Origin of the sequence: Terrilactibacillus laevilacticus (assembly GCF_006517395.1) — a bacterium.
Lineage (GTDB): Bacteria > Bacillota > Bacilli > Bacillales > Sporolactobacillaceae > Terrilactibacillus > Terrilactibacillus laevilacticus.
The window spans coordinates 230686-288356 of the sequence record NZ_VDCY01000001.1; the positions used below are offsets into that span (position 1 = coordinate 230686).

The window sequence follows — 57671 nt, forward strand, 5'->3', positions numbered from 1 at the left end:
CACTTGAAAGAGAAGATATTTTGGAATTAGCGATGAAAATGGATGATGTATTAGATGGATTTGAACAATGGTCAACTAGAATGGAAATATACGGATTAACACAATCAGATGACTATATGATTAAATTCGTCGATATGTTATTTGAAGCAACAAAAGAAGTTGCCCAAGCGACAACCTTACTTAATAAAAAGAAATTACCAAGTATTCGTAGCCATGTCATTAAAATAAATGACGTAGAATCTGAATGTGATGAGTTGCTTGGTCAAAGTATTCGCAATCTATTTAAAACAGAAAAAGATCCGATTAAAATTATCCAATATAAAGAACTCTATGAAATGTTAGAAGAAATTGCTGATAGCTGTGAAGACGTGGCAAACACACTTGAAACAATTATTATGAGAAACGCTTAAAGGGAGTTTTACCTATGGATAGCTTGTTAGTCTTAACTTTACTTATTGTGATTTTTGCTTTAGCTTTTGATTTTATTAATGGTTTCCATGACACGGCGAATACCATTGCTACGTCCGTTTCAACGCGTGCCCTGCGTCCACGTGTGGCTATTCTTCTTGCAGCATCAATGAACTTTTTAGGGGCTCTGACGTTTACAGGTGTGGCAGAGACGATCGGAAAAGGAATCGTCAATCCCTTTACATTAAATGATGGTGCAGTTGGTTCGGTCATTGTTTTAGCAGCTTTAATTTCAGCAATTGTTTGGAACTTATTAACATGGCTTCTCGGAATCCCGAGTAGTTCGTCGCATGCTATCGTTGGGTCACTAGCGGGTGCAGGAATAGCTGCTTTAGGTTTTAATGCCTTAAATTACGCAGGTTTTATAGGTATAATTGAAGCACTCATTATTTCTCCGATTACGGCACTAGCTATTGGTTTTTGTATTATGAAACTTTTCATGGTGATTTTCAAAAATTCAGGTTTATCTAAAACCAATCGTGGGTTTCGGATTTTTCAAATTTTCACGGCAGCTCTGCAATCGTTTACGCATGGAACAAACGATGCTCAGAAAGCGATGGGCATTATTACATTAGCTTTAGTTGCAGCACACTATCATGCATCGATGGAAATCCCTATATGGGTTCGATTTGCATCAGCTGTAGCAATGGCTACTGGAACATCTATCGGAGGATGGAAAATCGTTAAAACGGTTGGAACCAAAATTATGAAGATCAAACCAATTAATGGTGCAGCGGCAGACTTAGCTTCTTCAGGTATTATTTTTGGTTTTACCTTCCTTCATTTACCTGTTAGCTCAACGCATGTTATTTCATCATCTATTATGGGTGTAGGATCAGCTGAACGAGTAAAAAATGTTAATTGGGGTATGGCGATCAATATCGTCATTACTTGGATCATCACGTTGCCGATAACCGCTTTACTAGCAGCAATTATTTATAAAATTTTAGCCATATTCATATAAGCTGTTTCATCAGTAGGAGGATTCTTTTATGGCCAAACGGCTCTAAAGAACCAAGAAAAATAGGACAAGTTAATCCCTTTTAATGAAAAGTCAATTATATCAAGAATAGAGATAATAAATAGACCAGAAGAAAATCGTGACGATTATTCTTCTGGTTTTTTCAATTATGAGTATCTATCTAACAAGTGACGTTAAATGAGAACAGCCTAATTCTTGAAATGAACGATGAATCACATCGTATTTTGGTTTCCATGGTGCTAAGGAAGAATCAATTGGTAAAGGAACATGACAAAAAATGGTTGCAAGCTTCCTAGATAAATGTAACATGTCAAGATCATTTTTAATTTTTGTCTGTACGCCACGAGGTAAATCCGCCAAGTTTTCAATAATTTGTTCGATTGAAGTGTAATCCTTTAATAAGCGCTCGGCTGTTTTTTTCCCAATTCCTTTTACTCCAGGGTAGTTATCTGCTGAATCTCCCATTAATGCCTTTAGATCAATCACTTGCTTCGGTGTAATACCCCATTCAAGTTCCAGTAATTCTTGATTAAAGACTTGATAATTTCCATAACCCTTTTTTAATAAGGTCACATGCGTGTTTTGATTAATTAGTTGCAGCAAGTCTTGGTCCCCGGTTAGAATATTAACCTTATGATCTTTACTTAATCGAGTACTTAATGTCCCTATACAATCATCCGCTTCGTATCCTGGATAGCTAATATTTTCTATTCCCAAAGCTTGAACAATATGTTTAACTAGTTGGAATTGGGGAATTAGTTCTAATGGAGGTTCGTCACGGTTCGCTTTATATTGTGGGAAAAGTTTGTGTCTAAATGTCTTTCCACCTAAATCCCAGCAACAAAGGATAGTGTCTGGGCAAAATTGTTTATTTGCAAGTGTAAGATGTTTCAAAAACCCGTAAATGGCGTTTGTCGGAACCCCCGCTTGATTGCGCATAAATTGTCCGGTAAAGGATGTTGCAAAGAAACTTCGAAATAATAAAGCCATTCCGTCTAAAATTAAAATGTGTTTTCTATTCATAATAACCTCTTAACTTTTTTAATACGAATAAGTATAACACATGATGGGCGATATGTTCACTTTACAAATAACTTAAAATACATGGGTTGAAAATGGTTTTATTTTTAATAAATTAAGAGTAAAATAAAAATGTGAAGCGCTTACATTTGAGGAGTTGGTTTTATGTTACAATCTTCATTTCACTCAATTTTAAAAGGAAATATCATAAAATGTCTCATTCCAGTTGATGAAGTGGCAAATGTTCAAACAGATAATCCTCTCGAACATGCCTTATTGGTATTGGTGAAAACCGGATATTCAGCTATCCCTGTACTTGACCAAATGTATAGATTAAAGGGAATCATTAGTAAGACGATTATTTTGGACAATATATTAGGACTTGAGAGATTTGAATTTGAACATTTACGAAGTTATAAAGTTGCTGATGTCATGAATGCAAATCCACCTATTTTACGAATCGACCATACATTTCAAGATGCGCTAAAAATGTGCATTCATCACACCTTTTTATGCATTGAAAACCATGACGGCGAATTTATGGGCATATTAACTAGAAGTTCTATATTAAGATATGTCAATCATTTGTTTGCGATACAAAAACGCCCCTTATTTCTACCAAGAGACACCGAGCCTTTAGCCGAATAGTTTATGATTAAAAACAAATACTAAAACGACAAGATTAAATCTACTCAAAATGATTAGGGTAGATTTTTTTCTTATGATGAAAAAAGGATTTCCATAGACATTTACATTAAAATTCGTTACGATAACAAAGAAGTCTAGTTTTAGTAGGAGGAATAGATTAATGGAACAAATGGATGCACATGAAATTATTTCTTTTTTGCAAAAAAGTGAGAAAAAAACCCCTGTTAAAGTACATATAAAAGGTGATCTTAGCCAAGTTTCTTTTCACGATGAAATAAAAACATTTATTTCAGGTGACACGGGTGTGATCTTTGGCGATTGGAAACTTGTTAAAGAAGACCTTGAAACATACAAAGATAAAATAGTGGATTATGTTATTGAAAATGATCGCCGTCATTCTGCCGTACCGTTATTAAACATGAAAGAGGTCCAAGCGAGAATTGAACCAGGTGCACTCATTCGTGAAAAAGTGGAGATAGGTAAGAATGCGGTGATTATGATGGGGGCGGTCATCAATATTGGTGCTGTAGTGGGCGAAGGAACCATGATTGATATGAACGCTGTTCTTGGCGGAAGAGCAACTGTAGGGAAAAATTGCCATATTGGCGCAGGTACTGTTTTAGCCGGAGTCGTTGAACCACCATCTGCAAAACCAGTCATTATTGAGGATGATGTCCTTATTGGTGCAAATGCGGTTGTTTTAGAAGGCGTACATGTTGGTAAGAATGCAGTAATTGCTGCTGGTGCAGTGGTAACAAAAGATGTTCCAGCTAACACGGTTGTTGCAGGTATCCCAGCTAAAATCATTAAGACGATAGATGATCAAACCCGTTCAAAAACAGAAATTATGCAAGAATTACGTGAATTATAATTTGGCGGTTTAACATAAAAAGGGCAACATTAGTGAAAACTATGTTGTTCTTTTTTACACTTAAGTATAAAAAATTTAAGGTATAAAGTATAAGTGCAACTAGCATAATCTTCTTCGATTAAGCATCGAGTTGTCGCGAAGGCAAAGCCGTAGTGACACATTCTAAGCCTCTGTTCTAGCGCCTTACAGGCTGGCGGGTAGGCAAGTTTTCTTTACATATCAAAAGTTTTTTAGAGAAGTATCGTTATCAGAGTGAATCTTGTACAAAGGTCATTTCATTCATTTCGTATAGAAAGTTAAGATGAATAAAGGTTTAAATAAATTGTTAAGAAGGGAAATAAAGAGATATGGACACGATTACCGTTAGACGTCAATTACATCGAATCCCAGAGCTTGGATTTCAAGAATTTAAAACACAAGCTTTTCTATTAGACCGAATAAAGCAATTTCCTCAAGATAATCTGATGATTCAAACGTGGAAAACTGGAATATTAGTCAAAGTAAAAGGAACAAATTCAAAACAAGTGATCGGTTTTCGTTCGGATATCGATGGTTTACCGATCCAAGAAGAAACAGGATATGCGTTTAAATCTGAGCATGAAGGAAATATGCATGCATGTGGACATGATTTTCATATGACAATTGCTTTAGGGGCTCTAGAAGAAATAGCAAGAAATCCAATTCGAGATGATGTAGTCTTTATCTTTCAGCCTGCAGAGGAAGGACCTGGGGGAGCTTTGCCTATGATGCAGAGTAATGAATTCAAAAAATGGAAGCCTGACGTTATTTTTGGATTACATGTCGCACCAGAGTATCAAACCGGGGTGGTAGCGATACGAAAAGGCTTACTATTCGCTAATACTTCAGAACTATTTATTGATTTTAAAGGCAAAGGTGGACACGCTGCCTATCCGCATCTGTCAAATGACATGGTCGTTGCGGCTAGTCATTTTGTAACTCAATTACAGTCTATTGTTTCAAGACGAGTCAATCCTCTAGATTCAGCGGTCATTACTATAGGGAAAATAACAGGTGGTACAAAACAAAATATCATCGCTGAACAAGCAAGAGTAGAAGGAACGATTCGTGCTTTAAGTCCTGAAACTATGAAGATTGTCAAACATGAAATAGAAAATCAGGTCAGCGGCATTGAGAAAAGCTTCAGTTGTCAAGCTGAAATTGATTATGGTTCGAATTACTATCAAGTTTATAATGATCCCAATAGAACTGAATCTTTCCTTCAATATTGCCAAAAAGAAAATCATGAGTTCGTGATATGTTCAGAGGCCATGACGGGTGAAGATTTTGGGTATTTCTTAAAGGATATCCCTGGGTTTATGTTTTGGCTTGGCGTTAACTCCGAATCTGGTCTTCATTCATCAACCTTAAAACCGGACGAAGAAGCGTTGGATAAGGCTATTAACATTGTAACAGGCTATATTAAATTTTTGTCAGCATAGAATTTTCCTACCGTGGGAAACTAAAAAAGTGTCATGAGACGAAAAAGATTAGTGAAAGGATGATTCTTTTTGATTTTACAACTCATCATTTTAATCTTACTTATTATTATCACTGCTTTTTTCGTCGCGACAGAATTTGCCATTGTTAGAGTAAGAAAAATTAAAATCGATACACTAGCGGAAACAGGAGATAAAAAGGCGCTTGCTGCCAAACGTGTGATCGAGCATATGGATACATATCTTTCAGCCACTCAATTAGGCATTACGATGACATCTCTTGGTATAGGGTGGTTAGGGGAGCCGGCTGTAGGACATTACATACATGAAATAGTAGGCTACATACCACTAGGGTCAAATGTATCAGCTATGCTTTCTACGATTATCGCCTTTCTTGTAATTACAATTGTGAATGTTGTTCTGGGTGAATTGACGCCCAAAACCTTTGCCATCCAGAGTTCAGAAAAGGTTACTTTGTTAGCAGCAAGGCCGCTTATCTTTTTTTATTATCTTTTATTTCCGTTTATTTGGTTCTTAAATAAATGCTCATTTCTTGTATCTAAGTTATTTGGAGTTGCTCCAATGAATGGAGCAGGCGATATACATAGTGAGGCAGATATCCGTTATTTGCTTTCAGAAAGCTATAAAGGCGGAGAAATCAATCAGGCTGAATATCGCTATGTTAATCGTATTTTTGAATTTGATGATCGTATTGCTCGAGAGATCATGGTCCCCCGAACTGAAATGGCGTGTATTTTCATGGATCATCCGTTAGATGAAGCAATAGAAACGATGTTAGAACAGAAATATACTCGCTATCCCGTTGTAAGAGAAGATAAAGATCATATCGTTGGTTTTATCCATATTAAATCCCTACTGCGTGTTAATTTTGATTCGATGGCTCAATTAGATGAGATGGTGAGACCGGTGATTACGGTGTTAGAGTCGATACCAATTAAACAACTTCTTTTGAAAATGCAAAAAGAACATACTCATATAGCGATCCTGTTTGATGAGTATGGTGGAACGTCGGGACTTGTTACAGTTGAGGATATTCTAGAAGAAATTGTCGGCGAAATACGGGATGAGTTTGATGATGATGAAAAGCCTATTATGAGAAAGAAAAATCAAGATGAATATATTATTGATGGTAAAATGCTCGTGGATGAACTAAATCGTTTGTTTGATACTAATTTGGAACACGAAGAGTTTGATACCATAGGAGGCTTTATTCTCTCAAAACAATCGGATATCGATGAAGGAACAGTTATTACAACAGACGAATTATTACTTGAAGTATTAAGTGTCAACGGCAATCAAATAAAACAAGTTAGTGTTAAAAAAATTGTTATACCAGAAGTGTAAATTCCTGAGCATATTAAACAAAGAAAATCTAAAACCATGTTACCATGAAGATAATCATTGTGGTGATAGAAAGGACTAGAGGATGAAACTAAGTGCCGCATAATGGCCAAAAGAGATGATATAAATAAGGTGTAAGAGATCTGATAATCAGCAGCAAAAGATCTTGTTGCCGTATTAATTAGGAACACTAAATCGTTTAAGAGTTAAACGATTTATATTAATTTTATGTTTGATAAAAAATCTTTTTAATTGATATTTCATCAAGAAAATTCATAGTATAAAAGTCTAAAAAAAGGGATAAACTAAGAATTTTAAACCTTAATTAAATTTATTATTATTTAAAATTGACTTGAAATTAGGCGTGTATTATAATGTAATTTGTAACCTCATTTATGAGGAAAGATTAAGGAGGGATTGGAATTGACAGAACGTTTAGTAGGAAAGCAAGCGCCTCGTTTTGAAATGGAAGCTGTATTACCTGACAAATCATTTGGTAAAGTTAGCCTTGAAGAAAATATGAAAAATGGTAAATGGACGGTTCTCTTTTTCTATCCTATGGACTTCACTTTTGTATGTCCAACAGAAATTACAGCTATGAGTGATGCAAATGATCAATTTGAAGATTTAGACACGGTTGTTATTGGTGCATCAACAGATACGATACATACACACCTCGCTTGGATTAAAACGCCTCTTGAAGATAATGGTATCGGTGACATCAATTATCCATTAGCTGCTGATCATAATCAAGAGGTTGCAAGAAAATATGGTATTTTAATCGAAGAAGAAGGTATTGCCCTTCGTGGATTATTTATTATTAATCCGGAAGGTGAATTACAATATAGCGTTGTCAATCATAATAACATTGGTCGTAGCGTTGATGAAACGTTACGTGTCCTTCAAGCTTTACAAAGCGGCGGTCTTTGCCCAGTTAACTGGAAACCTGGTCAAGCTACACTTAAAGTTTAATTAATTATACTTAAATTAAATATACGGCTTGAGTTGAAAAATCATTCTCATCCTTAAAAAGACTGTTATCAGGATACTATGGATAACAGTCTTTTTTTTTCTCAAAAAGAGATATAAAAATATAAAAGGTTCGTTAGTTTTATTAAATGTATCTCTATTAAAATTAAGATATATTGAAATAATATGCTGATATTTTATATGGGGTGGTGTGTGCCAAAGAAGATGGGGATACTTTTTTTGATTTATCGAAAAGATATTGGATCGTTATTCTTCTTGCTTTAGACAGCCAATTTGTTATGTGATGTTTAGGTAGTTTAGAATGCCCCCTTAAAGGATGACATTGGATTTATTTGTATTCTCATGATAAAGTAAAAAATGGAGCAGCAATGATGAGAAGGGTGATGAAAAGGTGTCAGAATCAATTTTTATTGGTCTTTGGACGACGATGTTTATATATTTAATTTTAGCCTCAATTGATTTTGGTGCTAATTTCTATATTTTCTTTGAAAGAGTGAGAGGCAAAAAAGAGTCTGTTATAAAAACACTAAAAGGGTATATTTCACCCATATCGGATGTTATACATATATGTTTTGTCTTGTTATTTGCTGGGATCGTTGTTGTCATTCCTGAAACCTCGTATTATTTAGGAAGTTCTCTATTATTTCCCGGTATATTAATTATTTTGCTCATTATTTTTAGAAGTTTTGCTTTTGCAGTTAGTCAGCTACAGGCAGAGAGAGAACGATTAATAGCGGCACTAGATATCATGAATGGTATTATTTCAATAATTATCCCTGTTCTAATGTCGGTTGTTTTGGCCATAAGTGAAGGGGGATTTATTATATCAGATGGTTCCAAAGTGACGTTGTCATTAACTAATCTGGTTGTAAGTCCATATATATGGATTGAAGTTATATTGGCTGGTATAAGCGTTATTTTTATTAGTTCTAGCTATATGGTTTATTATAGTCATAAACAAGGCATGATGGCCGCTCGAGAGGAAATGAGGAAATTCACTTTATTGTTAAGTGTTCCGATTGTTATGGTTAGTGGACTTGTGTTTCTTGGTCTTCAAGGACACAATCCTCAACACTTTGATACATTACTAAATTATTCGTGGATGTTTCTCATTTCACTGGTCAGTTTTTTCCTTGCTATTACACTTATTTTTAAAAGATCAAATTTCTTTCTTGCTTTCTTATTTGTTATTTTCCAATATTTATTTGCTTTTTTGGGTTATGGTCTATCACATTTACCTTATATTTTATACCCATATATTAAACTACAAACCACGATGCAATTAAGCGTAAATTCCGTCTTTGATGTCATCCTCATAGTTTTTATTCTTGGTGTCTCTACGATTATTCCACTACTATTACTAAAATTACGTATCGTTGTCATAAATCGTAAATTAAAAGAGAAATAGGGGTAGGATGTGCTAGTGCAGGCGTTGTGACAGGACGTCGTGATTTTAGCCTGCGTCATCCCCCACTAATGGAAAGCCTTAACCAATCGGATCTTTACGGGCAGTCGATCTCCCACCTATCTTCTTTGAGTACTCAGAATCTTGAGGTGGGGGTCAATACTTGCCCGTTAAGGCGGGATAAATAATAAAAAAGCCATTAATATGATCAATGGCTTTTTTACTATTTTTCCTATTTAGTTTTGTTACTAAGTTAGCTTCATTTACGAGACTGATGCAGGATCAACTTCCATAATGATCGGAAGTATCATGGGTCTACGCTTTGTTTTTTCATATAGAAATGGTGCCAATGTTTCCGTGATTTCATTTTTAATTTCTGACCATTGCGATGTTTTTCGATCCATAACGCCTTGCAGATGCTTGTTCAGAAGAGATTGGGCGTCATTGATTAAATCACCAGACTCTCTCATATAAACAAATCCACGAGAAATAATATCTGGACCTGCAAGGATTTGGTGGTCTTTCATATTAATACTTACGACAACAATGACGAGACCTTCTTCGGAAAGAATGCGTCGATCACGTAAGACAATGTTGCCAATATCACCAATACCATTTCCATCGATATAGACGGAGCCAGCAGGAACTTTACCAGTCATTTGGGCAGAATTCTGATCAAGCGCTAGTACTTCACCAATATCCATAATAAAAGAGTGATCGAATGGCACCCCGCAGTCAGCAGCGCTTTCTGTATGTTTTTTTAACATTCTAAATTCACCGTGTATCGGCATGAAAAACTTCGGTTTCATCAATCTAAGCATTAATTTTTGTTCTTGTTGTCCTCCATGACCTGAGGTGTGGATATTACTGAGTGGGCCATGAATAACCGAGGCGCCAGCACGATACAATTGGTTAATTGTTTTGTTAACGCTAACGGTGTTCCCTGGGATTGGAGACGATGAAAACACAACCGTGTCGCCAGGAATGATTTGTATTTGTCTATGTGTTCCGTTAGCAATTCTAGAAAGAGCCGCCATCGGCTCGCCTTGACTTCCTGTACATAGGATCGTTACTTGATTATCTGGTAAGCGATTAATCCTTTGATGATCGATAAAGGTATCTTTGGGTGCATTAATATACCCAAGTTCTTCTCCAATGCTAATTGAAGCTTCCATACTGCGACCAAAGACAGCGATTTTTCGATTGTTTTCTACAGCTGCTTCAACAACTTGTTGAAGACGATGAATGTTAGATGCAAATGTAGCAAAAATGATTCTGCCATTTACCTTACGAAAAATGTCAGAGATATTATCTCCAACTTGACGTTCTGACATGGTGAAATTAGGAACTTCCGCATTTGTACTATCTGATAATAGACAAAGGACTCCTTCTTTTCCTATTTCGGCCATTTTTGTTATATTGGCTGGTTCACCAACTGGTGTGAAGTCAAATTTAAAATCTCCTGTTTGAACGATATTTCCAGGTGGTGTTTTAACAACAATCCCATAGGAATCCGGAATACTGTGTGTTGTTCTAAAGAAACTAACAGACGTTTTTTGGAATTTAATGACATCATCTTCGCCAATCTCGTGAATGGTCGTTTGTCTTAAGAGACCGTGTTCATCCAGTTTATTTCGGATTAACCCAGCAGCAAGTTTTCCAGCATAAATAGGAATGTTAATTTGCTTTAATAAATAAGGTACGCCGCCAATATGGTCTTCGTGGCCGTGAGTAATAAACAACCCTTTTATTTTGTCTACATTTTTTACAAGATATGAATAGTCAGGGATGACATAGTCAATTCCCAAAAGTTCATCTTCAGGGAATTTAATACCTGCATCAATGACAATTATTTCATCTTGAAATTGAACAACATAGGTGTTTTTACCTATTTCTCCCAAACCGCCTAATGAAAACACGGCCGTTTGATGATTTTTAACAAATTTCATAAGCTATATCTTCTCCAATTGATAAGTGTCAGAGTTTTTCTCATATTCAAGGAATGCGCCGCTAATAGGTTGGACGAATTCAATATTATAAGGTCGCTCTGCTAATTTTTCACGTACATCACTTTCGTTTTCGCCTTCGATATACATTGTTTGGGTATTTTCTCTTATTGGAACTTCAGTTTTTGATGCTTGATACAATACTTTAAAAATCATTCTCTTTTCTCTCCTTATGTCCACTGAACTAGCTCTATTTACCATTATAAATGAAATCTTAGGTTTTTTCATTATTTCTATCCAACCTCTAGAAATTTATTCCTTTATAAAGGTATAAATAAACAAATATCTTAAAGAGGTTGTTCAAAAAGTCACCAAATGATAAGCTGCGAATCTCGGCGCCCGCTTGTTTTTCCGGTCCTCATGTAGTAAAAACCTACATTCCGGTCCTCAAAACAGCTCCACCTTGATCTTCTTGCTTCTAATTTGTCACCTTTTTGAACACGCACTTAAAGGTAGAGCCTCATAGTTTCAGAATGAGATAAGAGGGATAGAGGTCAATAATAATTGAATAGACATTGAATGGGAGAAAACCTATTGAAGAATACCTTCATCGCATCATTAAATCCATACTCTAGTTTTGACAAAATAAATCGTTTTAATAAGTGTCCTATGTTATTCTAATACTAGAGTGAAAAAGGAAGGAGTAGAAACATGAAAAATGAAAAAATTGTTTTCTTTGATATTGATGGAACCATCTACGACTTTGAAAAAAAAATCCCTAAATCGACAAAAAGAGCGATTTTTGAGTTGCAAAATAGAGGCATAGTGACTGCTATTGCAACGGGACGAGCTCCATTTATGTTTAAAGATCTACGTGAAGAGTTAAATATTCATACATATGTCAGTTTTAATGGCCAATATGTTGTTCATAACAATGAAGTTGTTTATAAAAATCCCTTAAACAAAAAAGCGTTGTTTCATCTGACAAAACAAGCATTAGCTTGTGAACATCCCATCATTTTTCAAAACGAGGAAACGATGAAGACGGAGTCCATTGAACATCCGCATGTTATAGAAGGAATAAAAAGTTTACGCATTAAAGATTTTCCTAGCAACGATCATGTGCAGGCCTTTCATCAAGAGAATGAGATTTACCAAGCACTATTATTCTATACGGAAGATCAAAACATGAATTACCCAGAAATGTATCCTGATTTTAATTTTGTTCGTTGGCATCCGTGCTCTGTTGATGTACTTCCTTCGGATGGCTCAAAAGCAAATGGGATCAAACAACTATTAAAACTTTTAAACCTTAATGTTGAGCAATCATATGCCTTTGGTGACGGTTTAAATGATCGAGAGATGCTAAGTTACGTGGGGCAAGGAATAGCCATGGGAAATGCCGAAGAAGAAACAAAGAAAGTAGCAAGTTGGGTTACAAAACCGGTCGATCAAGAAGGCATTGTTTTTGGGTTAGAGAAGGCCGGATTACTTTAAGTTACTTGATTAAATAAAATGACCTCGCATCCCACTTTTGTAGTTATGTTTATACTTAATCGAAAATTAATAAAAGGGCTACCACCGTAGCCCTTTTATCCCGCCTTAACGGGCAAGTATTGGCCCCTACCTCAAGATTTTGAGTATTCAAAGAAAATAGGTGGGGGATCAACTGCCCGTAAAGGTCCGATTGGTTCAGGCTTTCCATCAGTGGGGATGACGCAAGCTAAAAACCAGGCGTCCTGTCGCAACGCCTGCACTAGCACATCCCTGTGCGTCGAAAAAACCCCACTGATGGAAGTTTCACTTTATTAATTTGTAGCACAATGATCAGGGATAGCAAAAGGATCTGCTTTATTGATATGATCGTAAAACATAATACCATCTAAATGATCAATTTCATGTTGAATGGCAATAGCAGGTAGTCCTTTTAATTTTAAGGTTATCTCTTTCCCATCAATATTATATGCTTTGACTTTGACTCTGGCATGTCGTGGAACATATCCAGGGACTTCTCGATCAACGGATAAACATCCTTCACCACCTTCTAGATAGGTGTTTTCAACGGAGTGACTAATAACTTTGGGATTAAACAAGGTATAATCGTGAATTTTGTCTTCTTCAGGAATATAGACAGCGATCATTCGTTTGCTTATTCCAATTTGAGGCGCAGCAAGTCCTATGCCAGCACGTAATTTATATTTTTCAGCGATTTCATCGTCTTGACTATTTATGAGAAATTCCCGCATTTTTTTCAATGTTTCTTTTTCCTCTTGAGTCGGTGGCATCATGACTTCACTTGCCACAGCTCTTAAAATGGGATTCCCTTCTCGAACAATATCATCCATTGTTAACACATTCAACACTCCTAATTCCAATATTCACCAAGTTATAGTGCGTGTTCAAAAAGGTGACAAATGAAAAAGTTACTGGTTAAGTACGCTGGCATCCTGCAAGAAACGCCAGTACTAGCCCGTCCTGGGCGCCGGAGGCTAAGAGCAGCACCAGTTTTTTTGGACTGGCATCCCACGTGATGTGGTAGCTTCAATCGCCAGCCATAGGACGTGAGCGTTCTTAGCTAGAGATCCTCTTGTATCCGCTACATGAGGATCGGAAAAACAAGAAGGCACCGAGAATCGAAGCTTATCATTTGATGACTTTTTGAACAACCTATTATAGGTCTAGTTTAGCATATCTTTAGTAAGGTAAGTACTCATAACTTATCATACATATGGCTATCATATAATTCAATGTAGATGTTAAGGAAGAATAAAAGATAAAAATATTAATTACCATTTACGTTAGGCAAAGATTTAATTATTCGTTGAGGTGGATTTGTTTCCTATTACAAAGTATGTCTCTGTGGTAAAAAGAGATAATAAAATATTATATCAATGAATGTAAATTAGTGAATTTACTACAAATATTGACGCTAATAATTGACTTAAATCATTCAATTAGTATAAACTGAACTTGCCATTCTATTTAAGTATGCGTTTCCAAAAAAGCATTAAAATGGTTGAATATCTCACATTAAGTGTTTTTTTATTCTTGTTAGTTAATAAATTAATGATATTAAGAATAGCGAATGCAACATGAGTCAATCTAGGTAAACAAACTCTGTCCATTAGACATGTTTTGTTGTTTATCATGAATGAATAATCAACACGTTTGAACAAACGAAACCATGAAGTCATTTTTTATTGGAAGGAAGAGGTGAAAGAATTGACCACTAATCTGGAACAAACGATTGAAGAACAATTCGAGACTCTACAAATTCTCAACGAAAAAGGAGAAATTGTAAATAAAAGTGCGGATCCACAATTATCAGATGATGAATTAAAAGAACTAATGAAGAGAATGGTCTATACACGTATATGGGATCAACGGGCCATTTCACTAAACCGCCAAGGTCGTCTCGGCTTCTATGCACCAGTCGCTGGACAAGAAGCTTCTATGCTTGCAAGTGAATTTGCTATGGAAAAAGAAGATTGGTTATTACCATCTTATCGAGATATTCCTCAAATGGTCTGGCACGGCTTACCACTTGTAAAAGCGTTCTTGTATTCAAGAGGACACTTTGAAGGTGGGAGAATTCCTGATGATGTCTACACGCTAATGCCACAGATCATCATTGCAGCTCAATGTACTCAAACAGCAGGAGTTGCTCTTGGCTTAAAAAAACGTGGTAAACGAAATGTTGCTTTTACATACTTTGGAGATGGTGCAACCTCTCAAGGAGATTTTTATGAAGGATTGAACTTCGCTGGGGCGTTCAATGTACCGGCTGTGTTTATCAGTCAAAACAATCGTTTTGCCATTTCTGTTCCTGTTGAAAAACAATCAGCAACAAAGACATTAGCCCAGAAAGCCGTTGCTGCAGGAATTAAAGGTATCCAAGTCGATGGAATGGATCCGTTAGCTGTCTATGCTGCAGCAAAAAACGCGAGAGAGCGTGCCATTAACGGGGAAGGCCCTACCCTCATTGAAACATTAACCTATCGATATGGTCCACATACCATGGCAGGGGATGATCCAACACGTTATCGTACAGAAGATCTAGATAACGAATGGGAGTTAAAAGACCCTCTCGTACGTTTCAGAGCTTATTTAGAGAATAAAGGCTTGTGGTCTAAAGAAATAGAAAATGAAGTTGTGGAAACAGCGAAAGAAGACATAAAGAAGGCATTAAAAGAAGCGGATCAAATTCCTAAACAAAAAGTTAGTGACTTAATAAATAATATGTATGAAAAACTTCCACAGAACTTACAAGAACAATTAGAAGAATACCGCAAGAAGGAGTCGAAATAACCCATGGCGCAAATGACAATGATTCAAGCTATCACTGATGCGCTTCGTACTGAGCTCAAACGTGATGAAAATGTACTTGTTTTTGGTGAAGATGTAGGGAAAAACGGTGGTGTCTTCAGAGCAACTGAAGGATTATTTGATGAATTTGGTGAAGAAAGAGTATTTGACACCCCTCTAGCTGAGTCAGGAATCGGCGGTCTTGCCTTAGGTTTAGCAATGGAAAAATACCGTCCCGTCATGGAGATTCAATTTTTTGGCTTTGTGTTTGAAGCAATGGATAGTGTAGCATCACAAATGGCACGTTTACGTTATCGGTCTGGTGGTAAATATAATGCGCCGATTACGATTCGCTCTCCTTTCGGTGGTGGCGTCAAAACCCCTGAACTCCATGCGGATAGTCTTGAAGGTCTATTCTATCAAACACCAGGAGTTAAGGTAGTTATTCCGTCAACCCCTTATGATGCTAAAGGTCTACTGATCGCTTCCATTCGTGATAACGATCCTGTTATCTTTTTAGAACATATGAAATTATATCGTTCTTTCAGAGGTGAGGTACCTGAAGAAGCCTATACGATAGAACTAGGCAAAGCAAACGTTGTACGTGAAGGAGGAGACCTCACGATTATTACATATGGTGCTATGGTTAAAACATCACTGAAGGCAGCTGAACTTCTAGCTAAAGAAAATATTGATGTTGAGGTCATTGATCTAAGAACGGTTAATCCAATTGATGTCGATACCATTGTTCAGTCAATTGAAAAAACAAATCATGCCGTTGTTGTTCAAGAGGCTCAAAAACAAGCGGGGGTGGCTTCAGCGGTTATTGCTGAAATTAATGATCGAGCGATTCTCTCATTGGAAGCGCCAGTTGGTCGTGTAACAGCTCCGGATACTGTTTTCCCATTTGCTGCCGCTGAAAATGTTTGGTTGCCTAATGAAAAAGATGTCATAGAAAAAGTAAAAGCCACTTTAAATTATTAAATTTTGAGAGTGAATCTAGATGTTTGTTTGTGATTCACTCTAATTTTTAAGCATGTAGAATGAAAAAAGGGGGCCAAGTACCTAATGGCTTATGAGTTTAAGTTACCGGATATTGGTGAAGGTATTCATGAAGGTGAAATTGTAAAATGGTTCGTAAAACCAGGAGATGAAGTAAAGGAAGATGATGTTTTAGCGGAAGTACAAAATGATAAAGCCGTTGTCGAAATTCCTTCTCCTGTTGATGGTAAAATATTAGAAGTTAAAGTCGATGAAGGTGTTACTGTTGAAGTAGGGACAGTTGTTGTGACGATCGAGGCAGAGGGCTATGAAGAAAGTGAAGAACCGTCTGAAGCATCTGAAGCGGAAACTGTGCTTGAAACTACCGATGTGAAAAGTCCTGCCCCGGCAGAGGACAAGGATTCTGAACAAAAACGAGTTATAGCGATGCCGTCTGTAAGGAAATATGCAAGAGATCATGGTGTTGATATCACTAACGTTCATGGATCTGGAAATCACGGAAGAATATTAAAAGACGATATTGATCACTTTTTAGAAAATGGATCAACCCCTGAACACCCAGCTGGTATTGAAGAACAAGTGTCACCTTCAGAGACTAATCACGAGGCTCACGAACAAAAAACTGTAACACAAACTCCAAGTTTTAATCAAACACAAAGTGAAACACGTGAACCTTTGAAGGGAATTCGTAAAGCGATATCAAAAGCGATGGTTCATTCAAAACAGACGGCACCGCATGTGACGTTAATGGATGAAGTCGATGTTAGTAAAACCGTTGCCCATCGAAAAACTTTTAAAGGTGAAGCTGCTGAACAAGGCATAAAATTAACCTATCTACCATATGTTATCAAAGCACTTGTTGCTGCTTTAAAAGAGTTTCCGGTACTAAATGCGTCAATTGATGATGCAAATGAAGTAGTGGTTTATAAACATTATTACAATATTGGTATTGCAACAGATACAGACCAAGGTTTATTTGTCCCAGTAATTAAAGATGCCGATCGGAAATCAATGTATCAACTCGCAACTGAAATTAGCGATTATGCATCAAAGGCAAGGGAAGGTAAATTAGCTACTGGTGATATGAAAGGTGGTACATGCACAATTACCAATATTGGATCTGCTGGCGGTCAATGGTTTACCCCAGTTATTAATCATCCAGAAGTAGCTATCTTAGGAATTGGCCGTATAACAGAGAAACCCGTTGTTGAAAATGGTGAAGTTGTCGTAAGACCAGTTATTGCCTTATCATTAAGTTTTGATCATCGTATTATTGATGGTGCTACTGCCCAGTATGCGATGAATAAAATAAAGAGATTACTTAATGATCCACAACGCTTAATCATGGAGGGATGAGAAATGGTTGTTGGTGAATTTACTACAGAAGTAGATACAGTTGTTATTGGTGCAGGACCAGGAGGCTATGTGGCTGCTATTCGAGCAGCACAATTAGGACAAAGTGTTATCATCATTGAGAAAGAACATCTTGGCGGTGTATGTCTAAACGTCGGATGTATTCCTTCGAAAGCTTTATTAAATGCAAGTCATCGTTATGAGCAAGCCAAAGAATCTGAAGTTATGGGAATAACAACAGAAAATGTAACGGTTGATTTTGCCAAGCTTCAAGAATGGAAAGGGTCTGTTGTGGGTAAACTCACTTCAGGTGTTGCAGGTTTATTAAAAGCAAATAAAGTTGAGGTTGTTGAAGGAGAAGCCTTATTTGTTGAACCGGACGAAGTGAGAGTAAATCATGGCTATGAATCAACTCGATATAAATTTAATAACTGTATCATCGCAACAGGTTCTAGCCCAATTGAACTTCCAAATTTTAAATGGAGTGATCGTGTTCTATCATCGACAGGTGCTTTGGCTATTAAAGAGCGCCCAAACAAGATTGTCGTTATTGGTGGGGGCTATATAGGCGTTGAGCTTAGTACGGCCTTTGCAGGATTTGGAACAGAAGTTGTCATCTTGGAGGGAAGTAAATCTATTCTTCCTCTCTTTGAGAAAAAATTGACCGCGATAGTTAAAAAGAATCTTAAGAAAAAAGGGGTTGTCATTCATACCGAAGCCCTTGCACAAGGTGTCGTTGAATCACCTAATGGCGTCACAGTAACAGCCGAAATTAAGGGTGAAGAAGTAAAAATCGACGCAGATTATCTTCTTGTAACAGTAGGACGTAAACCGAATACGGCAGATCTTGGTCTTGATATGGCTGGTGTTGAAATGACGGAACGAGGTTTGATCAAAGTAGACAAACAAGGTAGGACAAACGTCAGTCACATTTTTGCTATTGGAGATGTTGTGGCAGGTCCAGCACTTGCTCACAAAGCCTCATATGAAGCTAAGGTCGCTGCTGAAGCCATCAGTGGTCAAGCTTCAGAAATAGACTATTTAGCCATCCCATCGGTCGTATTCTCCGAACCTGAAATTGCGACAGTTGGCTTATCTGAGTCTGAAGCGAAAGAGCAAGGCTACGAGGTTCAGGTTGGGCAATTCCCGTTTGCTGCAAACGGGCGTGCATTGTCACTTGATGCAACTGAAGGATTTACCAAACTCATCACACGGAAAGAGGATGGATTAATCCTGGGTGCTCAAATTGTCGGTACAGGAGCGAGTGATATGATTGCTGAACTCGGTTTAGCCATTGAAGCGGGGATTACAGCAGAAGATATTGCGCTTACGATTCATGCCCACCCAACTTTAGGTGAAATTACGATGGAAACAGCTGAGGTAGCACTAGGCATGCCAATTCATATTGCTAAATAAAGTGAAACTTCCATCAGTGGGGGTTTTTCGACGCACAGGATGTGTAAGTGCAGGCGTTGCGTCTTTAGCCTGCGTCATCCCCTACTGATGGAAAGCCTGAACCAATCGGACCTTTACGGGTAGTTGATCTTCAACCTATCTTCTTTGAATACACAGAATCTTGAGGTGGGGGTCAATACTCGCCGTTAAGGCGGGATAAAATTTAGAAGAGCTATTCTAAAGATAATTCATCTTTGGAATAGCTCTTTTTTCTATATACAGAAATACAGAAATATATAAATTAAAAACCCATTCATTAGTGAATGGGTTCGATAATTTTTACGACTCGAATGTTTTTAAGTGTTGGGTCTTCAGGGCCTTGAACAGGAAGACCAGCTTCCATGTTTTCTTCAATATAAGCCAGATTTTCTTTAGTAATAATCTCACCAGGTGTAAATATGGGGATTCCTGGTGGATATACCATGACAATTTCAGTCGCAATGCGACCTTCAGATTCCCAAAATGGGACACTTTCTGTTTCAGAATAAAAAGCGTCTCTAGGCGAAAGTGATAATTGGGGCATCTCAGGTACATGGACGGGAAGTTGTTTAGGAATATGCCCAGATTGCCTTGACGTTTGATAGACAATGTCAGCTAAGTTTTGACATGCACTCACTAATTTTTGTACGGTTGTGGAGTCGTCTCCAGGAGTAATAATACATAGGATATTATATAAGTCCGATAGCTCTACCTCAATATGATAATTTTCTCTAAGCCAACCTTCAGCTTCATAACCCGTAATGCCAAGTTGTTTTACGGAAATCAGCAGTTTCGTAGGATCAAAATCATACGTTGCTTGCGTACCTAAAATTTCTTTTCCTACGCAATACAGACCTTTAATAGTATTAATTTTTTCACGTGTTTCATTTGATAATTGAATGATGCGTGAAAGTTCTTGATAACCATTCGTCATAAGGTATCTTCTCGCAACGTCCAGTGAAGCGAGTAACAAGTAAGACGTCGAGGTTGTCGTGAGCATACTTAATATCGATTGCACTCTTCCAACTGATACAAGCCCTTCTTTTACGTTTAAAACGGAACTTTGTGTAAGAGAACCACCTAATTTGTGAACGCTTGTAGCAGCCATATCGGCACCTGCTTGCATGGCAGACTTAGGTAGTGAATCATGGAAATGGATATGAACGCCATGCGCCTCATCAACAAGAACGGGAAGATGATGTTCATGTGCTAGTTCAACAATCGCCTCTAGATCTGAAACAATTCCAAAGTAGGTTGGATTAATGACAAGAAGTGCTTTTGCATCGGGATGTTGTGCAATAGCCTTTTGAACGGAATCAGTTGTTATTCCATGTGCAATACCGAGCTCATGATCAATTTCTGGATAAATAAAAACCGGTATCGCACCTGAAAAAATAATAGCCGAAATGACAGACTTATGTACGTTCCGAGGGACAAATAGCTTATCTCCTGGTGAACATACACTCATCACCATGGCAATAATAGGTCCGCTCGTACCTTGAACAGAGAAAAAAGTAGCATCAGCACCAAATGCCTTTGCGGCTAGTTCTTCAGCTTGTTTTATCATGCCATGTGGCTGATGCAAATCATCAAGTGGAGCGATATTTATTAGATCAATAGATAAGGCATTTTCACCGATAAAATGTCTGAATTCTGGATCCATACCTTTTCCTCTTTTATGTCCAGGTATATGAAATTGTGTTGGTGATTCTTTTGTATAATTAAGAAGTCCGGTAAATAAGGGTGTTTCGTTTTGATTCAATCATTAGCACCTCATTTCAATTTATTAAGAAGATTTTGTATACTGACCTAATAGTGGACAGTTTCTTAGTCAACTAAAAAAACATTGTTTGTAAAAAACGTCCTTTTATATAAAATCAGTAGATGACTTAATCTTAATCCTTTTAAATGACTAACAAATAACATACATAATCTCGCTGTTTTGATCATAAGTTTAAACTATCAATTAGTTCAAAAAAGGTGATTAAACAAGCGCTTCACATGTTTTAGCTACTTTGTATAAAGGGATTAATTTCCGAAACGTGGTTTCACATTTTTTTATGAATTGTTCACCAGATAACGCGATCACTTCATTCTTAGGCAGCATCATACCACAAAGAAGTTCTGCTTTCTTTATTGAACCTAATCGTTCTATCATCATCTGAAGTTGACTTTTATTCATATCACCTTGATGTAGGACAGCTGGTTTTGTGTGATCCACTGACCAACTAAAATTGTCAGGGATATGTCTATAAAGGTCATCAATTTGGTCAATTAGTCTATTAGAAAATGAAACTTTAATCGGTGACTCGTAAATAACAGCAAACCAAACAAACACGTGAGTTTCCCACACACCAATTTGAAAATGAGGATGTTTTTTATACCCTCTACGACTATTTGCAAACGCGATCCATGTATCCTCTGGTGGATTTACTGTTCTTCTAGCGTGTTTAGCAATATGAGGAATTATCTCGTCACTTGTAATATCTGAAAGGAAGGGGGTTATATCGTCCGCTAACTGCTCGAATTTAGGTTGTATGATGTTTTGAATAGCGGCCATTCTAGGCTCAAGCCCTTGGATTTTAAAGACATTAAAATCTCGCTCTTCAAATCCTTTAAAACTTATAGGCAATTATGACACTCCTTAAAGAAACTGCAGGGATGAAAATACTTTTAGCCGATTTAGAAACAGAAGACGTTCTATGATTAACTATTAACTAATTGCAGCTTCGCTATATTTTAACCTTCATTGTACTTTAATAAACAACACGTACATGTTTAATGTATGTAAAATGAATTCAACATATGATATCCAATGTTAGCTTCGGCGTCAATAATATTCATCATTGATATCATAACAGAAAAAAAGAAATATGCATCTATTTTAGAAAAATGTTTAATGATCACAAAATCAAGGGAATAACCGTAACAAGTCGTTTAATAGTTGTTGCATAACAACTCAAATCAACATACTATGTTACATACCCCCTTTGATATGTCAGAAGATTTAGTTAGACCTGGGTTTATCCATATAATAAAAAATATATTATTAAAAGGATGTGTAGGTTACCATGAAGCAGGTCATTCAAACATTAAAACGAAATGATGCTGAAAAAAGAATTCCAGTGGTTAAGTTAGAAATTGATTATGAATTGGCAACACTACACCATGCAATATTAAACAAAAATGATAAAGAGATCACACGTTGCAAAGCTAGACTTGAAAAGCTAAGACAAGAAATGGTTCAGTTAGAGGCTTAAAAAAGGTACCTTCCTTTATGGAAGGTTTTTTACTGGGGTATAATGAATACATATAATATTTTCTAATGTTTAATTATTGAAGAAAAGGGGATAACAATAACTATTGAGGATTTTTTGATTTTTTTCTTTTCAAAGAGATTGTGCCTAATTGTTTTTGACGAGTAGGCAAAGGCTAAAGCCTTGCTAAAAACAAAATGTTCAATAGTGACGAGCCCCTTAACATACAAGTTTCCAGACATATCATGAGCTGTAAAAATTAATTTACGTTATGTTTTTTTTATTTAACTATTAAATCATTGTATTATGTGTTATAATTTTGTAGTTTAGTGTAACGATGAGGAGAGTTAATATAAAATGACCAAATTGAGAAACGAATTACGAAATATTGCCATTATTGCACACGTTGACCATGGTAAAACAACTCTTGTTGATAAGTTGTTAATGCAATCTGGAACGTTTCGCGATAATCAGCATGTAAATGAAAGAGCAATGGACTCAAATGATATTGAGAGAGAACGTGGGATTACGATCTTAGCTAAGAATACGAGTTTAAGTTATAAGGACTCTAAAATAAATATCGTCGATACTCCCGGGCATGCTGATTTTGGCGGCGAAGTTGAACGTATTATGAAAATGGTAGATGGCGTTCTTCTTCTTGTTGATGCTTATGAAGGTTGTATGCCGCAAACGCGCTTTGTATTAAAAAAAGCTTTAGAACAGAAATTAAAACCAATTGTTGTGGTGAATAAAATCGATAAACCAATGGCACGGCCAGAAGCGGTCATTGATGAAGTAATCGATTTATTTATTGATCTTGGTGCTGATGAAGATCAACTTGAATTTCCAGTTGTCTATACATCGGCGATTAATGGAGTGGCTGGTCTTGATCCAGAACATGTTGATCAAGATATGACCGTCGTTTTTGATACGATTCTTGAACATGTTCCAGCACCTGTTGATAATCGTGATGAAAGTCTTCAGTTTCAAGTGACCATGCTTGATTATAACGATTATGTTGGACGAATCGGAATTGGCCGCATCTATAGAGGTAAAATTAAAGTCGGTGAACAAGCTGCCCTTGTTAAAGCAGATGGTTCTGTTGAAAACTTTAGAGTCACAAAATTGTTTGGCTATTTTGCTTTGAAACGTGTTGAAATCGAAGAAGCTGTGGCTGGAGATATTATCGCCATTACTGGAGTTGAAGATATTAATATAGGAGATACCATTAATAATGTTAATGATATTGATCCTCTTCCAGTGTTAAAAATTGATGAACCAACCTTGCAAATGACCTTTGTTGTTAATACAAGCCCGTTTGCAGGTCGAGAAGGTAAATATATTACAAGTCGTAAATTAGATGAAAGACTTAAAGCTGAAATGGAACGCGATGTTAGTTTGAAGGTGGAAAACACTGAATCTCCAGATCAATGGATCGTTGCCGGTCGTGGGGAATTACACTTGTCTATTCTTATTGAAAATATGCGCCGTGAAGGTTATGAACTTGCCGTATCTAAACCTCAGGTTATTATTAAAGAAGTTGATGGTGTCCAATGTGAACCATTCGAACGTGTCCAAATTGATGTCCCTGAAGAACATGTAGGATCCGTTATTGAATCACTAGGTAAGCGAAAAGCAGAACTTTTGAACATGGAACAACAAGAAGGCGGACAAAGTCGTCTAGAGTTTATGATACCATCACGTGGACTTATTGGTTATCGTCGTGATTTCTTAACTGAAACACGTGGGTATGGTATTATGAACCATAGTTTTGATCACTTTAGTCCAATGGTGAAAGAAATTATAGGTGGACGCCGTCAAGGTGTACTTGTGGCCATGGAAACAGGTCAAACAACAGCATATGCTTTGGGTCAACTAGAAGATCGTGGGGTCATGTTCGTTGATCCTGGTACTCAAGTGTACGAAGGTATGATTGTTGGTGAACATAACCGTGAAAATGATTTAACAGTTAATGTGACAAAAGCCAAACAACAAACCAACGTGCGTTCATCAACGAAAGATCAAACAACAACGTTAAAATCATCAAGAAAATTGTCTTTGGAAGACTCTCTTGCTTATTTGAATGATGATGAATATTGTGAAATTACACCAGATAACGTTAGAATGCGTAAAAAAATTCTTAATAAAGCTGAACGTGAACGCGCAGGAAAAAGAAATAAAATTTCTAAATAATAAATGAAACATTAAAAAGCCATGCTAATCGTAGCATGGCTTTTTAAATGTTTTTTTAAAAATAAGATTGGACAGGTTTCATTATTATGGACGGTTATCTCATCATAAGAGTTAGTTTGATTTTTTATTCAATGAAGGTAAATGTAAGGTAAATTTTCCTGTTGCCCATCTTTCACGCGTTCTTTCACCAATTCGTTTGTAGCATTCATCGCAAGTATAGGTATGGATCGGGCGATTTCTTAATCTTTTAGCAAGAGGCGAATCATCATCTAACATAACTTTTTTTTCACATATAATACATTTTACGAGCATAATGGCAGCTGCAATGTTCCATGAGGACTTTGCAGAAGTCACCTCTTTTCTTTAAACAAATTTTCACACTAAGAATGATTAAAAAGGAAAGTGACATCAGTATACCATTAAACGAATGATTTCTCACGTTAGTCGTTTAGCCTCTTACGAAAGAAATTAGAGAGTATATAAGTATTAACATTTGCCCACTACGTTCATCTCACTTAACAGGAAGCCCCCAACCTAAGAAAAGGGGAGTCGAAAGGCGAGAGATTCTAGCCCGAAAAAGTCCGGTTGTTTTAACTGATAACCAGTAGGGGAGAACGCCCCCGCTGATTAAAGATCACTTTATGATTGGTGTATTTCTTCTTTTTGTTGATTTTCGATTTTTTCTTTTTGATGATGATTTCTAGGACGCTGTTCATCTTTTTGTCTTTGTGCGGGAACTTGGTGTTTATTAGTTTTTTGGTTTAATTTACTTGGTTTATTTTCGTTTTGATTATCTTTCACATTCTTCGTAAACTCTGGTATCACTCTTTCGACAACATCGGCTAATTCATTTGCTATTCCAGAAATAGGTCGTCCATGTTTAAAGGCTTGACCGATTTCTCTTAGACGTTCTATAACATCAGGATTGCTCGTTATAACAGCATTTGCTCCGTATGGGTCATTTTTTATGGCTTGTGAAACGGTGTATTTTACAGTACCTACACGTGTTCGATCAAGATGTTTGTCTAATGTTAAACCGACAACAGCATATTTCCCTACGATTAAAGCGGTAGCACTTTTTACTTCAGGGGTTTGTTCAGCAAGGTGGACTAGCCTTCTAGCGATATCTTGGTTAGACATTGTTTTAGAAGGGTAGTCAATGCTTTGGTTCATTTGATGAACTTTAGGTTGATTTGTCGAATCTCTCTTAAGAAAATCTTGTTCTTCTGTCTGTGAATGAAATGAACATCCTGAAACAATCGCTAGACTTAGAAAAAAAATGAAGATGATTTTTATTTTCATATTAAATATTCCTTTCAGGTCATGCACATAGGTAGAGACCATTTAGTTAAGAAAAAGTCATTTAAGAATCCCATTTATCATGCTGTTTTATAAATTAATATAACCGTTCCTTTATGGGGATATTCTAAATAGAGAAATTCATTTAAACAGGATAAAAGTGAAACCCCTATTAGTGGGGGTCAATACTTGCCCGTTAAGGTGGGATAAATGTCCCAACTGAATCAAACTTGTGAATAAATCTTGATTTTTCTCCAAGTTAAAGGTAAGATGAATTTAACTTGGTGATTGAGATGGAGGGGATCAAATGTCTACTGAAATGGCAGCAGGCCATCGTGAAATAGCTTTTAAATTATTGAAAGCTGATGCACATAAGATCCTAAAACTTATTGAAGTCCAAATGGAAAACCTGACCATGCCACAATGTCCTCTTTACGAGGAAGTTTTGGACACGCAGATGTTCGGCCTTTCAAGAGAAATTGATTTTGCTGTTAGATTAGGTCTCATTCAAGCCGAAGAGGGTAGAGCATTACTTGAATCGTTAGAAAGACAATTATCTGCATTACATGAGGCTTCAACGAAAAATAAATAAATAAGGCTCAAACTATCTTCCTTTGATGATTGATGGTTTGGGTTTTTTTGTATCAATGAAGGCTGACAATTGATCTATTTAAGGATATGGATTTGAAGTGACATACATAATCAAATATTTATCCAATGAACGGGAAAAGTTTCATTTGAGCCAATTGGGTAGACGAACGACTCACAAAGAATCTAAGAGTTTAAAGGTTTTAGGTGGGGGAACGGTCTGAAACAGCCTAATAGGTTGAACTATCAATTAGATGGGGATGAAGAACCCTACTGACTGAAATTTTATTTTATCTAATTAAATAGATGAATAGGTGATCACCATGTTAAAGAAATTATTTCGTCATTATGAGTATTCATTAATTGTAACAATCTGCATGTTGTTAGGCCTTGGCTTGATTATGGTTTACAGTGCAAGTATGGTTGTCTCAGTTTCAAGATATGAACGCACAAGTGCTTATTTTTTTCAAAGGCAATTGATATGGAGTTGTTTAGGAATATTTGCCGGTTTAGTGGGCATGATTATTCCATATAAAATTTATATGAAATTCGTTAAACCGATCACGCTTATCACCATATTTTTTCTAATCTTATTATTTGTGGTAGGTCATACTTCGAACAATGCTCAATCTTGGTTTGCGCTTGGTGGGTTTAATATTCAGCCTTCTGAAATGGCAAAACTGACCGTTATTGTTTACTTGGCTTCCGTCTTTGCCAAAAAACAAGCCTTTATATCTAATTTTAAAACGTCCGTATTACCGCCATTAATTCTTATTTGCGTCATTTTTATCCTTGTTGAAGCACAACCCGATTTGGGGACAGCCATGATTATTGCTGGAGTAGCTGGAACCATTATTATTTGTTCAGGAATTCGTGCTAAACATATTATTACGCTGCTTATTTTGTCATTAATCGCAGTCACTTTAATGTTTACGTTTATGATTTCAAATGTCCAATCTGATCGTTTTCAGGCTGCTTATGATCCATTTTCGATACAACAAGGTGCAGGAAAACAATTGGTGAATTCTTATATTGCTATTGCTTCAGGAGGATTTACGGGTAAGGGATTAGGTCAAAGTATTGAGAAAGCAGGTTTTCTACCTGAACCTCATACAGACTTCATTATTGCTATTATTGGAGAAGAATTGGGGTTCATCGGGGTCCTATTTGTCATTATCTGCCTAGCCTATCTCGTCTTAAAGGGCATTGTTATAGCTATTCGATGTAAAGATGTTTTTGGAAGTTTACTCGCAATTGGGGTGTCATCTTTAATTGCGATTCAAACATTTGTCAATTTAGGGGCGGCGACTGGACTGCTACCTATAACGGGTGTTACTTTACCTTTTATTAGTTATGGAGGTTCCTCCCTTGTAATGTTATTATTTACTATGGGAGTACTTATAAATATCTCAGCTTTTGTCAACATAAAACGATCACATCAAGCAAATCAGGGGGAGAAAGAGAATGCAATTGAGACCCATTAAGAAACTTTTGGTTGCGAACAGAGGTGAAATTGCGATTCGTGTATTTAGAGCCTGTAATGAATTACAGATTCGTACCGTCGCAATCTATTCGAAAGAAGATTCCGCTTCATACCATCGTTATAAAGCGGATGAAGCTTACCTTGTAGGAGAAGGAAAGAAACCGATTGATGCTTATTTAGACATTGAAGGCATTATAAAACTTGCTAAAGATCACGATGTTGATGCTATTCATCCTGGATATGGTTTTTTGTCAGAAAATGCCGAATTTGCTCGTCGTTGTGAAGAGGAAAACATTATCTTTGTTGGACCAAAACATCAGCATTTGATCACCTTTGGTGATAAATCAAAAGCTAGAATAGCAGCCATAGAAGCAGGTATTCCAGTCATACCAGGAAGTGAAGGAACGGTTTCTAGTGTTGAAGAAGTGCGTGCTTTCGCTAATGCACACCAATATCCAATCATCATTAAAGCAGTACTCGGTGGCGGTGGTCGTGGAATGCGGATCGTGCGCAACGAAAGTGGGCTTGAAGAAGCTTATAATAGAGCAAAATCTGAAGCGAAACAAACATTTGGTCAAGACGATGTCTATGTTGAAAAATATATCGAAAATCCTAGACACATTGAAGTTCAAATCTTAGCGGATCAAAATGGAGAAACCGTTCATTTATTCGAAAGGGATTGTTCAGTCCAACGTCGTCATCAAAAAGTCGTTGAAGTGGCTCCGAGCCGAGCTTTAGATGAGAATGTAAGACAAGCGATCTGTGACTCAGCTGTAAAATTAATGAAAAGTGTGAACTATTTAAATGCAGGAACGGTGGAATATCTTGTATCAAGTAACGGAGAGTTCTTCTTTATTGAGGTCAATCCACGTGTTCAAGTAGAACATACCATAACCGAAATGATTACTGGAGTTGACATCGTTCAATCGCAAATTTTAATTGCAAAAGGATATGGATTGCATGAAGATCCGATTCTTATACCAGAACAAAAAGACATCAGTTGGCATGGTTATGCTATACAATGTCGTGTAACAACAGAAGATCCAAGTAATAATTTCATGCCAGATACCGGGAAAATTATGGCCTACCGAAGTGGTGGAGGTTTTGGAGTAAGACTGGATGCGGGAAATGCGTTCCAAGGGTCTGTCATTACACCTCATTATGATTCACTCTTAGTTAAATTATCAACTCAAGGTCTAACTTTTGAAAAAGCAGCTTCAAAAATGCTGCGTAATCTTAAAGAATTTCGGATACGAGGCGTAAAAACAAACATCGCTTTCTTAGAAAATGTAGTTAAACATAAAGCATTTTTAGAAGGAAAAGTAACGACGTCATTTATTGATTCAACACCTGAATTATTTGTATTTAGAAAAAGTCTAAATCGTGGAACAAAAATAATAGATTATATTGCCCATACAACGATTAATGGTTACCCTGGTATTCAAAAAGCGAAGAAAGCTGTTTTTGAAACACCTAAGCTTCCGGTTTTAGATGATGAAGTCATACAGGCGGGTACTAAACAAATTCTGGAGACAGTTGGACCTGAAGGTGTCGTCGAATGGGTCAAAAAACAGAAGAAAGTTTTGTTAACTGATACGACATTCCGTGACGCACATCAGAGTTTATTGGCTACTCGTGTTAGGAGCCATGATTTACTCAAAGTAGCCGATCAAACGGCCCATATGCTTCCTCATCTTTTCTCAAGCGAAGTTTGGGGGGGAGCAACATTTGATACAGCAATTCGTTTCCTAAAGGAAGATCCTTGGGAGAGACTACGAAATTTACGCAAAAAAATGCCAAATGTACTATTCCAAATGTTGCTCAGAGGTTCAAATGCAGTAGGATATAAAAACTATCCTGATAATTTAATTAAAGCTTTTGTCAAACAGGCAGCTGAGAGCGGCGTAGATGTTTTCCGCGTGTTTGATAGTTTAAATTGGATAGAAGGCATGAAACTTGCCATTGAAGCCGTACGTGAAAATAATAAGATTGCAGAAGCAACTATTTGTTATACAGGTGATATTTTGGATCCTTCAAAAACCAAATATGACTTGCAATATTACAAAGAATTAGCTAAAAATTTAGAAGCCACTGGTGCACACATCCTTGGAATAAAAGACATGGCTGGTCTATTAAAACCAGAGTCTGCCTATGCACTTGTCTCAGCTTTGAAAGAAACGATTGATATTCCGATTCACCTTCATACACATGATACAAGTGGCAATGGTATTTTTACTTATGCGAAGGCTATTGAGGCTGGCGTTGACATTGTGGATGTTGCCGTCGAAGCGTTATCCGGTCTAACTTCACAACCTAGCGCAAATGCTCTTTATTATGCATTGCAATATAATGATAGACAACCAAATGTATCGATAGACGCATTGGAAGAGTTAAGTCATTACTGGGAAAGCGTTCGTAAATTCTATGCACCTTTTGAAAGTGGAATGAAATCAACTAATTCTGAAATTTATAAATACGAAATGCCGGGTGGGCAATATAGCAATTTAAGACAACAAGCGCAGTCAGTTGGACTTGGTGAAAAATTTGAACAAGTCAAAGACATGTATCGTCGTGTAAATGATATGTTTGGCAATATTGTTAAAGTAACACCTTCTTCTAAAGTCGTAGGTGATATGGCTCTTTATATGGTGCAAAATGATCTAGCAGAAGAAGATATTTACAATAAAGGAGAGACACTTGACTTTCCAGACTCTGTTATTTCGTTTTTTAAAGGTGATTTAGGACAACCGTATCAAGGATTTCCAAAGAAATTACAAGAAATTGTCTTAAAAGGAAAACCAGCATTAACCGATCGTCCAGGCAAACACTTAGAACCAGTTAATTTTGATAAAATTAAAGAGGATCTAGAAAAAGAATTTAATGAGTCGTTTTCTAATGAAGATGTCATATCTGCCGCTCTTTATCCAAAAGTGTTCAAAGATTATTTGAATTTCAAAGAGACGTATGGAGATCTTTCAATTCTTGACACACCAACCTTTTTCTATGGGTTAAATATTGGTGAAGAAGTCGAAATCACCATTGGCAAAGGTAAAACGATCGTAGTGAAACTCGTATCAGTCAGTCAACCTCAGCCTGATGGAACTCGGATTGTCTATTTTGAGTTAAACGGCCAACCACGTGAAGTGATTACGAAAGACTTAAGTATTGAAACTTCCGTTGTATCGCATCCGAAAGCGGATAAAAATAATCCAAAACAATTAGGAGCTTCGATGCCTGGAACGGTATTAAAAATACTAGTTGAAGAAGGGCAAAAAGTGAAAAAAGGCGATCATCTTCTTATTGCTGAAGCGATGAAAATGGAAACAACGGTTCAAGCACCAATAGATGGCGTCATTCAACGAATTAGTGTTAAAGAAGCGGATGTTATTCAGCCTGGAGATTTACTAATCGAATTAAGTTAATAAATCGAATAAAGTTAATCAAACAAACCAAAACCTTCATCATGATTGATGAAGGTTTTGGTTTTTGATTCTAAATAAAATTATAAATGCAGTTGCAAGACAAACGACACTCCAATAGCCGTACATTGGAGCATCGTTTTGTTAAGGTGTATATTTTCGCAAGGTTATCATTGTAAGTCCAACGAGTATTCCAAAGAAGCATGTGACAAAAAATGCATGCAGTAATAAAAATACGAGCATCATGTTGGTTTGTATGATGAAAATACCAGAGAGAGCTTGTAAAAATACAAAAACAATAGCAATAACAAGGCCAATAGATAATAAAGGAATGTCTTTATATTTTTTAAGTACATAGATAAGAGTCCCTATTAACCAGATAACAAGAATCAGAGCGAGAACGCGATGCAAGTATTGAATGCCCGCCCTGGATGCGATGGGTGGTATCCATTCACCGTTACATCTCGGAAAATCTGTACAGCCCAAACTTGAATCGGTGTGTCTTACAAAGGCCCCAGAATAGACTAAAATATAGGTATATATGCCAAGGAGAACAAAGTTCCATTTAATCCCTTTTGATAGATCAAAAGATATCCGTCCAGTTTTCCAATAGGTTTTCTCAAAGACAACGATCGTAATCAGTAAAACACTTGCAAAGGAAAGTAGCGAAATACCGAAATGAAGGGCTAATACATAGGATGATTGACTCCAAATAACGGCCGCCGCCCCAAGCAATGCTTGCAGTACAAGAAAAAAGACGGACGAAACAGCTAAAATGCGTGTTTCTTTTGATCGCCATTTAAACCAAACCCAAATAGCTTGAATAACAACAGCAATTCCAGTTATCCCTGTAACATATCGGTGACTCACCTCGATTATCGTATGTTTTTGGGCCTGGGTTGGGATCACTTCACCATTACAAAGCGGCCAAGAGGAACCACAACCTGCCTGAGATCCTGTATTCGTCACTAGTGCCCCCATTATTACTACGATTAAAATCATGATAGTGGCAAATACGCTTATATAACGCCAAATACGATTCATATGTAACGTCCTTTCTTTAAATAGTTATATCGTTTTGGTACTCGATTGTGACTAGTTGGTGTACATCTAATCTTATAGATGAAAGCTCATAAAATCATTGTATCGTTATAAGATTTCTTCTAATGAACAACGAAAATAGAAGAAATTCAATTTAATTAACGTGAAACATTATACAAATTTATAAGCATTCGTTATAATATATTAGTACGCCATGTATAGTAATCTTTTAATCATAACATATTAATAATAAAGAAAGTCGATAGAATATGCAAAGTGAAAGGCATATTTTTATCAACTTTGTGAACAAAATAAAAACATAAATGTGGCTCTATAAAACTTGACAGCCGTTTTTGGGTAAAGGTGAGATAAGAAAAGTTCATTCATCTAAAAAAGAAAAAGTATGATAGAAAAATCTTGATGAGAATACTCATAGTTTATAAGAATAGATCTAACGGGAGATAAAATGAAAAAGGCGGTATGAAAATGGTAAAAGCAATTTCCTCCATTCAAGACAGTGAAAAATTGATTCAAGAGGAAGGAAAAGCGACGCTTAGGGATTTTATAACAACATTTAAAATGGGCATCGTCAATTCGAATCTTATCACAACCTTCGCGGGATTATGGCTAGGACTTCAATACACGAATGAAGGTTTCTTTGATCGATTGGATTCGATTATTTTTGTTTTACTTGGAACAGCCTTTATTATAGCAGGCGGCTGTGCATTAAATAATTATATAGACCGAGATATTGATTTGTTAATGGAAAGGACGAAAGAAAGACCATCCGCAACCGGACAGATACCTGGCAAACAAGTATTATGGGTTGGGCTAATATTATCACTCATCGGTGTTATATGGTTGGCTTTATCTTCTTACACGGCTGCTTTTTTTGGACTGATTGGCTTATTTGTTTATGTTGTCATTTATACTTGGTGGTTAAAAAGAACTCATTCGATGAACACCATCGTAGGTTCAATATCAGGAGCAATGCCGCCACTGATAGGTTGGGCAGCTATTGATCCTTCTTTAGGATCGATGACGCCGTGGCTAATGTTTCTTATTATGTTTTTATGGCAACCACCCCATTTTTTAGCACTTGCTATGAAACGTACTGAAGAATATCGGATAGCGGGTATTCCTATGTTACCCGTTGTTGCAGGTTTCGAAATGACAAAGCGACAAATCATTATCTATGTTTCTGTTTTACTTCCTGTTTCACTTGTATTGTATCCACTTGGCGTCCTTTATACTGTTTGTGCCGTTATTTTAGGTGTGGGTTGGTTAGTTTTAGGCATTACAGGATTATATAAAAAGGATGAGAAAATGACGTTAAAATGGGCAAAAGCGATGTTTATTTTTTCCCTTAATTATATGGTTGTTCTTTTTATTGCTATGATCGTCTCAGTACTCATATAAAGATAAGCACTTTATGAAAAAGTCATCGAATGGGATGGCTTTTTTACACTTTTAAGTGCGTGTTCAAAAAGGAAGCAAATTAGAAGCAAGAAGATCAAGGCGGCACTGTTTTGAGGACCGGAATGTAGGTTTTTACTACATGAGGACTGGAAAAACAAGCGGGCGCCGAGATTCGTACCTTATCATTTGGTGACTTTTTGAACAACCTCTTTAAGAAGAATATAAATTCAAGGTATAAAGTGTAAGTCCGTGCTTAGGCCTCTGTCTGCGCCTTATGGCCTTGCAATCGGCAAGTTTTCTTTATATATGTATCGATTAAAGAAATAAATTAAATAATAAGTGGTTCTATTAAGTCATCCAGGCTAAATCATGATAAAAATGGTTAAACTGATAGCTAGACTTTGGCACGAAGGAGGCCTAGCATATCTAATGAACGTGAAGTCTTTCGTTTATCATTTTAGTCTAATAAGTTTAGCCTTGATGCTCCTAATAACCAGTTACTTTATGACTGGTCACACTTTAAATAAAAGTCAGTTGTCAGTGGCAGCAATTGGTGAGTCAAAAAATGAGAAGCAATTACAATCAATGGAAGTTAGTCATCTTTCTCCTTTAAAACCTGAGGAGAAAGAGATGTTTCTAAAAATAAATAAGGCCAGAAAATTGAAGCACATGCCATTACTTCAAATGGATTTCGACCTAGCTAGATTAGCCAGATTAAGAGCTGAACAAATTAAGCTGGGTAAAACCATACAACCTATTCAATCAGAGTGGATTATCACACACACCCCTCATAAACGTGTATTTGAATTGACAAAAAAGGAAAGTTTGTCCGAAACAACTAATAGACTATATCATAGTTGGATTTTAAAAAAAGATGGTTATTTCTTAAAACATAATATAAAAGGAACTGTAGGGATTGGTTATGCGGCAGACAGAAACACAAATCAAACCACCTGGGTCATCGTCATGATAGAAAAATAGTTAAGTGTGATATGTCAGACATAACCTGAATTTTCATTTATATCTCAAGGGAAATTCATTTTATATAGAGATAAACGTTGGTATAATGAATGATGAAAGGGGAGTGTGTCTTCTGCGTAAAACAAGCTTTATGATATTTTTTATTGCGATTATTGTCTTTGTACTGACATTTGCTTTTACATTGATAGGGCCACCAACGAATCAAAAAGTAGATAATAATCATTCCTTAAACATTACAACACCAACTCAATCAACATTTAAGGTTCCTAATAATGGGATATTTTCATATATGGGAAAGTCAAAAACAGAGATAATAGAGAAATTTGGAGAACCAGAACGTATAGATCCGACAAATGAAGGGTATCAATGGTATATATATGGACGAGGATCTGAGAAATATATTCAAATTGGAATCGATAATAAATCGGAACACGTGTCGTCGATTTATGCATTAGGAAAACAGTTAAAAACAGACCCTTTTATTATAGAAAAGAAATCGAGAGATATTTATAAAAAGGTTCCATTATCTGATACAGTTTCGCTTAACTATAAAGGTACTAAAATTGATTTTGAATTTAATGAAGATGATCTTATGGTTCGACCGTTAATTAAATTTGGGAAATACTGGGCTCAATTAAATTTTGATCATATGACAGATCGTTTAGTTGGCGTACGATATATGAATGATGAAGTTTTAGTTCGACAAAGACCTTATTCACTAACTTACATTGGTGGTAGTTTACCAGATCCGTTGAAATTGTCAGACGATGAATGGGATGCAGTAAACCAATCGGAAGCGATAGAGATATTTGATATCTCGAACATTTTGCGAACAAGATATAACGTTAAACCACTAGATTGGAATAAATCGGCTTCAGATGCAGCATATAAACATAGCCAAGAAATGAAAGAAAGAAACTATTTCTCGCATGATTCAAAATGGTCTGGTGATTTGTCAAAAAGGTTACAAAAAGAGAAAGTTCAATTTCAACTAGCTGGAGAGAATATTGCCGCAAAATACCCAGACGGGGTAGCAGTTGTTATTGGATGGTTAAACAGTGAAGATCATCGAAAAAATTTACTGAATGATGAATTTACTGAGCTAGGAGTTGGTGTATATAAAGATAACTATACACAGGACTTTGTGACTCCATTTTCTACAAAATAATAGTTAATGATAAGGGCTCCGTTAAATAGGGGTCTTTTTAATTTTGTTGACAAATGTCGAAAGGGTTGGATAAAAACTAAATAAATATAAATATTTTAAATTAGGGGAACCATTTTGAATGTCAATATTATGATAATAATAGAAGTCAATAATGGTAAGGAAGGGGTGTAACGGATGAGTGAGCAACGAACCAATGATGCGATTCATGCTTTTAAAACATTTTTACGAAAACATCCCGAGATGGTAAAAAAAATAAAAGAACAAGGGAAATCCTGGAATGACATTTTTGATGAATGGGTTCTTTTTGGTGAAGACTCAGAAATTTGGGATGAATATGGTATAAAAAGGAAAGAAGTCAAAAAAGATACAGGTACACATAAGAATTTTTCTTTTGATAAAGTTATTTCATTTATTAATCATATAGACACTAAAAATTGGGAAAACAGGCTTGAAACATTAAATGGGGCTTTAACAAGTATTCAAGGGATCATTGGTCAATTTCAGCCTCAACAAAAAAATAACAATCAACAGAATGGGACTAGCGCAAATGAAAATCGTCAAACAATGACAGAAATCAGACCTCAGAATCCATTCCATTTTAGAAGGGATTAAGAAGATGAGAAGAGAGATTCAATATTATCTGACTTCAGCTCCAGAAATAAAACGATATATTAGAATGAATCCTGAATGGTATATAAAGCTTAGTCGGTATCCAAATGAATATCCTAGATTAGTTAAAGAAGCAAATGAGTATTATGGCCGAACCTTCTCAAAAAGAATGGATAAATTTAATGAGCGAGTAAGTTTTCTTTCTATGCTCATGGATATGGCCATGTCCATGCAGGATAATAATCAAGAATCGGATATGTCAGCAAATGAGGATAAATAATATACAGATCTTACAACCACATAAGCCTCTAAATAATCAAATTGGGATGAGTAGATGGGAAGTAGGTAGACAAATGGACTGTGAGCCTCTAAGGGATCTAAAGGCACTTTCGTAAGATTCGATCATTGTCAAAGGGTAAGAGGATAGTGTATGATGATCTATGAAAGACTGATGAATGGAGGTGGAGTTATGTTTGCTTCAATGGAAACAATATCCGTCTTAGATGATACTGAACAATTGGCAAACATGTTAAATCACTCTGATGTTTTCCATGACTACCTAACTTGTAAAGAACGCATGGCAAAAGATGCTCAATCTCAAGCCCTAATTCATAATTTTTTAAAAACAAAAGAGAAATATGACGAGGTGCAGCGCTTTGGTCGTTACCACCCAGATTATAAATCCGTCATACAGGAAATGATGGAAGTCAAACGAAACTTAGACTTAAATGAGACAGTGGCTGCTTATAAGGAAGCTGAAGAAAGAGTACAAGATTTACTCAATTCAATAAGTGTACAAATAGCACGAGCTGTATCCGAATCAATTATGGTACCAACTGGTGACCCATTTTTTGATAAACAGTGTGCTGGAGGTTGTAGTACAGGAGGAGCATGCGGTTGTCATTAATATTGGGGTCTTTCGGGTGTGTTCTGATGGGCACCCCCTTTTTTTGTAAAGAAAACAGAATGTGTTAATCTAAAGGGCAAATCTTCAAATAGGATAGAATGAAAAGTATTTTACTTGGAATCACCTTTTAATTGAGGAGAAAAAGAATGAAAACTAAAAGAATTGGACTAGTAGTATGGATCACTCATTTGAAATATATACGATATTTAAGACGATATGGACACGTCCATTATATATCGGATCGCATGCGTTATGTGATGCTCTATTGCGATGCTGCCAATGAAGAAGAAATTAGACAAGAATTAAAAAAAGCCAAATATGTGAAACGTATAGATAAATCACACCTGCAAGAGCTTAAAACAAGTTATGAAAAAAAGAAGAACACTGGAAAAAGCACTGGGAAAGAAGCAGCCTACCTTCCTCTGTAACATATAAAGAAAACTTGCCTACCCGCCAGCCTAAAAGGCGCTAGAACAGAGGCCTAGAATGTGTCACTACGGCTTCGCCTTCGCGACAACTCGATGCTTAATCGAGGAAGATTAGGCTTGTTGCGCTTACACTTTATACCTTGAATTTTTTTACTTTCTTGAAGTATAAAAAAAACCTGCAGGATATCCTGCAGGTTGTCTAAATTCATACATAGGTTGTATGTCAGACAAATGGGAGAGGAGAAACCAGCGGAACACTTATGGGGAAACGTAAGCCTCCGCGGTTGGAACAACATCTTAAATTATGATGTTGTCTTGAAATAGTATTAACATGATTTAATGGAACTATACGTTTTTAGAATATAAAAGACAAAGTTTAAAAGGCATATTAATGACGACATAACATAAAGTGAAACTTCAATCAGTGGGGTTTTCTTCATCCCCCACTGATTGCTAGACTAAACCAATCGGGCTTTTATGGGCAGTTATCCCCCACCTAGGAATACTCGTTTACACTCATTACCTTGAGGTGGAGGCTATACTAGCCGTTAATGCGGGATAAAATAAAGGACATATTGAATGATTTTACAATAATAAGGATGATGAAAGTGAGAGTTATCTCAGGTGAAGCAAGAGGCAGATCACTAAAAGCTGTAAAAGGGAATCGAACGAGACCAACAACCGATAAGGTCAAGGAATCGATTTTTAATATTATTGGTCCATATTTTGATGGGGGAATGGTCCTTGATTTGTATAGCGGCAGTGGTGGGTTAGGTATTGAGGCACTAAGTAGAGGAATGGAATTCGCTGTTTTTATCGATCGGTCAAAACAGGCTTTTGATGTTATACAAGAAAATGTCCGTCTCTGTCGTTATGAGCCTAAATCTGAAATATATCGAAACGATGTTTCTAGAGCCATCTTTTTGCTTGCAAAACGTGAAATGCAATTTAATCTTATTTTTATGGATCCACCGTATGCCGATCAACAAATAAAAAAGGACATTCAAGCCTTAATAAAAGGGCAATTATTTAAGGATGATTCACTTATTGTTATTGAACATGATACATCGATATCCTTGCCTGATTCATTTGAAGGGCATTTAAATCTTTGGAAAAGAAATGACTATCACGGAAAGACGGCCGTCTCAATCTATGTTTTTGAGTCAGGGAAGGAGAAACTAAGTGAGTAGAATAGCGGTTTATCCAGGGAGTTTTGACCCTGTTACTTATGGACATTTAGATATTATTCAACGAGGGGCTACGGTGTTTGATCATATTGTCGTTGCTGTTCTAAATAATTCTAGAAAAACCCCATTGTTTACATTTGAAGAACGGGTGGCGTTATTAAAAGAAACGACAAAACATATACCAAATGTTAGTGTGGATTCATTTAATGGCTTATTGGTCGATTATGTTAAAGAAAAAAACTTAAGAATTATTTTACGTGGATTACGAGCCATTTCTGATTTCGAGTATGAGCTGCAAATTTCGGCTATAAATAAACATTTAGATCCAAATATCGAAACTTTTTTTATGATGACAAATAACAAATATTCGTTCATTAGTTCAAGTATGATTAAGGAAACAGCAAAATATCATGGCAATGTTAAGGAACTTGTTCCGGAGTCTGTTGAAAGGGCCTTATTAGAGAAATATAATTCCCCGCATGAATAGATGTACTGCACCCCAAATGTTAGAGTGAAAATCTAACTTTTTGGGGTCGCTTCAAGAGCTGGATTATTTATTAAGATGGATCTTTGTCCGTAAGAAAATAAAAATGATTAAAGTGATTAATGTAAACAGTGATCCGGCTTGTATAATATGGTCCGAGATCTGAATTAAAGTGCTTTGAGTTGCACCTGAAACATCTAATGTGGGAATGAATGATGACTTGCTTTCTTTAACTTTAAAGAAGTGAAAGAGTATAAAAGCAAAGATGCCACTAGAGAGAGCGTGAATAAGACGTCCAATCAAAAAAGGTTTAGCGCTCAAATTAGCTTCTGATAAAATACTCATCACTTGGGCTTGAATTGAAAGTCCACAAAATCCAAGTATCATACTCACTAATATCACTTTTTGAATAAGTGGACCAGACACTTCACTAATTTGTTGGGCTCCAATGGTTATTTCGAATATACCTGGTATGATCGATTTACTAAATTCAGGTGAAAAATGAATCAAATGAAGTCCACTATGTAAAATCAGTTGAATAGCACGATCCCAACGAATTTGCATAAGCATCTGATTAAGTACCGAAAATAGAATAATAAAACCGCCAATCATTAATAATGTTGTCACTGAATTATGAACTGCGTCACCGAGTAATTTGCCAAAAGGTTTTTGCTTGCGAAGGCGCTCTTCATGCATCGTTTGAAAGGCTTTGAATAAAATAAATATCTTTTTTTCTGAATGCCTCGTATTTGTAGTCGTTTCATTCGATTTATAAAATCGCATGATTAGTCCAACGGTCAAATTTCCAAGATAATGAGAAAGGGCAAAGATGATACCTAGAGATGCTTGATGAAAGAAACCAATGGCTATCACACCAAAAATGAAAAGTGGATTTGAAAAGTTAGTAAAACTCGCTAGTCTCTCAGCTTCAGTTTTGGTTAATTTTTTTTCTTCGTAAAGTCGGGTGCTAATTTTGGCTCCAGCAGGAAAGCCGGATACAATCCCCATAACAAAAACAAACCCACCTACCCCAGGAATTCGGAATAAAGGTCTCATGATGGGCTCAAAGAGAACACCCATAAAGGATACGATACCAAAGGCTATCATTAATTCACTAAGGATAAAGAAAGGCATAAGTGAAGGAAAGACGACATCCCACCACAATTTAAGTCCACGAATAGAAGCATCGACTGAAACTTGTGGATGCGTGATCATTGTTCCTGCAAGACCAAATGCGCAAATAGCAAGTATATATGTTTTGAACGATGATTTCTTCAATTGCTAGAATGACTCCCTTCTATGTAGACTAAAAGTGCGTGTTCAAAAAGGTGACAAATGAAAAGGGTTACTGGCTAAGGACGCTGATATCCTGCAAGAACGAGAGTAACTAGCCCGACCTGGGCGTCGGAAGGCTAAGAGCGGCGGCAGTACCCGAGGACCGGCATTCCACATGATGTGGTAGCTTCAGGCGCCAGCCACAGGACGTGAGCGTTTTTAGCCAAAGATCCTCTTGTATCCACTACATGAGGACCGGAAAAACGAGCGGGCGCCGAGTTTCGCAGCTTATCATTTGGTGACTTTTTGAACAACCTCTAAAAGACGAACTTTGAAAATCTTGTCCATACAATATGGTATGCTAGGGTATATGAATTAGACCTGATTTGAATGTTGCAAAATCAAGTGTCAAAAAAATAAGACATAACATAGATGGATGCAAAGTAGGTATATACTTATCTTGTGAATGTTTGATTGGAGGAAGCAGATGAGATTAAGAAAACGAAATCGCATGTACTTAGGGCTTATTGTTGTTGTGATCATAGCTCTATTTTTGAATTTTTATAAAACACCTTATTTTATTCAATCCCCAGGCTCAGCTCAATCGATTAAATCCTTGGCTGTCGTTGAGGATGGTCAAAAGGTTCATGGGGATTTCATGTTAGTCTACATTCTTGTTGGGCAGGCCAATGTATACCAGTACTTGTGGGCTAAATATGATCATAATAAATACACAACATTGGTCAAACAAAACCAAGTCATGATGCCAGATGAAACAGATGAAGAATATAATCTAAGGGCAAAAAATGATATGATGGGAGCTCAAAAAGCGGCTACCTATATTGCCTACAAAAAAGCTAATCTAGATCCAAAAGTGACTTTTCAAGGTGTACAAATTATTGATGTTATATCATCCATGCCAGCCTCGAAAGTCCTACAACCAGGCGACGTTATAGTTGGTATGGAAGGTAAAAATATGCGAAATATTTCAGATGTTCAGCCCTTACTGAAAAATAAGCGTCCTGGTGAATCGATTCATATTAATTTAATTCGAAATGGAAAACAACGAAACGTTACAGCTAAAATAGGGACTTTTCCTAAAACAAAATTTTATACAAATGGAAAAACACGCTATGGATTAGGTATTACACAGAGTAACAAACTATCTATTCATGTTAAACCTAAAATCAAATTCAATATTAAAAATATAGGCGGCCCATCAGCAGGTCTTATGATGACGCTAAATATCTATGATCAATTAACTAAACGGGATTTGGCCAAGGGCTATAAAATTGCTGGTACTGGAACCATGGAAATGGATGGATCTGTAGGTCCAATTGGCGGTATTGAAGAAAAAATTGTTGGAGCAGATAAATCAGGAGCGGATATATTTTTAGCACCAACGGCAGAAAACGAATATAAGGATGCCGAGAGAACAGCGAAAGAAATAGGGTCAAAAATGAAGGTTATTCCGGTAGGAACGTTTGATGAAGCCATTCAATATTTATCAAAATTAAAAGCAAAATAAACGAAGTCGCATACTTCATCAAGTATGCGACGGTTTAGATGTTGGCTCATTCTAAACAGGTTGTGGCTAGTAGGAACGCACTTTAAAGAAAACGCTGATTTTCTTGGTCGTAACGAAGGGGCTTTGATTTTTTTTCTGAGTAAGATGTTTTCATGTCATAAACATCCGCAGATCGGATATCTATTCTAAGTAAGTCTTCAAACGATTTTTTTACATTGGAAATTAAAGGAACTGAGAATGAACCCTTTTTACATCGTAGATAACGTTGCCCCCGTAATGACATTCCCAGTAATCGAAGATACGGGGTTTGTGGTGTTTCTAAAAAGGACTTCATTTTTTGTTTTGATACATTTAACAATATATGGCAACAATATCTTTGTAATCTTGTCCAAGTGTACCGTTTTGACTTCATTAAACTAATAAATGAGAAAAAGTCATTGGTTTCCTTAATGGCTTTCATAGCACGAAATTCAAGGCCTTCTTCTGATTCATAGATGGAGGCTAATTCTTCAATGGATGATGACATTAACCGATATTTCAATAATGGAAAAAAATCATTCCAGCCCAAAATTTGATTCTGGTTAACGGCTCTCATTAATATTTTAAAAGATTCATTTGGCATCTTGTCCCTAATCGGTATAAAATCATTTCCATGCATTAATGCATTACGAATGCCAGTTCCACTAGCAAATTCAGTATGGGTATGGGGCGATTGATCATGGTGTTGTGCGCCTTTTCTTAATATCGTATGGGCTTTGATAGAACTATGAAGTTCCTGTATGACTTTGACATAGTGAAGTCCAAGAATATTATTGGGTTCTGATAAGTCAAGAAGCTTCATCTCATTTGTATGAGTTGACGTGTAAGCCAGTGAATATGCTTTCGGATAACTATATCCCTGTTGTAATTTTTCTTGAACTAGAAGATCAAGGTTATTTTTTTCATTGCGTAAATGTCGTGCGGTATGATAAAAAGAAGCTATGTCACCTGATTCGCTTCCAAAATAAAGATCGGTTACTCCGCATTCTGAGAGAATAGAGATGGCCCCTCGTGCAAAAAGATTCGCATGTCCTACAGCATAGTGATAAGGTAATTCTAGGACAACATCGATTCCGGCGGTTAAAGCCATTTCGGTTCGCAGCCATTTAGATACGATGGATGGTTCACCGCGTTGAAGGAAATTCCCACTCATGACCGCAATTATGATGTCTGGTTTTTCTATTTCTTGAATCCTCTGAATAAGGTATTGATGACCATTATGCATCGGATTGAACTCAACAATGATACCGGCTATTTTCATTTGAATATATCACCTTCTTTTTCTACACACTAAGTTTATTATGATTTGAATGCTTGTCTAATCTTGTCTATCACCTGCAAATACAATAAAAGGTTAAACTAAGTGACATAGATTAATTTTATCACCTTGGATTAGTATTTAAGCATATTAATGTAATACATCAATATGATGCGTTATATTGACATTTAGTAGTACAAAGTCTATAATAACATTTGTTGTCTAGGAGTGGTAATGATGGCTTTAAAATGGACATTATCGGATTTGCTACGAAATAAAGAAGAAGGATACGTTGTTGATGAAACTGTACAATTACCTTTAGATTTATTTCATGTGGATCCGGAAATAAGACAGCTTTCTCCTATACATGTTCATGGGTATGTGGAGTTTATGCGACATTCGATAACATTTCATCTTACCATTGATGGAACGATGGTTTTGCCGTGTGCGATAACGTTAGAAGATGTTGATTACCCATTTCATATCCAGACATCTGAAACGTTCTTGTTATCACCAAATTATCGTGATGAAGAACTTGATGAAGATGATCTTGTTCATACGATTGAAGACGATGAAATCAATTTAACACCATATATTGTTGAAGCGATTTTAGTTGAAAAACCAATGCGTATTGTGAGTGAAAACGCTGAGAAACGGGCCAATCCATCAGGAGAAGGTTGGGATCTCGTCTCTGAAAATGAACAGAAAAAAATGATTGACCCACGGCTTGAAAAACTGAAACAGTTTTTTGACGAATAAATTGTCTTAGAGGAGGTGTGAACCCATGGCAGTACCTAAAAGAAGAACATCTACTACTAGAAAAAACAAACGTCGTACACATTTTAAATTGAATGTACCAGGTATGGTAAAATGCGATAATTGTGGAGAATACAAACTTGCGCACCGTGTATGCCCAGAATGTGGCTCATACAAAGGTGAAGAAGTTATTGAAAAATAATTAAGCTGTTTTAAAAAGAGTGGGGAAGCTATTTCCTTACTCTTTTTTTATTATAAAAATTCACCCAATTAGATGATTGAGTGGGAGCGAATTTAAAACACATCTTCTAAGCTAAGTGAACAGTCCCCGCGTACATCTTCTATCCCCAATTCATATATTGCTAGAATAATAAGTCTATCTTACTGATTGTCGGCATAAGATAAAGAAAAATAGTATGTAGGTTTTTATACTAATAAAATTCCGATGTATGTCAGTCATGGTTAAAAAATAAAGAGGATTGGGGGAATTAGATGTCAACAATTAGACAGGATGCCTGGTCATCAGATGAAGACTTAACATTAGCAAAAACAGTGCTAAGTCACATCCGAGAAGGTAGCACTCAGTTAGCTGCATTTGAAGAAGTTGGGAAAAATTTATCACGAACGCCTGCAGCTTGTGGTTTTAGATGGAACTCTCTAGTGCGAAAAAAATATGAAAATGAGATTGCGCAGGCTAAAGCAAAACGAAAAGAATTAAAAAGTGAATCAAAAATCTCACAAAATGACGATCTGAATGAGGCACTACATAGCCCAAGTGAAGGTATTGTGAATGAACCGGAAATTTCAGATATTAATTTAGAAAAAGTGATTCATTTCTTAATTGAATTAAAATCTGAGTTACCCGAACTTATGAGTAAGAATGAATTAGTCTTATTAAAAAATGAACTACAACGATTAAGTCAAAAGAAAGAAACATTAGAGACTTCCTATCGGAAACTTGAAACTGAATATAAGACCATTAAAAGAAACTATGAAATATTTATTCAACTTGTTGATAGAGCAAAAGAGAAGATTCAATTAGATACGATCCAAGATGATGCTTTACGATATAGTCTCCACTTTGATTCTCAAAAGGTAAAAAAGTGAATTCTGGAAGATTCAGATCCCTCAAAACAAGGTTGGGGGATTTTTTATTTCTTCTTGCAAAATATTAAATGGAATCATTAAGTTCTATAAAAAGGACTTTAATGATCTGTTTTATTAGATTTTTCCATTTATATAAGTGCATGACAAATACATATTTTTTTTGTTTAGGTTTACCTATAATAAAGAAAAAATGATAAAATAGGCCTATTAATGACCATTTTAGTTCCCTGAGCAGTCTTTTTGGGGTTTGAGACATATTTTGATATACTCAATTTGATAAACGTTGTAAAGTGGACTTGAATAGATGGTTTGGAATATTAAAAAATGAACCAGTTAATTGATAATAAGTACATTTGCTGTACCAATACATAAGATTATTAAAATGGGTTAACAGGAAATATGTTTTTTAGAGAGGAAGTAGTAGATGAACGTGAGAACAATTGAAAATCCTCCCTCATCAAAATTAGTTGAAGATTACACTCAGGAGAAGGATCACACACATTGTTATTTTGATTATCACTATAAAGATCAAAAATCGTATCAACAACGTCTAAATGATATTCGACATCGAGGTTATCAAAGAGAAGAACTTTCATCGATTCTCATTGAATTTAATCAAAAATACACAGATGACCAAGCTGTCTTTCACAATATTGAGAAATTAAGACATCCTGAGACGGTCGTTGTAGTAGGTGGACAACAACCAGGATTGTTAACCGGTCCGGCTCTCACTATACATAAGTGTTTATCAATTATTAAACTAGCTAAACAGAAAGAAATCGAATTAGGTATACCTGTCATTCCAATTTTTTGGATTGCTGGAGAGGATCATGATTTTGATGAAATCAATCATATCTTTTCAGTTAAAGACCAAAAAATAAAAAAACACATCTATCGCAATCAGTCCGGAAATAAAACGTCAGTTTCTAAGCTTCCGCTTGATCAAGAGGCTTTATCGAGTTGGATAGAAGACGTTTTTGAATCATTTGGTGAAACGGAATATACGAGAACTCTTCTTGAGATCATACAAAGTTACAGGGGAAGCTCGACGAGTGTGGTGGATTTCTTTGCCTTTCTTATTCATCATTTATTTTCAGCTTATGGTCTGATCTTGATGGATTCGGCAGATCCGAAAATTCGTCAAATAGAAAAGTCCTATTTTAGGAGCATCTTTCAAAAGAGGTCTGAAATTAATAAAGGTGTACTTTCTCAATTACGTCATTTGAAAGAAGCTGGTTACAAAATTAATCTCGACCAAGCAGAAGGTAATGTCAATCTTTTTTATGAATGGGATGGAAAAAGAGAGCTTTTGAGTGAATCAGAGGGGATTTTACATGATAAGCATCAACTTATTCATCTCGAGCCTAATCTATTTGAAGAGTTGATTGAAGAACATCCTGAACGAATCAGTAATAATGTTGTCACGCGCCCATTGATGCAAGAATTATTGCTGCCTACGCTTGCCTTTATTGCTGGACCAGGGGAAATTGCCTATTGGTCATCCCTTAGACCTGCTTTTCACGCCTTGGATTTGACTATGCCGCCAATTGTACCAAGAGTTCATATTACTCTTCTTTCACGTGATATTAAAAAGTGGATTGAGGCAAAACACTTAAAACTAGAAGATATATGCTCAGGCAAGATGGATGATTTATCTAATGAATGGCTTAAAAATCAGCATTCATGGGATGTCGATCATATAATTAATCAATTTCGTCATACGTTGGTCGAAGCACATAAGCCTGTAAGTGAATTGGCTCTAGAAATTAGTCAAGGATTGAAATCTTTTTCTGAAAAAAATCTGTCTTATTTGAACTACCACATTGATCGAATGAAAATCGAAATGAATAAAAAAATTGAAACAGCTCATCGTGTTGAGCTTAATCGATTTAAGGAGATTGAACTTGCACTGTATCCTAATTCAGCACCGCAAGAAAGAACATACTCAATTTTTTATTACTTGAACAAATATGGTTCTGATTTAATAAAGACGCTTATAGAGCAAGATTACTCTAACAACGGAAAACAACACGTGGTAGAAATATAATGTGACACTTAACAAAAATTAATTAAAAAAATCCTGTCTTACGGCAGGATTTTTTTTTTATGGAACGAATAAGTAAAAAGTAAGTGGAGAAAAGTGGGGCAATGTGGTAGAGTTAGGGTAGAAAGAGGAGGCAATGTCCATGTTTATGGGTGAGTTTCAACACAACATAGACCAAAAGGGCAGGCTGATCATACCCTCAAAATTTCGTGAAGAGCTTGGTGATCGATTTGTGATGACAAGAGGGTTAGATCAGTGTGTTTTTGTCTACCCTCAAAATGAATGGAAGCAAATTGAGAAAAAGCTGGAAGCATTGCCATTTACAAAGAAGGATGCTAGAGCTTTTACCCGTTTTTTCTTTTCAGGTGCAAGTGAGTGTGCATTTGATAAGCAAGGTAGAGCCACTTTAACAGCTACTTTGCGAGACTACGCAAAATTAGAAAAAGAATGTATTGTAATTGGTGTTTCCAATCGAATTGAAATTTGGAGTCAAGAGAATTGGAAAACCTACTATGAAGAATCTGAAGCTTCATTCAGTGAAATATCGGAAAGTCTACTCGATTTTGATTTTTAAACCTTCATTTCACGACATGAAAAGATAGTTACGGATTTCCCCCTGCAAAGTTTTCTCTAAACATACCGGAACTAACAATACTTTTAGATGAAAGGGAAGACACCATGTTTGAACACGTGACGGTACTAAAAAAAGAAGCGGTTGATGGATTGGCGATTCGGCCAGATGGAGTATATGTTGATTGTACTCTTGGTGGTGGTGGACATAGTGAAGAGATCGTTAAGCAATTAACAACAGGACATTTATATGCATTTGACCAGGATCTAGTCGCCATTACAGCAGCTAAAGAAAGACTACATCCATACAAGGATAAAGTGACATTCATTAGATCGAACTTTCGATACTTAAAAAGCTGTCTAGTGGCTCATGAAGTGTATAAAGTGGATGGGGTGCTTTATGATCTAGGTGTTTCATCACCTCAGTTTGATGAGGCAAATCGTGGGTTTAGTTACCAACACAATGGCCCCATTGATATGAGAATGAACCAAGAACAAGCCTTAGATGCATCGACTATCGTTAATGAATGGCCATATGAAAAACTTGTCCGCATCTTTTTTCAGTACGGAGAAGAAAAATTCTCAAAACAAATTGCCAGATTAATTGAGGAAAAAAGAGGGGTTAAACGAATTGAGACGACAGATGAACTTGTCGAAATTATCAAATCTGCCATACCAGCAGCTGCAAGGAGAAAAGGCGGTCACCCTGCAAAACGCATTTTTCAGGCATTAAGAATCGCAGTAAATGACGAATTACAATCATTTGAAGATTCGTTAGAACAAGCCCTCGAACTTATTAATATTCATGGCAGACTTTCTGTGATTACTTTTCATTCCTTAGAAGATCGGATTTGTAAAACTTTTTTTAAGAAACATAGTCAAGGACCTGAATTACCTCCTGGGTTTCCTGTTATCCCAGAAGAACATAAGCCGATCATCAAACTCGTTCAACGTAAACCGATTCTAGCTAACGAAGAAGAATTAAAAATAAATAGACGTGCTCGTTCAGCAAAGTTGCGTATCGCTGAAAAACTTAGAGAAAGAGGGGAATAAATGTGAATTTAGCTGTTCGTCATCTCGAAGAAAAAGAACAAGTTCTACCAAAAAAACAATCAAGAGTTCAAAAATCAGCAAATAGTGAAGGATTGCCGCAACGGCGGATTACAAAAGGTGAAAAGATTCTTTGGTTTGGAGCAGGCATGCTCATTGTTGCCTTAACTCTCATTATCGTATCTTATCAAGCCCGTCTTTTTTTCTTAAATGGATCTATCCAAAACCTGCAAAACAAAGTAGCTGTGCAAGCTAAAATAAATCAGCAATTGAAGGTTGAACAAACCAATTTAAGCTCACCTGAACGGATTATGAAATACGCAAAAGAAAAATTAGGACTTAACTTAAATATTAAGAATGTGAAAGTTATATCTGATAGGTGATGACGATGTTTCCGACAAAAAATAATTCGATTAATGTTTGGGCAGCAGTTATTGGTCTCCTATTTCTGCTGTTCTTTTTTGTTATTATGGGTCGCTTTCTTTATATCGCCCATTCAAAAGAGATTGATAACAATGATCTAACAGCCCTGGGCAAGCAAAAGTGGCAACAATATACAATTCTTGATGCCAAAAGAGGAAAGATTTACTCAAGTAATGATCAAGTTTTGGCAGAAGATGTTCCTTCTTACACTATTCAGGCTATTTTGAGTAAGAACGCAGGAAAAGAAAATTATGTCACAGATAAGTCTAAAACGGCTAGGTTATTAGCGCCTATTTTAGATTTAAAGGAATCCTATATTTACGATCAATTAAATAAACCTCTTTATCTCGTCCAGTTCGGGAAGAAAGGCCAAAATCTTAGTCAGGAAGTAAAGAAAAAAATAGATAAACTTCATTTAAATGGAATCACTTTTATTGAAGGATCAAAACGCTATTATCCAAATAATGACCTTGCAGCCTATACTATTGGATTTACAAGTAAGAATGATAAATCAAATAAACAATATGGTGTACTAGGTATTGAGCAATCGCTGAATAAATATTTAACTGAACAAGACGGATCTGTTAGATATTATCAGAGTGCTGGCGGGGTTCCGATACCCGATGAAAAGCAAAAAATCAAAAAAGAACATAACGGAGATAACGTTTATCTTACTATTGATAGTCGAATTCAAACCGTTTTAGATGAATCGATGTCAAAGGTTCAAGCAAAATATAAACCGAAGCGAATGGTGGGGATCGTTGCTGATCCTAAAACAGGTCAAATTTTAGCCATGTCGAATCGTCCGAACTTCAATTTAAACAAACGAGATTTAACTAATTTCGTCAATAGCCCTATTTCTGAGGCGATTGAACCTGGTTCAGTTATGAAGATATTTACACTTGCATCTGCAATCGATGCTGGCGTTTATCATGGAAACCAAACGTATCAATCTGGGCAGTATAAAGTTCCTGGTGTCACCATTCATGACTGGAACCAATCATGGGGACCCATTACCTTTGATGAAGGATTTCAAAGATCTTCAAACGTTGCCTTTTCTATTATTGCAGATAAATACCTAGGCACGGAAAAATTATATAAATATTTTCAAAAATTTGGTTTTATGCAAAAAACAGGTATTGACTTGCCAAATGAAAGTAATAGCAACGTTAGTTGGAAATGGGAAAGTGACAAGGTGATGATGTCATTTGGTCAAGCTTCAGCCTTTACTCCGATTCAAATCGTGCAAGCGGCGACAGCGGTTGCAAATGATGGGAAAATGATGAAACCTTATATTGTTTCTAAGGTTGTTGATCCAAATAAAGATAAAACAGTTATCCAACACAAGCCAACGGTTGTTGGCCAGCCCATAAGCAAAGAAGCAGCAGAGCAAACCAGGGATTTAATGCGTCAAGTGATAACAAGTAAAAAAGGGACAGGGCATACCCTGTACAATCTTCCGGGTTATGAGATTATTGGTAAAACAGGGACTGCGCAATTGGCCATTAACGGAAAATATCTCTATGGTAGGGATAATTATATTTTTTCGTTTTTAGGTATGGCACCCAAAAACGATCCAAAGCTTATTGTTTATGTTTCGGTTGATCGTCCTAATTTAAGTGGTGTAACCTATGACGCCCAGCCCGTGGCCGATGTGGTTAATCCAGTTCTAAGTAATAGTTTGCAATATATGAATATAAAACCTGATGCAAAGAATAAAGTGACGGATAAAGTAAGCCAATTTACAATGAACCAATATGTTGGCTTAGAAACGAGTAATGTCTCTAGTCAACTTCAATCTAAAGGGTTTAAAGTGACGACCATAGGATCAGGAAAAATTACGAAGCAATACCCTTTTAAAGGGGATCAAATTCTAGATGGTTCAAGGGTCATCTTAGTGGGTGATAGCCATCAAAAGATGCCGGATATAAAAGGTTGGTCTTTATCCGATGTTATGCAACTGGCTGACATGTTATCTCTTAAACCTCAAATTTCAGGACAGGGTTTTGCAGTCGAACAAAAGCCATCAAAAGGAACATCGCTTCATGTTGGCGATTCAATCACGATTAAATTAAAAAGCCATTAGTTTTAGTGTTAAAGTGCGAGTTCAAAAAGGTGACAAATTAGAAGCAAGAAGATCAAGGCGGCGCTGTTTTGAGGACCGGAATGTAGGTTTTTACTACATAAGGACCGGTAAAACGAGCGGGCGCCGAGATTCGCAGCTTATCATTTGGTGACTTTTTGAACAACCTCTTAAAAGACAAAATAGGGCTCGTTCTATTAATGGACTTTACTGCATATAGTTTAAGCAAGTCCATAGATAGGAGGGCCCCATTTTGCGTGTGTCAAATGTAACAGTAAGAAAACGATTAATTGCCATACTCGTCATCGCTTTAGGGATATTCTTTATTTTTATTGTACGCTTAGGGTATATTCAAGTTTTTAAAAATGGTTGGTTATCGAACCAAGCCTTAAATTCTTGGAGCAAATTAATTCCATATGAGGCAGAGAGAGGCGATATTTTAGATCGTAATGGCAAGGTTCTAGCAACGAATATAAGTAAGCCATCTGTTCTCGTTGTACCTAGGCAGGTTCGTGATCCGAAGAAGACAGCGAAGAAACTTGCAGAAGTGCTAGGTATGTCTGAAAAGAAAGCTTATCAAGATATCACTAAAAAACAATCAAAGGTCTATATAACTCCCGAAGGAAGGAAAATTAGTAATCAAAAAGCATCAAAGATTAAGTCGTTTGGTTTACCAGGGGTGTTTATTGCAGAAGATTTCAAGCGTTCCTATCCATATGGAAATTATTTATCACATGTATTGGGATTCGCTGGAATTGACAATCAAGGTTTGACAGGTCTTGAAGCTTACTATGACCAGCAACTAAAAGGAAAAAATGGCCATGTCGCTTTTTTCTCCGATGCCAGAGGCAATCGTATGGCAAATATTAAAGATAAATATGTTCCACCTGAATCAGGAAACAGTCTCAAATTGACGATTGACAAAAGAGTCCAATCCATTATTGAAAGGGAATTAAATTTAGCCGATCAAAAATATCATCCAGAAGGAGCTATTGCGATCGCTATGAATCCAAATAATGGTGAGATACTCGGGATGTCTTCACGCCCGGGTTTTAACCCAGAGAATTATAAAAAAGTACCTCAAGAAATATATAATCGGAATTTACCCATATGGAAAACCTATGAGCCGGGATCAACGTTTAAGGTCATCACACTTGCTGCAGCCTTACAAGAAAATTTAGTTGATTTAAAGAATGATCATTTTAGTGATCCAGGGTTCATTGATGTAAACGGGACAAAGCTTCATTGTTGGAAAAGAGGGGGACATGGGGATGAAACTTTCTTAGAGGTTGTACAAAATTCTTGCAACCCTGGTTTTGTTAAATTAGGTCAAAAGTTAGGTAAAGACAGGTTGTTCTCTTATATTAAGAATTTTGGTTTTGGTCAGAAAACAGGAATTGATTTGCAAGGAGAAGCAAAAGGGATCTTGTTTAACATGAAGAATGTCGGGCCGCTTGAGCAAGCAACAACTGCGTTTGGACAAGGCGTTGCCGTTACCCCTATTCAACAGGTCGCCGCTGTAGCAGCAGCGGTAAATGGTGGATACCTTTATGAGCCACACATAGCCAAGGGCTGGGTTGACCCTAAAACGGGAAAAGAGATTAATCAAACGAGTCCTATCGAAAAAAGACAAGTTATATCTGAAAAAACGTCAAAAGAGGTACGTTATGCACTTGAAAGTGTCGTTGCTCAAGGAACAGGTCGTAATGCCTATGTACAAGGCTATCGAATAGGTGGTAAAACGGGTACAGCCCAAAAGGTCAAACAAGGCGGTGGTGGTTATATGGAAAATAACTACATCGTATCGTTCATGGGCTTTGCTCCTGCAAATGATCCGCAGATCGTCGTTTACGTGGCTATCGACCATCCTCAAAATACAGTACAATTTGGTGGTACTGTGGCTGCCCCTATCGCAGGTAAAATTATTGGGGACTCTTTAAGCGCAATGGGGGTTAAGAAACAAAAAGGCGGTTTGCAAAAAATTGCAAAATACCCTGATCAACCGATGTTGAAAGTACCAAATTTCGTTGGTATGGATCGAGAAGAATTAGAAGCAGGTATGTTAGATCTCAAAGTCGATGTAGTTGGTAAAGGCCGCTATGTTGTCATGCAGTCCCCACAACCAGGGGTTAAATTGAATCCAGGATCCACAATAAGAATATATCTAGGCGACAAAAAAGAGAAAGGTGATTAAAAGTGCGTAACGATGACTTAATGATGAAAAACAAGGCTGATAGTAAGTTTCAAAAAGGTGTCTGAACACATTTTTTAAGGAAAACGAGTAAAATAAACTTTAAGTTCGATCGTGATTAGCAGATTTGCTAACATAACTTCTAAAAAAGAAGCCAAATGCAACAAATTGCAGTGGCTTCTTTTTATGAAAAGAGGTATTCTTGAATTTGGTGAAGTGAAAGATAAAAATAAATAATCAATGAAGATGTGTTAAATCATTTTATCGTAACGTCTTTGTTTATTATTTATAAGAAAACTTTTTTAGGCTAAAAAATAGTTTGAAAGTGAGTGCTGGATAACGTCTAAGATTGTAGGCACCCATTTCCCATTTAACGATTAGTGGACCTGATCTCTAAATTAAAAGGGAAAAAGAAGCTGTGGTGCAGGATGAATGATCTCTAATAGCTCGAGTTAACAATCAGCTCGTATATCGGCCCATGTAATAGAGGAAGCCCCCCACTTATAGAAGTTTCACTTTATTTGTTTTTCACCACTTAAACTGAAAAAGTAAGACGAAGGATGTGCTGTAATTGAAATTAAAAAAATTGTTAAAGGCTCTATCAACCCATGATGACTATGTTCAAAATGAAGACCCCGAGATATTGGAATTGGAGATTGATTCACGTTTAGTTACAAAGGGAACCCTATTTTTCTGTATTAAAGGATACCAAACGGATGGCCATAAATTTGCAAAACAAGCTGTTGAAAATGGAGCGGTTGCGATCATTGCTGAAGATGAACTCGATGTTGAAGTCCCTGTTGTTTATGTCAATGATGCCCATTTGGCATTGGCCATGATATCCGATTACTTCTACGGTCAGCCTAGTAAATCTATGAATTTGATGGGCGTGACGGGTACAAACGGCAAAACGACGGTAACACACCTGATCCGATCAATACAGGAAGATGCCAATATATCAACCGGTCTTATCGGGACTATGGGTATGAAATATAAGGATCAATTTATTCCTGTCAATAACACGACACCAGAATCTTATCTTGTTCAAAGATATTTAAAAAAAATGAAAGATGAAGAGATCCAATCTGTTATCATGGAAGTTTCTTCTCATGCTTTATATCAAGGGAGAGTACACGGATGTGATTTTGATATTGGTATTTTCACAAATTTAACGCAAGATCATCTTGATTTTCATGAAACAATGAAAGATTACCTATATGCAAAAAGTCTTCTATTTTCACAACTTGGAAATACATATGATCTAAAACATCCTAAAGCCGCGGTATTAAATATAGATGACCCAGCTACACGGATTTATCGCCATATGACAGCAGCACCTGTTTGGACATATGGGATCGCCAATGACGCTGATTTTCGTGCAGAAGATATAAAAATTACAGCGAATGGTACAGAATTCCGATTGGTAACCAAAACAGGTAGTTATCCTGTTTCGATGCAACTCATCGGTAAATTTAGCGTGTACAATGTTCTTGCTTCGCTATTAGCTTGCTATCTTAAGGGGATAAAAATTGAAACGATGATTAAGACTATCGAGAAGGTGAAAGGAGTTCCCGGAAGGTTTGAAACCGTAAAAGCAGGTCAACCTTTTACCGTGATTGTTGATTATTCTCATACGGCTGATAGTCTTCAAAACGCTTTAGAGACAATAAAAGAGTTTGCAAAGGGGAAAATCATAACCGTGATTGGTTGCGGAGGAGACCGTGATAAAACAAAACGGCCCATAATGGCCAAAACAGCTGTAGATCTTAGTGATTTAGTTATTTTAACTTCAGATAATCCTAGAACTGAAGATCCAGAAAAAATTTTAGAAGACATGGAAGCAGGCGTCGTGAATAGAGACTACATCAAAGAGATTGATCGAAGAGTTGCCATAAAAATGGCGGTGCAGAAAGCAGACAAAAATGATATTATATTGATTGCTGGTAAGGGTCATGAAACGTATCAAATTATTGGTTCGACAAAATACGATTTTGATGATCGGTTGGTCGCAAAGGAAGCTATAAAGGAGATAACAAATAGATGAGTATTCTGATAAGTCATGTACGTCATCATGCAATAAGAACAAGCGGAACAATTGATGACGCCTGTCAATTAACGGTATTTACTGATAGCCGTAAAAATTGCCCTTCAGGATTATTTATCCCAATTAAAGGTGAAAACTTTGATGGTCACGCATTTATTCACAGTGCCATAAAAAACGGAGCAAAGGCAACGCTTTGGTCAGAGAGTGTCCCGCTACCTGACCATTTACCTTTGGATTTCCCTGTTTTTTTTGTTAAAGATACTTTGACAGCCCTGCAAAACATAGCCAAAGATGTTTTAATACAGCGAAAACCAAAAGTGATTGCTGTGACAGGGAGCAATGGAAAAACCTCGACGAAAGATATTATCGAGAGTATTTTAAAAACAAAATTTCATACTTATAAAACGCAAGGGAATTTGAATAATCATATAGGACTCCCGCTAACCATATTGAGTATGCCCGAAAATTGTGAAGCATTAATCTTAGAAATGGGCATGAATCATTTTGGAGAGATTTCATTATTAACGCATATTGCAAGGCCAGACATTGCGGTGATCACAAACATAGGGGAGAGTCACATTGAGTTTTTAGGTTCAAGAGAAGGCATCGCAAAAGCAAAACTTGAAATTATTGAAGGTATAAAACCGGGTGGAACGCTGATCATTGATGGTGATGAGCCATTATTAAATCAAGTTAAGCTAGATCAGTGTCAAGTTGTCACTTGCGGCTATAATAAAGGAAATACACTTCGAATTGTTCAAGTGAAACCAGATATTTCTGGGTATGACTTTTCTTTACGGGGCTCAAAGAACATCTATCATATCCCTATTATGGGAAAACACAACGTAAAGAATGCCGTTTATGGGGTTGCAGTTGCTAAGCAATTGAATATAAATGATGTTGATATAGAAATGGGTTTAGAAAAGTGCCAATTAACCAAAATGAGGTTCGAATCTGTTGAAGGAAAAGAAGGGGCACTCCTTATTAATGATTCATATAATGCTTCCCCAACATCAATGAAAGCAGCCATTGAAACATTAAAACAATTACCTGCTTTCAAAAAACGTGTTGTTGTTCTAGGTGATATGTATGAACTTGGACCTGATGAAGAAGATCTTCACCGTTCTGTGGCAGATGTGATAGATCCGCCGATCAGCCACGTGATAACGATTGGTCCAAAAGGAAAATGGATTAGTGATTCATTAATTGAACAAGGAAAACCATGTTATGTTCAATCTTTTTTGACGAAGAAGGAAGCTCTTCCAGTGTTAGAAACCCTTCTTGATAAAACGACCGTTATTTTATTTAAAGCATCCCGAGCCGCTGAATTAGAGGAACTCGTGGAGGCATTACGTGAGAAGAAGGGAGTCAAGGAATAATGGCATTTGTTTTATTATTTAGTTTGGCATCGGCTTTTTTAGTGACATTAGTATTTGCACCATTTTTTATTCCGATTTTAAGAACATTAAAATTTGGTCAATACATTCGAGAGGAAGGACCAAAGAGTCATCAGAAAAAAGCAGGAACACCATCCATGGGCGGAATTATTATTCTGGTGGGGTTAATCTGTGGTACGGTAATCGTAGGGTTAAAATAT

The 57671-nt window shown here is 36.5% G+C and carries 51 protein-coding genes (2 of these 51 only partly in view); 40 read left to right on the forward strand and 11 right to left on the reverse strand.

All coding sequences use genetic code 11. The features are described 5' to 3' along the window. Positions 1-410: the 3' portion of a DUF47 domain-containing protein gene (locus tag FG390_RS00990; RefSeq protein WP_141189152.1), read on the forward strand. 211 nt of this gene lie to the left of the window's left edge; 410 of the gene's 621 nt are visible here — the last part of the coding sequence; its start codon lies off the left edge, out of view; the stop codon is at positions 408-410. A gap of 14 nt (positions 411-424) precedes the next feature. Then, positions 425-1432 carry an inorganic phosphate transporter gene (locus FG390_RS00995; RefSeq protein WP_141189153.1) on the forward strand — a complete coding sequence of 336 codons (1008 nt, stop codon included), beginning with the start codon at positions 425-427 and terminating at the stop codon, positions 1430-1432. A 174-nt stretch (positions 1433-1606) separates the two neighbouring features. On the opposite strand, the gene FG390_RS01000 is transcribed toward FG390_RS00995, so the two are convergent. Beyond that, entirely contained in the window at positions 1607-2473 is an 867-nt protein-coding gene (locus FG390_RS01000; RefSeq protein ID WP_141189154.1) for a 5'-3' exonuclease, read from the reverse strand. A gap of 162 nt (positions 2474-2635) precedes the next feature. On the opposite strand from FG390_RS01000, the gene cbpB reads away from it, so the two are divergent. The 6 genes from cbpB (at position 2636) to FG390_RS01030 (ending at position 9206) form a co-directional block, all read left to right on the forward strand. Further along, the gene (gene cbpB, locus FG390_RS01005) at positions 2636-3118 is read left to right on the forward strand and encodes a cyclic-di-AMP-binding protein CbpB (RefSeq protein WP_141189155.1); all 483 of its coding nucleotides are present in this window, start codon (positions 2636-2638) and stop codon (positions 3116-3118) included. A gap of 160 nt (positions 3119-3278) precedes the next feature. Further along, entirely contained in the window at positions 3279-3989 is a 711-nt protein-coding gene (dapD, locus tag FG390_RS01010; RefSeq protein WP_141189156.1) for a 2,3,4,5-tetrahydropyridine-2,6-dicarboxylate N-acetyltransferase, read from the forward strand. 347 nt (positions 3990-4336) lie between these two features. Next, a complete protein-coding gene (locus FG390_RS01015; RefSeq protein WP_141189157.1) occupies positions 4337-5449 on the forward strand; it encodes an N-acetyldiaminopimelate deacetylase in 1113 nt (370 codons plus the stop codon). A 69-nt stretch (positions 5450-5518) separates the two neighbouring features. After that, on the forward strand, positions 5519-6811 hold the full coding sequence (locus FG390_RS01020) for a hemolysin family protein (protein WP_141603644.1): 1293 nt from the start codon (positions 5519-5521) through the stop codon (positions 6809-6811). Positions 6812-7231: 420 nt separating this feature from the next. Beyond that, positions 7232-7780: a peroxiredoxin gene (locus tag FG390_RS01025; protein WP_141189158.1), complete on the forward strand. Its 549-nt coding sequence runs from the start codon at positions 7232-7234 to the stop codon at positions 7778-7780. Positions 7781-8189: 409 nt separating this feature from the next. Beyond that, positions 8190-9206, forward strand: coding sequence for a cytochrome d ubiquinol oxidase subunit II (locus FG390_RS01030; protein WP_141189159.1), 1017 nt, complete (start codon positions 8190-8192; stop codon positions 9204-9206). A 260-nt stretch (positions 9207-9466) separates the two neighbouring features. Here FG390_RS01030 and rnjA read toward each other — a convergent pair whose 3' ends face one another. Then, positions 9467-11152, reverse strand: coding sequence for a ribonuclease J1 (gene rnjA, locus FG390_RS01040; RefSeq protein ID WP_141189160.1), 1686 nt, complete (start codon positions 11150-11152; stop codon positions 9467-9469). A gap of 3 nt (positions 11153-11155) precedes the next feature. Continuing rightward, a complete protein-coding gene (locus FG390_RS01045; protein WP_141189161.1) occupies positions 11156-11365 on the reverse strand; it encodes a DNA-dependent RNA polymerase subunit epsilon in 210 nt (69 codons plus the stop codon). 495 nt (positions 11366-11860) lie between these two features. Here FG390_RS01045 and FG390_RS01050 point away from each other — a divergent pair, with 495 nt between their 5' ends. Then, a complete protein-coding gene (locus FG390_RS01050; protein WP_141189162.1) occupies positions 11861-12646 on the forward strand; it encodes a Cof-type HAD-IIB family hydrolase in 786 nt (261 codons plus the stop codon). 311 nt (positions 12647-12957) lie between these two features. Here the strand turns inward: FG390_RS01050 and def are convergent, their stop codons facing one another. Then, positions 12958-13503 (reverse strand): peptide deformylase, encoded by a 546-nt coding sequence (gene def / locus FG390_RS01055; protein WP_141189163.1) that lies wholly within the window; start codon positions 13501-13503, stop codon positions 12958-12960. A gap of 868 nt (positions 13504-14371) precedes the next feature. Between def and pdhA the strand changes: the two genes are divergently transcribed. From pdhA to lpdA, 4 genes are all read left to right on the forward strand, one after another. After that, positions 14372-15457 carry a pyruvate dehydrogenase (acetyl-transferring) E1 component subunit alpha gene (gene pdhA, locus FG390_RS01060; protein WP_141189164.1) on the forward strand — a complete coding sequence of 362 codons (1086 nt, stop codon included), beginning with the start codon at positions 14372-14374 and terminating at the stop codon, positions 15455-15457. A 3-nt stretch (positions 15458-15460) separates the two neighbouring features. Then, complete coding sequence (locus FG390_RS01065) at positions 15461-16438, forward strand: alpha-ketoacid dehydrogenase subunit beta (RefSeq protein ID WP_141189165.1); 978 nt, start codon at positions 15461-15463, stop codon at positions 16436-16438. Positions 16439-16522: 84 nt separating this feature from the next. Further along, entirely contained in the window at positions 16523-17812 is a 1290-nt protein-coding gene (locus tag FG390_RS01070; protein ID WP_141189166.1) for a dihydrolipoamide acetyltransferase family protein, read from the forward strand. 3 nt (positions 17813-17815) lie between these two features. Continuing rightward, positions 17816-19225: a dihydrolipoyl dehydrogenase gene (gene lpdA, locus FG390_RS01075; RefSeq protein ID WP_141189167.1), complete on the forward strand. Its 1410-nt coding sequence runs from the start codon at positions 17816-17818 to the stop codon at positions 19223-19225. 295 nt (positions 19226-19520) lie between these two features. Here the strand turns inward: lpdA and FG390_RS01080 are convergent, their stop codons facing one another. Both FG390_RS01080 and FG390_RS01085 read right to left on the reverse strand, forming a co-directional pair. Next, positions 19521-21005, reverse strand: a complete 1485-nt coding sequence (locus tag FG390_RS01080) for an aminotransferase class I/II-fold pyridoxal phosphate-dependent enzyme (RefSeq protein ID WP_141189168.1) — start codon at positions 21003-21005, stop codon at positions 19521-19523. A 222-nt stretch (positions 21006-21227) separates the two neighbouring features. After that, complete coding sequence (locus FG390_RS01085) at positions 21228-21869, reverse strand: YktB family protein (RefSeq protein ID WP_141189534.1); 642 nt, start codon at positions 21867-21869, stop codon at positions 21228-21230. A gap of 445 nt (positions 21870-22314) precedes the next feature. On the opposite strand from FG390_RS01085, the gene FG390_RS01090 reads away from it, so the two are divergent. Together FG390_RS01090 and typA are read left to right on the forward strand one after the other, a co-directional pair. Beyond that, on the forward strand, positions 22315-22503 hold the full coding sequence (locus FG390_RS01090; RefSeq protein WP_141189169.1) for a YkzI domain-containing protein: 189 nt from the start codon (positions 22315-22317) through the stop codon (positions 22501-22503). 354 nt (positions 22504-22857) lie between these two features. Beyond that, positions 22858-24693 carry a translational GTPase TypA gene (typA, locus tag FG390_RS01095; RefSeq protein ID WP_141189170.1) on the forward strand — a complete coding sequence of 612 codons (1836 nt, stop codon included), beginning with the start codon at positions 22858-22860 and terminating at the stop codon, positions 24691-24693. Between the two features lie 111 nt (positions 24694-24804). Here typA and FG390_RS01100 read toward each other — a convergent pair whose 3' ends face one another. Both FG390_RS01100 and FG390_RS01105 read right to left on the reverse strand, forming a co-directional pair. Further along, a complete protein-coding gene (locus tag FG390_RS01100) occupies positions 24805-25005 on the reverse strand; it encodes a YlaI family protein (RefSeq protein ID WP_141189535.1) in 201 nt (66 codons plus the stop codon). A gap of 327 nt (positions 25006-25332) precedes the next feature. Beyond that, a complete protein-coding gene (locus FG390_RS01105) occupies positions 25333-25995 on the reverse strand; it encodes a YhcN/YlaJ family sporulation lipoprotein (protein ID WP_181406317.1) in 663 nt (220 codons plus the stop codon). Positions 25996-26299: 304 nt separating this feature from the next. Between FG390_RS01105 and FG390_RS01110 the strand changes: the two genes are divergently transcribed. The 3 genes from FG390_RS01110 (at position 26300) to pyc (ending at position 31485) form a co-directional block, all read left to right on the forward strand. Next, positions 26300-26584 (forward strand): Fpa/YlaN family protein, encoded by a 285-nt coding sequence (locus FG390_RS01110; protein ID WP_141189172.1) that lies wholly within the window; start codon positions 26300-26302, stop codon positions 26582-26584. 319 nt (positions 26585-26903) lie between these two features. Beyond that, positions 26904-28064, forward strand: coding sequence for a putative lipid II flippase FtsW (gene ftsW / locus FG390_RS01115; protein ID WP_141189173.1), 1161 nt, complete (start codon positions 26904-26906; stop codon positions 28062-28064). Beyond that, the gene (pyc, locus tag FG390_RS01120) at positions 28045-31485 is read left to right on the forward strand and encodes a pyruvate carboxylase (RefSeq protein WP_141189174.1); all 3441 of its coding nucleotides are present in this window, start codon (positions 28045-28047) and stop codon (positions 31483-31485) included. The genes ftsW and pyc overlap by 20 nt, the downstream gene beginning before the upstream one ends. A 141-nt stretch (positions 31486-31626) precedes the next feature. Here the strand turns inward: pyc and FG390_RS01125 are convergent, their stop codons facing one another. Beyond that, a complete protein-coding gene (locus tag FG390_RS01125; protein WP_141189175.1) occupies positions 31627-32526 on the reverse strand; it encodes a COX15/CtaA family protein in 900 nt (299 codons plus the stop codon). 483 nt (positions 32527-33009) lie between these two features. Here FG390_RS01125 and cyoE point away from each other — a divergent pair, with 483 nt between their 5' ends. From cyoE to coaD, 9 genes are all read left to right on the forward strand, one after another. After that, the gene (gene cyoE / locus FG390_RS01130) at positions 33010-33942 is read left to right on the forward strand and encodes a heme o synthase (RefSeq protein WP_141189176.1); all 933 of its coding nucleotides are present in this window, start codon (positions 33010-33012) and stop codon (positions 33940-33942) included. A gap of 429 nt (positions 33943-34371) precedes the next feature. Next, positions 34372-34923, forward strand: coding sequence for a CAP domain-containing protein (locus FG390_RS01135; protein WP_141189177.1), 552 nt, complete (start codon positions 34372-34374; stop codon positions 34921-34923). A gap of 103 nt (positions 34924-35026) precedes the next feature. Next, on the forward strand, positions 35027-36091 hold the full coding sequence (locus FG390_RS01140) for a CAP domain-containing protein (RefSeq protein WP_246092617.1): 1065 nt from the start codon (positions 35027-35029) through the stop codon (positions 36089-36091). A 174-nt stretch (positions 36092-36265) separates the two neighbouring features. Further along, positions 36266-36703 (forward strand): spore coat protein YlbD, encoded by a 438-nt coding sequence (gene ylbD, locus FG390_RS01145; protein WP_141189178.1) that lies wholly within the window; start codon positions 36266-36268, stop codon positions 36701-36703. Between the two features lie 4 nt (positions 36704-36707). Beyond that, positions 36708-36980: a YlbE-like family protein gene (locus FG390_RS01150; protein ID WP_141189179.1), complete on the forward strand. Its 273-nt coding sequence runs from the start codon at positions 36708-36710 to the stop codon at positions 36978-36980. 189 nt (positions 36981-37169) lie between these two features. Then, positions 37170-37607: a YlbF/YmcA family competence regulator gene (locus FG390_RS01155; RefSeq protein WP_141189537.1), complete on the forward strand. Its 438-nt coding sequence runs from the start codon at positions 37170-37172 to the stop codon at positions 37605-37607. Between the two features lie 146 nt (positions 37608-37753). After that, the gene (locus FG390_RS01160) at positions 37754-38035 is read left to right on the forward strand and encodes a YlbG family protein (RefSeq protein ID WP_141189180.1); all 282 of its coding nucleotides are present in this window, start codon (positions 37754-37756) and stop codon (positions 38033-38035) included. Positions 38036-38643: 608 nt separating this feature from the next. Next, positions 38644-39225 (forward strand): 16S rRNA (guanine(966)-N(2))-methyltransferase RsmD, encoded by a 582-nt coding sequence (gene rsmD, locus FG390_RS01165; protein ID WP_141189181.1) that lies wholly within the window; start codon positions 38644-38646, stop codon positions 39223-39225. Further along, positions 39218-39709 carry a pantetheine-phosphate adenylyltransferase gene (coaD, locus tag FG390_RS01170; protein ID WP_141189182.1) on the forward strand — a complete coding sequence of 164 codons (492 nt, stop codon included), beginning with the start codon at positions 39218-39220 and terminating at the stop codon, positions 39707-39709. Before rsmD ends, coaD begins: the two co-directional genes overlap by 8 nt. A 63-nt stretch (positions 39710-39772) precedes the next feature. On the opposite strand, the gene spoVV is transcribed toward coaD, so the two are convergent. Continuing rightward, the gene (spoVV, locus tag FG390_RS01175; RefSeq protein WP_246092619.1) at positions 39773-40984 is read right to left on the reverse strand and encodes a dipicolinic acid transporter SpoVV; all 1212 of its coding nucleotides are present in this window, start codon (positions 40982-40984) and stop codon (positions 39773-39775) included. 484 nt (positions 40985-41468) lie between these two features. Here spoVV and FG390_RS01180 point away from each other — a divergent pair, with 484 nt between their 5' ends. Next, positions 41469-42509, forward strand: a complete 1041-nt coding sequence (locus tag FG390_RS01180; RefSeq protein WP_141189183.1) for a SepM family pheromone-processing serine protease — start codon at positions 41469-41471, stop codon at positions 42507-42509. Positions 42510-42591: 82 nt separating this feature from the next. Here the strand turns inward: FG390_RS01180 and FG390_RS01185 are convergent, their stop codons facing one another. Continuing rightward, complete coding sequence (locus tag FG390_RS01185) at positions 42592-43809, reverse strand: nucleotidyltransferase (protein WP_141189184.1); 1218 nt, start codon at positions 43807-43809, stop codon at positions 42592-42594. Between the two features lie 231 nt (positions 43810-44040). On the opposite strand from FG390_RS01185, the gene FG390_RS01190 reads away from it, so the two are divergent. From FG390_RS01190 to mraY, 12 genes are all read left to right on the forward strand, one after another. Further along, positions 44041-44565 (forward strand): YceD family protein, encoded by a 525-nt coding sequence (locus FG390_RS01190; RefSeq protein WP_258311537.1) that lies wholly within the window; start codon positions 44041-44043, stop codon positions 44563-44565. Positions 44566-44590: 25 nt separating this feature from the next. Beyond that, a complete protein-coding gene (rpmF, locus tag FG390_RS01195; protein WP_141189185.1) occupies positions 44591-44764 on the forward strand; it encodes a 50S ribosomal protein L32 in 174 nt (57 codons plus the stop codon). 290 nt (positions 44765-45054) lie between these two features. Next, positions 45055-45669: an RsfA family transcriptional regulator gene (locus FG390_RS01200; protein ID WP_141189186.1), complete on the forward strand. Its 615-nt coding sequence runs from the start codon at positions 45055-45057 to the stop codon at positions 45667-45669. A 424-nt stretch (positions 45670-46093) separates the two neighbouring features. Further along, entirely contained in the window at positions 46094-47716 is a 1623-nt protein-coding gene (gene bshC, locus FG390_RS01205) for a bacillithiol biosynthesis cysteine-adding enzyme BshC (RefSeq protein ID WP_141189187.1), read from the forward strand. A gap of 139 nt (positions 47717-47855) precedes the next feature. Further along, complete coding sequence (mraZ, locus tag FG390_RS01210; RefSeq protein WP_141189188.1) at positions 47856-48287, forward strand: division/cell wall cluster transcriptional repressor MraZ; 432 nt, start codon at positions 47856-47858, stop codon at positions 48285-48287. A gap of 104 nt (positions 48288-48391) precedes the next feature. Further along, positions 48392-49336: a 16S rRNA (cytosine(1402)-N(4))-methyltransferase RsmH gene (gene rsmH, locus FG390_RS01215; RefSeq protein ID WP_141189189.1), complete on the forward strand. Its 945-nt coding sequence runs from the start codon at positions 48392-48394 to the stop codon at positions 49334-49336. A gap of 2 nt (positions 49337-49338) precedes the next feature. After that, complete coding sequence (gene ftsL / locus FG390_RS15985; protein ID WP_141189190.1) at positions 49339-49716, forward strand: cell division protein FtsL; 378 nt, start codon at positions 49339-49341, stop codon at positions 49714-49716. A gap of 5 nt (positions 49717-49721) precedes the next feature. Further along, positions 49722-51842, forward strand: a complete 2121-nt coding sequence (locus tag FG390_RS01225; protein ID WP_181406318.1) for a PASTA domain-containing penicillin-binding protein — start codon at positions 49722-49724, stop codon at positions 51840-51842. Between the two features lie 250 nt (positions 51843-52092). Next, entirely contained in the window at positions 52093-54033 is a 1941-nt protein-coding gene (locus FG390_RS01230) for a stage V sporulation protein D (RefSeq protein WP_141189192.1), read from the forward strand. Positions 54034-54601: 568 nt separating this feature from the next. Next, entirely contained in the window at positions 54602-56074 is a 1473-nt protein-coding gene (locus FG390_RS01235) for a UDP-N-acetylmuramoyl-L-alanyl-D-glutamate--2,6-diaminopimelate ligase (protein WP_141189193.1), read from the forward strand. After that, positions 56071-57453 (forward strand): UDP-N-acetylmuramoyl-tripeptide--D-alanyl-D-alanine ligase, encoded by a 1383-nt coding sequence (locus FG390_RS01240; RefSeq protein ID WP_141189194.1) that lies wholly within the window; start codon positions 56071-56073, stop codon positions 57451-57453. Before FG390_RS01235 ends, FG390_RS01240 begins: the two co-directional genes overlap by 4 nt. Then, positions 57453-57671, forward strand: partial view of a phospho-N-acetylmuramoyl-pentapeptide-transferase gene (gene mraY, locus FG390_RS01245; RefSeq protein WP_373681511.1) — the beginning only. Its footprint extends 750 nt past the window's final position; 219 of the gene's 969 nt are visible here — the first part of the coding sequence; it begins with the start codon at positions 57453-57455; the stop codon falls past the right edge of the window. Before FG390_RS01240 ends, mraY begins: the two co-directional genes overlap by 1 nt.

Coding starts and splice junctions, on each gene's coding strand:
- rpmF (WP_141189185.1), top strand. CDS start 44,591: ATGGCAGTACCTAAAAGAAGAACATCTACTACTAGAAAAAACAAACGT.
- FG390_RS01135 (WP_141189177.1), top strand. CDS start 34,372: ATGAACGTGAAGTCTTTCGTTTATCATTTTAGTCTAATAAGTTTAGCC.
- rsmH (WP_141189189.1), top strand. CDS start 48,392: ATGTTTGAACACGTGACGGTACTAAAAAAAGAAGCGGTTGATGGATTG.
- FG390_RS01045 (WP_141189161.1), bottom strand. CDS start 11,365: ATGATTTTTAAAGTATTGTATCAAGCATCAAAAACTGAAGTTCCAATA.
- FG390_RS01090 (WP_141189169.1), top strand. CDS start 22,315: ATGAAGCAGGTCATTCAAACATTAAAACGAAATGATGCTGAAAAAAGA.
- rnjA (WP_141189160.1), bottom strand. CDS start 11,152: ATGAAATTTGTTAAAAATCATCAAACGGCCGTGTTTTCATTAGGCGGT.
- bshC (WP_141189187.1), top strand. CDS start 46,094: ATGAACGTGAGAACAATTGAAAATCCTCCCTCATCAAAATTAGTTGAA.
- FG390_RS01050 (WP_141189162.1), top strand. CDS start 11,861: ATGAAAAATGAAAAAATTGTTTTCTTTGATATTGATGGAACCATCTAC.
- FG390_RS01190 (WP_258311537.1), top strand. CDS start 44,041: ATGATGGCTTTAAAATGGACATTATCGGATTTGCTACGAAATAAAGAA.
- FG390_RS01100 (WP_141189535.1), bottom strand. CDS start 25,005: ATGCTCGTAAAATGTATTATATGTGAAAAAAAAGTTATGTTAGATGAT.
- cbpB (WP_141189155.1), top strand. CDS start 2,636: ATGTTACAATCTTCATTTCACTCAATTTTAAAAGGAAATATCATAAAA.
- typA (WP_141189170.1), top strand. CDS start 22,858: ATGACCAAATTGAGAAACGAATTACGAAATATTGCCATTATTGCACAC.
- FG390_RS01065 (WP_141189165.1), top strand. CDS start 15,461: ATGGCGCAAATGACAATGATTCAAGCTATCACTGATGCGCTTCGTACT.
- FG390_RS01160 (WP_141189180.1), top strand. CDS start 37,754: ATGAAAACTAAAAGAATTGGACTAGTAGTATGGATCACTCATTTGAAA.
- mraZ (WP_141189188.1), top strand. CDS start 47,856: ATGTTTATGGGTGAGTTTCAACACAACATAGACCAAAAGGGCAGGCTG.
- FG390_RS01240 (WP_141189194.1), top strand. CDS start 56,071: ATGAGTATTCTGATAAGTCATGTACGTCATCATGCAATAAGAACAAGC.
- FG390_RS01155 (WP_141189537.1), top strand. CDS start 37,170: ATGTTTGCTTCAATGGAAACAATATCCGTCTTAGATGATACTGAACAA.
- pyc (WP_141189174.1), top strand. CDS start 28,045: ATGCAATTGAGACCCATTAAGAAACTTTTGGTTGCGAACAGAGGTGAA.
- ftsW (WP_141189173.1), top strand. CDS start 26,904: ATGTTAAAGAAATTATTTCGTCATTATGAGTATTCATTAATTGTAACA.
- FG390_RS01070 (WP_141189166.1), top strand. CDS start 16,523: ATGGCTTATGAGTTTAAGTTACCGGATATTGGTGAAGGTATTCATGAA.
- FG390_RS01110 (WP_141189172.1), top strand. CDS start 26,300: ATGTCTACTGAAATGGCAGCAGGCCATCGTGAAATAGCTTTTAAATTA.
- lpdA (WP_141189167.1), top strand. CDS start 17,816: ATGGTTGTTGGTGAATTTACTACAGAAGTAGATACAGTTGTTATTGGT.
- FG390_RS01180 (WP_141189183.1), top strand. CDS start 41,469: ATGAGATTAAGAAAACGAAATCGCATGTACTTAGGGCTTATTGTTGTT.
- dapD (WP_141189156.1), top strand. CDS start 3,279: ATGGAACAAATGGATGCACATGAAATTATTTCTTTTTTGCAAAAAAGT.
- FG390_RS01125 (WP_141189175.1), bottom strand. CDS start 32,526: ATGAATCGTATTTGGCGTTATATAAGCGTATTTGCCACTATCATGATT.
- FG390_RS01185 (WP_141189184.1), bottom strand. CDS start 43,809: ATGAAAATAGCCGGTATCATTGTTGAGTTCAATCCGATGCATAATGGT.
- FG390_RS01000 (WP_141189154.1), bottom strand. CDS start 2,473: ATGAATAGAAAACACATTTTAATTTTAGACGGAATGGCTTTATTATTT.
- FG390_RS01105 (WP_181406317.1), bottom strand. CDS start 25,995: ATGAAAATAAAAATCATCTTCATTTTTTTTCTAAGTCTAGCGATTGTT.
- FG390_RS01015 (WP_141189157.1), top strand. CDS start 4,337: ATGGACACGATTACCGTTAGACGTCAATTACATCGAATCCCAGAGCTT.
- FG390_RS00995 (WP_141189153.1), top strand. CDS start 425: ATGGATAGCTTGTTAGTCTTAACTTTACTTATTGTGATTTTTGCTTTA.
- FG390_RS01200 (WP_141189186.1), top strand. CDS start 45,055: ATGTCAACAATTAGACAGGATGCCTGGTCATCAGATGAAGACTTAACA.
- cyoE (WP_141189176.1), top strand. CDS start 33,010: ATGGTAAAAGCAATTTCCTCCATTCAAGACAGTGAAAAATTGATTCAA.
- FG390_RS01225 (WP_181406318.1), top strand. CDS start 49,722: ATGTTTCCGACAAAAAATAATTCGATTAATGTTTGGGCAGCAGTTATT.
- FG390_RS01150 (WP_141189179.1), top strand. CDS start 36,708: ATGAGAAGAGAGATTCAATATTATCTGACTTCAGCTCCAGAAATAAAA.
- ylbD (WP_141189178.1), top strand. CDS start 36,266: ATGAGTGAGCAACGAACCAATGATGCGATTCATGCTTTTAAAACATTT.